This is a genomic window from Xylophilus sp. (genome assembly GCA_009914555.1).
Classification (GTDB): domain Bacteria; phylum Pseudomonadota; class Gammaproteobacteria; order Burkholderiales; family Burkholderiaceae_C; genus WNDY01.
Window position 1 is genome coordinate 1 of the sequence record WNDY01000014.1, and the last position, 54854, is coordinate 54854.

Genomic DNA, 54854 nt, shown 5'->3' on the forward strand with positions numbered 1-54854 from the left:
GCGCGAGCACCGCGCCCTGTTGGAGCAATACGCTTTGATCGCCAGCATGAGTGCCAGAGGCAACTGCTACGACAACGCAGCAATGGAGAGTTGGAACCACAGTCTGAAGGTCGAGGCCATCCATGGTGAACACCTCGCCACACGGGAGCAGGCCAAGGCTCATGTGTTTGACTACATTGAGGTTGACTACAATCGGATCCGGCTGCACTCGACCCTGGGCTACCTCAGCCCAGAGCAGTACGAGCTGGCCAATGTCGCTTAGATAGGTGTCCGTAAATCAGGGGCAAGATCAGTGCGCAGCTGCTCGTGGGCGGCGACACGGTAGGTGTCGAGCGTGATCAGGCCGACCGAGGCCGGGCCGTGCACGCGGGCGCACAGGGCGGCCAGCTTGGCGGCCGTGGTGGTCTTGCCGACGCCGGTGGCGCCGACCAGCGCGAAGATGCCGCCCTGCTCCCAGAGCGGGCGCTCAGGCGCGTCGGTGCGCAGGTTGCGCTCCAGCACTTCCATGAGCCAGCGCACCGCGTCGGCTGCCGACAGGTCCTCGGGCAGGCGTTCGAGCACGGCGCGGGCCAGGGCGGGCGAGTAGCCGGCGCGGATCAGCTTGAGCATGAGGTTGGACTGGATCGGGTCCTGGCGCGCCTGGCCGAGCCAGGTCAGCGTGCTGAAACGGTCCTCGATCAGGTCGCGCATCGATTGCAGCTCGCCCAGCAGGGCCTGCTCGCTGATGGCCGGGGCCGCGGCGACCGGCGCGGCAGCCGCGCGGCGGCGCGGCGGCGCGGGCTCGCCGATGAATTCGGCCGGCAGCGCATGGCGCATCGGCGCCGGCGCGGGGGCCGTGGTGGCGAAGGCGAGCGGCGACGGCTGCACCGGCGCCGGCCGGGCGGCGGGCAGGGGCTGCGGCGGGGCCTGCAGCAGCGGGTTGTGGCGCGGCGGCGCGGCCGCCGGGGCGCGGTCCTGGTGGGCCACGCGCTCGCTGAAGCTGGCCGAGCGCGGCGGCTGCCGGGCCGGCGGCGGCGCTTCGGCCCTGCCGCCGTGCATGGCCTCGTGGCGGCGGCGCAGCATGCGCTCGCGCACGTAGTCCTGGAACGAGAGCGTGCTCATCGCGAGCTGCTCGGTGTCTTCCTGCACCGGGCTGGCCGGCGCGCGCGGCGCGGCGGCGGCCTGGCGCTCCGGCGTCTGCTGCTGCTCCTGCTCCGGCGCGGCCTGGGCGCTGCCATGCTCCAGTGCGCCGAGCGCATCCTCGGCCGTGGCCACCACCTCGACGCCGCCGGCGATCGGCCGGTTCGACAGGATCAGGGTGCCTTCTCCGAAGGCCATGCGGGCCTTGGCCAGGGCTTCGCGGGACGTGGGGGCGTGGAAGCGCTTGATGTTCATGCTGCTGCACCTCGGAGGATCGGGCCGATGCGGATCGTGTGGGTTTCAGGGATCTCGCTGTGGGCGAGCACCTGGAGCCGGGGGGCGACGCGCCGCACCAGGCGGGCGATGGCGCCGCGGATGGCGTCGGGCACCAGCAGGCAGGCCGGCAGGCCCTGCTCTTCCTGCTGCAGGGCCACTTCGGCGGCGGTGCGCGAGAGGATGTCGGCCACGCCCGGGTCGAGCGCGGCGCCGTTGGGGTTGCCCAGGGCCTGCACCAGCAGGCGCTCCAGGCCGGGCTCGATGGCGATCACGCTCAGTTCGCGCACGGGGCCGTAGATCTGCTGCACGATGGCGGGCGACAGCGCCACGCGCACGCGGCGGGCCAGCTCGGCCGGGTCGGTCGTGGCGGCGGCATGCTCTGCCAGCGTCTCGACGATGGTGCGAATGTCGCGGATGTGCACCGACTCCTCCAGCAGCAGCTGCAGCACCTTCTGGAACGTCGCGATCGGCACCATCTTCGGGACCACTTCCTCGATCAGCTTGGGGGCCAGCCTGGTGATGTGTTCCACCAGCTGCTGGGTCTCGGTGCGGGAGAGCAGCCGCGCCGCCTGCACCTGCATCAAGTGTGAGAGATGGGTGGCCAGCACGGTTTCCGAATCAACGACGGTAAAGCCGGCCATTTGCGCCGCTTCCTTCTGCCGCGCGTCGATCCAGTGGGCCGGCAGGCCGAAGGCCGGATCGGTCGTGGCGGTGCCGATCAGCGGCGTGGTGATGCCGCCCGGGTTGATGGCGAGGAACTGGCCCGGGAACGCCTCGCCCTCGCCCACGACCACGCCGCGCAGCGTGATGCGGTAGCCGCTGGGCTTCAGTTCGAGGTTGTCGCGCACGTGCACCGCCGGCGGCAGGAAGCCCACTTCCTGCGCGAACTTGCGGCGCACGCCCTTGATGCGGGTGAGCAGGTCGCCCTGGCGGTGCTTGTCCACCAGCGTGATGAGGCGGTAGCCCAGCTCCAGGCCCAGCAGGTCGACCGGCTGCAGGTCGTCCCAGCTGGCCTCGCCGTCGCCGGCCGGCGCGGGCGGCGGCGCGGCGGCGGCGGCCTTCGCGGCGGCGGCGTTGCGCCGCGCCAGCACCCAGGCGGCGTAGCCGACCAGCGCGCCGATCAGCAGGAACACCGCGTGCGGCATCCCCGGGATCAGGCCCAGCAGGACCAGGATGCCGGCCGTGACGCCCAGCACCCTGGGCGAGGTGAACAGCTGGCCCACGATCTGGCCGCCCATGTCGGTGTCCTTGCCCACGCGCGAGACCACCATGGCCGCGGCCACCGAGATCAGCAGGCCCGGGATCTGCGCGACCAGCGCGTCGCCCACGGCCAGCAGGATGTAGCTGTCGGCCGCCTGGCCGGCCGAGAGGCCGTGCTGCAGCATGCCGATGACGAAGCCGCCGACGATGTTGATCAGCAGGATCAGGATGCCCGCGATCGCGTCGCCGCGCACGAACTTGCTCGCGCCGTCCATCGAGCCGAAGAAGTTGGCTTCCTCCTGCACCTCGGCGCGGCGGCGCTTGGCCTCCTTCTCGTCGATCAGGCCGGCGTTGAGGTCGGCGTCCACCGCCATCTGCTTGCCGGGCATGGCGTCGAGCGTGAAGCGCGCGCCCACCTCGGCGATGCGCTCGGCGCCCTTGGTCACCACCACGAAGTTGATCACCACGAGGATCGCGAACACGATCAGGCCGACGGCGAAGTTGCCGCCGATCAGGAAGTGGCCGAAGGCCTCGATCACCGCGCCGGCCGCGCTTGGGCCGGTGTGGCCTTCGAGCAGCACAACGCGGGTCGATGCCACGTTGAGCGACAGGCGCATCAGCGTGGTCAGCAGCAGCACCGCCGGGAAGGCCGCGAAGTCCAGCGGCTTGAGCATGTAGGCCGCCACCATCATCACCATCAGCGCCACGGCGATGTTGAGGGTGAAGAAGGTGTCCAGCATCCACGACGGCATCGGCAGCACCATCAGCGCGAGGATGGCGACCACCAGGATCGGCGCGGCGATGCCCTGGAGCTGGGCGGTGTTGGCGCCCAGCCAGCTGCGGGCGGAGGCGATGCGGGCGTTCATTCGGCTTCAGCGCCTTTGCTCTTCAGCTTGTTGCGGGCCACGCTCGGCAGCGTGATGTGCGGATCGAGTTCGGGCGGCACGGCCGGCTGCGGCTGCTCGCCCGGCATCGGGCCCTCGCCGCGCATCGCGGCCTTCAGGCGGTAGACGTAGGCCAGCACCTGCGCGACGGCGGTGTAGAGCGTCTTGGGAATCGGCTGGTCCAGCTCGGCATGGGTATAGAGCGCCCGCGCCAGCGGCGGCGATTCGAGCACCGGCACCTTGTGGCGGCCCGCGATCTCGCGGATCTTCAAGGCCAGCATGTCGGCGCCCTTGGAAATCACCTGCGGCGCGCCCATGGTCGTCTCGTCGTACTTGAGCGCGACCGCATAGTGGGTCGGGTTGACCACCACGAAGTCGGCCCTGGGCACGTTGGCCACGCTGGCGCGGTTGGCGATCTCGCGGGCGCGCTGGCGCTGGCGGCTCCTGATCTCGGGGCTGCCCTCGGATTCCTTGTGCTCCTGCTTGACCTCCCGGTGCGACATCTTCAGGCGCGACTTGAAGAAGAAGGCCTGGATCGGCACGTCCACCACGGCGGCCAGGAAGACCACGAGCAGCATCAGCCCCAGCCCCGACACCAGCCAGTCGGCCACCGCCTGGAGCGCCACCGACGAAGGCTGCAGCACCAGCATGGCCACGCGCTGGATGCTGCGGTCGACGAACAGCCAGGCCACGACCGAGAGCACGACCGTCATCAGCACCAGCTTGGCGATGTTGGCCAGCTGCTGCTTGGAGAACAGGTTGGCGATGCCCGCGAGCGGGTTGAGCTTGGAGAAGTCCGGCGTGACCGGCTTGAAACTCCAGATCCAGCCGCCCGAGAAGACCGCGGCAGCCACCGCCACGGCGCTGACCAGCAGCGCGAACAGGCCGCAGACCGCGAGGCCGGTGAAGGCCATGGCCTGCATGCGCTCCAGCATCGTGCCGGTCGCATGCACCGTCGCCGCGTCGAACGACAGCTGCCGCACCAGCGCGCGCTGCAGCGTGTCGATGCCGGTGGGCGCCAGCGCCAGCAGGGCGCAGGCCCCGGCGCCGAGCACCGCCAGGTGCGACAGGTCCTTGGAGCGCGCGCCCTGGCCGTCCTGGCGGGCCTTCTGGAGCTTGCGCGCGGTGGCCGGTAGGTTGCGGTCTTGGCTGGAATCCATGGGCGAAGCGGCGGCGGAGAATCGTGTGCGGCGATTGTCCGAAGCGCTCCGCTTTCCTAAAGCCCGATAAGCGCCGCCCGCCGGGCGCTTATCGCCGGCCTGCAGCGGCCGGCCTTTTGCATACCCTGTGGAGAATAGGGCTGGAGCGGGCGCCAGCCGGGCGCTGTCAGCCTATACTCCCGGTGTGCCTCAGAAGCCGAGGCTTGCGAGCAGGTCGTCGACCTGCGACTGGCTGGTCACCACGTCGGCCGTGTTCTCCGGATCGACCACCGGGCCGGCCAGCGCCGGCTGCTGCTGCTCCACCACCTGCTGCACGGCCGGCTGCGCGTGCGGCGGCGCGGTCTGGATCAGCAGCTGCACCAGCTGCTCCTCGATGGTGGCGGCCAGGTTCACCACCCGCGCGATCACCTGGCCGGTCAGGTCGTGGAAGTCCTGCGCCATCATGATCTCGGTGAGATGGGTGTCGGCCTCCTTGCTGACGCGCTCCACGTCGACGAGGAAGTTCAGGATCTCGCCGCGCGCCACCGCGGCCACCGGATCCTTGATGAGGGAGGCGAGCACCCGGCGCGACTCGGTGGCGATGTAGTCCTGCTGGGCCTTGGCCTGCTCGACGCGGCCGAGCACCTTCTCGGCGGCCTCGCCGGTCAGGCGGGCGATGTACGACAGGCGGCTCTTGGCATCGGGCAGCTCGCCCACCGTGCCGCGCAGCTTGTCGGCGTAGCCGAGTTCGTTGAGCGCGTCGTGCAGCTGGCGGGTGAGCGTGCCGATCTTGACGTGGACGGCCTCGGTCTCGGCGGGGGCCGGTGCGGCGGCGTCCGCGGGGGTCACGGTCGGGCTGGCGGTCATGGTGCTTCGGCTACGGCTGCAGCCCGAGCTTCTTGATGATGTTGGCGACCTTTTCTTCCAGCGTGGCCTTGGTGAACGGCTGGACGATGTAGCCCGCGGCGCCGCCCTGGGCCGCGGCCACGATGTCTTCCTTGCGGGCCTCGGCCGTCACCATCAGCACCGGCAGGTGCTTGAGCTTCTCGTCGCCCTTGACCTCGGCGAGCAGCTGGAAGCCGTTCATGTTGGGCATGTTGATGTCGGTCACCACGAAGTCGAAGCGGCCGTTGCGCAGCTTGTGCAGCGCGGCCACGCCGTCCTCGGCCTCGTCGGCGTCGGCGTAGCCGCTTTCCTTGAGCAGGTTGCGCACGATGCGGCGCATGGTCGAAAAGTCGTCGACGATCAGGAAGCGCAGGGCGGTCGTCACAAGTCACCCTTTCGTTGAGAGATGGCGGAAATGGTTGTCATGGTCGTCGTCGAGGAGTCGGTGCGGGCGCGGCCGGTCACTGCCGGGCGCCGGAAGCGCGATTGTCCCGTTTTTCGGGCGCGGCGGGTTCGGGGGACGCCCCGGCGGGCGCTTCGGCTGCCGGGGCAGCGGGCGCGGCGGGCGCCGGCTTGCCCGTGCGCAGCAGGCGCTCCTCGGCCTCGCGGGTCATCACGGTGATGGTGATGCGGCGGTTGACCGGCGCGCGCGGGTCCGACGGCTCCAGCGGGTCGCTGGCGGCCAGGCCCACCACCCGGGCCAGCTTGCTGTCGGGCATGCCGGCGGCCACCAGCTCGCGGCGCGAGGCGTTGGCCCGGTCGGCTGACAGCTCCCAGTTGCTGTAGCCGCGGTCGCCGTTGCCGTAGGGCGCGGCGTCGGTATGGCCCGCGAGGCTGATGCGGTTCTCGACCCCGCCGAGCGTGGAGCCGATCTCGCGCAGGATGTCGCGCATGTAGGGCTTCACCAGGGCGCTTCCGGTGTCGAACATCGGCCGGTTCTGGTCGTCCACGATCTGGATCTGCAGGCCGTCGGGCGTCACGTCGAGGCGGATCTGCGAGCGGTACTCGCGCATCTTGGGACTGTCGGTGATCAGCGCGTCGATCCTGGCCTGCAGCTGCCGGATGCGTGCCGCGTCCTGGCGCGCGGCCTCGGCGCGCGCCTGTTCGGGCGTGATGCGGCGGAAGTTGCTCTCCTCCGCGTCGGCGCGGCGCACCTGGCCGTGGACCTTCGAGAGGTCGTTGCCGCCGCCCGGGATGATGCTGGAGCTGTTGCCCGCGCCGCTGCCGCCGGACATCGCCACCTTCAGCGGCGAGAAGAAATATGCGGCGATGCCCTGCAGCTCGCCCTTGGCCGTGGAGCCGAGCAGCCACATGAGCAGGAAGAAGGCCATCATCGCCGTCACGAAGTCGGCATAGGCGATCTTCCAGGCGCCGCCATGCGCCGTGTGCTGCGCGCGGCGCACGCGCTTGACGATGATCGGCTGCAGCTTCTTGGAATCGGCCATGGCGGTGCTGTTGCTGTCGTGCGGCGCGCGCTTCTTCTGATTTGCCTGCTACTTCTTGCCGCGCACGTAGGCTTCGAGCTCCGTGAAGCTCGGTCGGTCGGTGGAGAACAGCACCTTGCGGCCGAACTCGATCGCGGTCGACGGGTTGTAGCCCTGCATGCTGGCCAGCAGCGTGGTCTTGATGCACAGCAGCTCCTTGGCCGCGTCTTCCGTTTTCTGCTCCACCAGGCCGCCGATCGGCTCGACCACGCCGTAGGCCAGCAGGATGCCCAGGAACGTGCCCACGAGCGCGGAGCCGATCATGCCGCCCAGCACCGCCGGCGGCTGGCCGACCGAGCCCATGGTGTTGACCACGCCGAGCACGGCGGCCACGATGCCGAAGGCCGGCAGCGCGCCGGCCAGGCGGGCCAGCGCCGCCACGGGGGCGTGGGCCTCCTGGTGGTGGGTCTCGATCTCGTTGTCCATCAGCGCCTCGATCTCGTGGGCGTTGAGGTTGCCCGAGACCATCATGCGCAGGTAGTCGGTGGTGAACTCCACCACGTGGTGGTCGTTGCCGACCAGCGGGTGGGCGGTGAAGATGGGCGATTCCTGCGGCGACTCCACGTCCTTCTCGATGGCCATCAGGCCCTCCTTGCGGGCCTTTTGCAGGATGTCGTAGAGCATGGCCAGCAGTTCGAGGTAGCGCGCCTTGGTGTACTTGTTGCCCTTGAGCGCGGCCGGCAGCGCCTTGGCGGTCGCCTTGAGCACCTTGGGCTGGTTGTTGACGACGAAGGCGCCGATGGCCGCGCCCAGGATGGTGGTCAGCTCGAACGGCAGCGCATGCAGCACCACGCTGATGTTGCCGCCGTGCGCGATGAAGACGCCGAAGATGCAGCCCAGCGTGAGGAGGTAGCCGACGATGACGAACATGCTGTGGCGGAGGGGATCGGGGGCGGCCGATGGGGGCGGTGGGTGGAACGGCGGGGCCGGCTGGCGGAGGTTGTTATCAATGGTATCGGATCGGAACGGCAGTTCTTGAGCCCGGCGCCCATGGAAAACGCCCTGCGGCCTGTGGGCCGGCAGGGCGCTGCCTTCGGGGGCGGGGCCGGAGGCCTACGACTTGAGCAGTGCGAGCACGCCCTGCGGAATCTGGTTGGCCTGGGCCACCATCGCCGTGCCGGCCTGCTGCAGGATCTGCGCGCGCGACAGGTTGGCCGTTTCCGAGGCGAAGTCGGCGTCCTGGATGCGCGAGCGGGCCGACGAGCTGTTCTCCGAGGTGATCTGCAGGTTCGACACCGTGGTCTCGAAGCGCGACTGCAGGGCGCCGTAGGCGGCGCGCTGGCTGTTGATGGCCGACAGGGCCGAGTCGACGGTGGCCAGGGTGCGGTTGGCCGCGTCCACCGTGCTCACGTCGAGGTTCTGCACCGTCTGCAGCTGGCTGGCCGAGGAGGTGGACTGGTTCAGGAAGCCGCCGGACGCACCGCCCGCGCTGTCGGTGGCGCTGAAGGACTTGGCGGAGTCGAGCGTGAGCTGGCCGGTGACGACCACCGCATCGGCCGCGACCGTGCCGGTGCCATTGGTCGCCGTGAGCGCGCTGGTGCCGGCGATGGCGGTGCCCGCGGCGTCGGTGAGGCTCAGGTCGTTGCCCGTGGCCGACTTGTTCAGCAGGTGGATGTCGTTGCCGGCGGCGTTGGTCAGGACGATCGCGTCGCCGGCGTCGTTGACGCGGGCGGTGACGCCCGTCTTCGCCGATACGTCGTTGAACGCCTTGACGGCTTCGCTGAGGCCGTCGCTGTTGACCTGGCTGCCGACGGTGAAGGACAGCGTCACCGGCTGGCCGGTGCCGTTGTCGGACGCCAGGTCCAGCTGGTAGGTCGTGCCGGCCTGCAGGCCGGCCAGGTCGACCTCGGTGTGGGCCGTCGCCGTCACGCCGGTCTTCTCGGTCGCCGCGTTGACGGAGGCGGCCACTTCCTTGGCCGAGGACCCGGCCGCATAGGCCACGTCGGCCGTGCCGTAGGCACCGTTGATCGTGAGGGTGCCGCCGGTGATGGCCGAGGTGCCGGCTGAGCCTCCCTGGGCCGTGATGGCGTTGGCCGTGCTGCCCAGCGTCAGGTCGCCCGCGCCGCCGACGGTCGTGGCCGCCGCGCCGCCGATGCGGTAGTTGCCGTAGGCGCTGGCGCTGAAGTTCGACGAGGTAGCCGTGATCGTCTGGTTGGCATTGGCGCCGACCTGGAAGGTGGCGCTCGTGAACGAGCCGTCGAGCAGCTTGCGGCCGTTGAACTCGGTGCTCTTGGCGATGCGGTCGAGTTCGGAGGTCAGCTGGTTGACTTCGGCGTTCAGCGCCTGGCGGTCGCTGGCCGAGTTGGTGGCGTTGGCGGTCTGCACGCCCAGTTCGCGGATGCGCTGGAGAATGTCGCCCGCGCTCTTGAGCGCGCCTTCGGCCACCTGGGCCAGCGAGATGCCGTCGTTGGCATTGCGGGCGGCTTGGTTCAGGCCGCGGAGCTGGGTGGTGAAGCGCTCGGAGATGGCCAGGCCGGCAGCGTCGTCCTTGGCGCTGTTGATGCGCAGGCCGGACGAGAGGCGCTGCATGGACGTGTTCAGCGAAGCCTGGCTCGTGGCGAGGTTGCGCTGGGCGGTCAACGAGCTGATGTTCGTATTGATGGTTGATGCCATGACGAAACTCCTGGATGCCCGGGCGGGGAACGAAGTGACAACTGCGGACTGCACAGCCGCTGGCCAGGATTCCCGGTGGAGCGCCAGGAACTTGGGACGATGGGCCGGATTCTGGAGACCGGCCGTCCATCCGAAGCGCCGATAAGCGGGGGCAATCCGGCGCAGCTTCGGTTTTCCGGAGGGCGCGGGCCCTCTGGACAACCGGAAACAAAGCCTAAAGTTTCCAGGCCCCCTCCCGAAAACCTCCTCAACGGGCTTTTCCCAGGCTCGCCGGCAGGGTCCGAAAGACCCGGCCATGTCGGCCAGGCGCGTTCTGGCATTCGGCCCGGCAGCACGCCGGATTTGGTCAGCCACATTGGAGAGTTTTCGAAGATGGCCTCTATCATCAACACCAACATCAGCTCGTTGACCGCCCAGCGCAACCTGAGCACGAGCCAAGCCTCCCTGAACACCTCGCTGCAGCGCCTGTCCTCGGGTCTGCGCATCAACAGCGCCAAGGACGACGCCGCGGGCCTGGCCATCTCCGAGCGCTTCACCTCGCAGATCCGCGGCCTCGACCAGGCCGCCCGCAATGCCAACGACGGCATCTCGCTGGCCCAGGTGGCCGAAGGCGCGCTCAAGAGTTCGGGCGATATCCTCCAGCGCATCCGCGAACTCGCCGTGCAGTCGTCCAACGCCACCAACTCGGCCAGCGACCGCCAGGCGCTGAACGCCGAAGTCAACCAGCTGACCTCCGAACTCGACCGCATCGCCAAGAGCACCGAGTTCAACGGCCGCAAGCTGCTCGACGGCTCGTTCACGAGCGCCACCTTCCAGGTCGGCGCCAATGCCAACCAGACGATCACGGCCACCTCGTCGAACTTCAGCACCAACTCCTACGGCAACTACCGCATCGGCGGCGCGGCGGCCACGACCGTCGGCGGCGCGGGCGACCTGACGCTGGGCAGCACGGCCAACGCCATCACGGCCCAAGGTGCGATCGGTGCATCCGCCATCGCCGCGGCCGGCACGCTGACGATCAACGGCGCCTATGGTTCCGAGGCCGTGGCCTACGCCGCCGGCGCCTCCGCCAAGGATGTCGCGGCCTCGGTGAACGCGGCAACCGAGAAGACCGGCGTGACGGCGACGGCGCGCACCGAAGTCGGCCTGTCGGGTCTGGAGGCCGGCAAGTCCTACACCCTGAAGCTGGCATCGGACAACGCCACCAGCCAGGCCGTGACCCTGTCCTTTACGGTCGGCAGCACGCTGAACTCCGACGGCCTGAGCGATGCGGTCAAGGCGTTCAACGACGTGTCGTCCAAGACCGGCGTGACGGCCCGCGTCAACGACGCCGGCGACGGCCTGGTCCTGACGAACGCCGCCGGCAACGACATCTCGGTCGTCAACGACTCGGCTGCTGCCAACACCATCAACATCACCGACGCGGCCGGCGGCGCGCTGGTAGGCGGTGCCGGTGCCGGCATCGCTGGCAAGGACGGCGCGGGTGCCTTCGGTACCGATGACCTGGTCATCACCGGCCAACTGACGCTGGACTCCTCCAAGTCCTTCAGCGTGGTCGACAGCGCCGGCGCGGCTGCCGGCGGCGGCTTCCTGAACCAGTCCACCTCCTCGGCCAGCCAGCTGCAGACGGTGCAGAACCTCGACGTGAGCACGGTGGACGCGGCCAACCGCACCCTGGCCACCGTCGACTCGGCCCTGTCGGCCATCAACAGCCAGCGCGCCAGCTACGGCGCCCTGCAGTCGCGCTTCGAGACCACGGTGTCGAACCTGCAGGTCACCTCGGAGAACAGCTCGTCGGCCCGCTCGCGCATCCAGGACGCCGACTTCGCCTCGGAAACGGCCAACCTGTCGCGTGCGCAGATCCTGCAGCAGGCCGGCACGGCGATGGTGGCCCAGGCCAACCAGCTGCCCCAGGGCGTACTGGCGCTGCTGCGCGGCTGATGCGCATGGCCGAAGGCGGCGGACCCGGTCCGCCGCCTTCGGCGCTGGTTTCGGGCGGCAGTTTCTGCCGCCTTTTTGCCTTTTTGCATGGCGGAGCGGGGTTCGGGGTAGTAACGGCCCGGAAATGCCCGCCTGTTGCGGGGATCGCGGTTCGGACCGGGCTTCGATAATCCAGGCCGGCACAAGAAGGAGCATCGCATGGCAGGCATGTCATCGGTCGGCATCGGCAGCGGACTGGACGTCCAGAGCATCGTCTCGCAGCTGGTGGCGCTGGAAAAGAAGCCGTTGGACACCCTGAAGCTCCAGGCCACCGCGACGCAGGCCAAGATCTCCGCCTTCGGCCAGCTGAAGTCGCTGACCTCGACGCTGCAGGATGCCGCGTCCAAGCTGGCCAGCCTGACGGGATGGAACGGCGTCAAGACCTCCTCGTCCGATGCCTCGATCACGGTGTCGGCCATCGGCGGCACCAAGCCGAACTCTCTGAGCGTCCAGATCCAGCAGCTGGCCAAGGCGCAGTCCCAGTCGTCGGGGCTCATCCCGTCCGATACGGCCGTGGGTGCGGGCACGCTCACCCTTCAGCTCGGCACCTGGAGCAGCGACCACGCCACCTTCACCGCCGGCACCACCGCCGCGGTGAGCATCTCCGTGAGCGCCAGCGACACGGTGGCCGACATCGCGAGCAAGATCAACGGCTCCGCCACCGCCGGCGTCACGGCCACGGTGCTCAGCGATGCATCGGGGCAGCGGCTGCTGCTGCGCTCCAAGGCGACCGGCGAGGCCGCGGGCTTCCAGCTGTCGGTCGCCGACAGCGACGGCGACTCGACCGATGCCAGCGGGCTGTCCCGCCTGGTGGCGGGCAGCGGCGCCGGGATCACCGAATATGGCCAGAATGCCAAGGCGACGGTCAACGGCGCCTCGGTCAGTTCGGCCTCCAACACCTTCGCCAATACGGTGTCCGGCGTGACCTTCACGGCCACGGCGGTGACCACGACCGCCGCGCAGATCGAGATCACGGCCGACACCGACGCGATGCAGGCCAACGTCGAAGCGTTCGTCAAGGCCTACAACGACGTCAACCAGCTGATCAACAGCAACACCAGCTACGACGCCGCGGCCAAGCTCGGCGGCTTGCTGCAGGGCGACTCGGCAGCCATCACGCTGCAAAACACCTTGCGCAGCGCATTGCAGGCGGTGACGGCCAACAGCAGCACGTTCTCGCGCCTCTCCGACATCGGCGTGTCGGTATTGCAGGGCGGCGACCTGGAACTCGATTCGTCCAAGCTGGCCAAGGCATTGGAAAACCCCGATGCCGCCTCGCAGCTGTTCCGCGGATCGGACACGGACCTGACCGACGGTTTCGCCGAGAAGTTCAAGGCGATGACGCAGAAACTGCTGGCGACCGATGGCTTCTTCTCGACCAAGGACGCGTCGCTGCAAAAAGCGGTCAAGAGCAACTCCGACGAGCAGGACAAGGTCAACGAGAAGGCCACCAACCTCGAAACCCGCCTCAATGCGCGCTATGCGGCGCTGGACTCGCAGATGGCCAGCCTGAACGCGCTCAACGCCTACGTCACCCAGCAGGTCACGACCTGGAACAAGTCGACCGGCTGACCCGACCCCTGCGGCCCTTCAGATCGGCAGCCCGATGCCGATAGACAGAACAGACACAAAACAGATTGCTTCGACGACGCCAAGGACCGCTGCCATGTACCGCCCGCCCAGTTCCCGCTCTGCCAACGCATACCAGCGCATCAACGTCGAGACCAGCATGCACACGATCGACCAGCACCGTCTGGTCGGTCTGCTGTTCGAGGGCGTGCTCGGCGCCATCGCAACGGCGCGCGGCGCGCTGGCCCGCGGGGACGTGCTGACCAAGTGCAATGCCGTCAACCGCGCCGTGCGCATTCTGGAAGAGGGCCTGGCCACCGGCCTCGACACCGTCGACGGCGGCGAACTGGCATCGAATCTGGAGGCGCTCTACGATTACTGCACGCGCCAGCTGATCCTGGCCAACGCACGCAACGACGACGTGGTGCTTCAGCAGGTGGCGCGCCTCGTCGAGACGGTCGCCCAGGGCTGGAGCCAGATCCGCACCGGCGAGGCGGTGGAGGCATGACCATGCCCGAGCGCCTGATCGACTACTACAAGGCCATCGAGGAGAGCAGCCACAAGATGCTCGAAGCCGCGCGCTCGCGCGACTGGGACGAGGTGGTGCGCCACGAGGGCGCCTGCGCCGTGCTGATCGAGCAGTTGCGCTACCGCTCCCGCGTGGAGGAACTGCCGCCGGAGCAGCGCCGCGAGAAGACCCGGATCATGCAGCGCATCCTGCGCAACGACGCCCAGATCCGCTGCCTGGCCGAGCCCTGGCTGTCGCAGTTCGAGCACCTGTTCGAAGGCCAGCCGCAGACAATGCACTGACCACCGGCCCGGCGCCGCAAAGGCCAAGGGCACCCTCGGGTGCCCTGGTTGTGTGCCGGGAGTATATGGCTAGAGTGGGCGAAACACGGGCGCAAGCGACGCTATCTGCCGGGAGTATTCAGACCTGCATGTTCATGATGTCCGAATAGGCCTGCACCATGCGGTTGCGCACGTGCACCACGGACTGGAAGCCGATCTGCGCCTTCTGGATCGCCACCATGGTCTGCTCCAGGCTCACGCTGGGGTTCTCCAGCTGCACTTCGCGCTGCAGCGCGGTGGACTGGTCCTGCGCCGCGCTGACCGATTGCAGCGCGCCGCGCAGGGCCGTGGAGAAGCCGGCGCTGCCGGTGCCGTCTTCGGCTGCCGGCCGGGGCGCCACTGCGCGGCGGGCGGCCGACGCGGCGTGGGTGGCGGTCAGCGGCGAGGACGGGATGCGCAGGTCCATGGCGGGCTCGTGTGTCGGAAGGGATGAACGGGTTGACGGTAGGGGATGCTAGGGCGGCGCGGCCCGGGCGGACGGCCGAAATGAAGAGCAAAGGCGCGCTTTATCGGGCGAACGGCGGCGGGGCGGGTTCCCATAATCGCCCTCCAAGGCCGGGGCCGTGCGCGCCCGGCCGAACCTGGAACCACCGCCCATGTCCGCCGCCGTCGCCGCCGAAGCTCCCGCCGTGATCCCGCCCGAAAGCGCCGCGGGCGCACGCGCCGCCGTGCCGTGGAGCCAGCGCCTGGCCCAGCTCGCCCCGGGCCAGAAGCGGTGGATCGGCGCCGGCGCGCTGCTGCTGGCCGCCGCCGTGCTGGCCGCCGTGCTGGCCAACCGCCAGCCCGACTACAAGGTGCTGTTCTCCAACCTGTCCGACAAGGACGGCGGCGCCATCGTCGCCCAGCTGTCGCAGATGAACGTGCCCTACCGCTACACCGAGGGCGGCGGCGCGATCCTGGTGCCGGCCGACCGGGTGCACGACGTGCGCCTGCGCCTGGCCACGCAGGGGCTGCCCAAGGGCTCGGTCACCGGCTTCGAGATCACCGAGGGCAACCGCTTCGGCGTGACCCAGTTCCAGGAGCGCCTCAACTTCCAGCGCGGGCTCGAAGGCGAGCTGACCCGCTCGATCCAGGCGCTGTCGTCGGTGCAGACCGCCCGCGTGCACCTGGCGCTGCCCAACCAGAACGGCTTCTTCCGCGAGCAGCAGAAGCCCTCGGCCTCGGTGCTGCTGTCGCTCTACCCGGGCCGCATCCTCGACCGCGCGCAGATCGCCGGCATCGTGCACCTGGTCGCGTCGAGCGTGCCCGAGATGGACCCGTCGGCCGTCTCCGTCCTCGACGACAGCGGCAAGCTGCTGTCCACCCAGGCTGGCGACGGCGGCGCGGCCGACGCCGAGCAGCTGGCCTACGTGCAGCGCATCGAGCAGCAGTACAGCCGCCGCATCCTCGACCTGCTGGAGCCGGTGGTCGGCCGCAACAACGTGCGCGCCCAGGTCACGGCCGACGTCGACTTCTCGCAGACCGACCTCACCTCCGAGCAGCACAAGCCCAACCAGACGCCCGACAGCGGCGCGGTGCGCAGCCAGCAGGTCTCCGAAAGCTCCGGCCAGCAGACGCCGGCCCAGCCCACGGGCGTGCCGGGCGCCACCAGCAACCAGCCGCCGGTGCCGGCCACCGCCCCGATCAACGGCGCCAACCCGGCCCCCACGGCGGCGGGCGGCCAAGGTGGCCAGACAACGAGCAAGCGCGAGTCGGTCATCAACTACGAGGTCGACAAGACCACCCGCGTGACCCGCGGCGCCAGCGGCGCGGTGCGCCGCCTGACGGCCGCCGTGGTCGTCAACTACCAGCCGGGCACGCCCGACCCCAAGACCGGCGCGGCGCGGCCCGAGGCCCTCAAGCCCGAGCAGATCGAACAGATGACCGCGCTGGTGCGCGAGACCATCGGCTTCAGCAAGGAGCGCGGCGACTCGGTCAATCTGATGAACGCCCCGTTCCAGGTCGAGGCCCCGCCGGCGCCCGAGCTGCCGCTGTGGCGCCAGCCCGAGACGCTGGAATTCGCCAGGACCTGGGCCTGGCCGATCGCCGCGGCGCTGGGCGTGGCGCTGGTGCTCATCGGCACGCTGCGCCCGGCGCTGCGCGCGGTCGCCCGCCGCCGCGACGCCGCCGAGGCCCTGGCGATCGCCCGGGCCCAGGGCGCGGGTCCGGACGGTGCGTCGCTGCTGCCCGGCGGACAGCTCAATGCGCTGGAGGGCGAATCGCTCGACCGCCCGGGGCTCGAAGGCCCGGCCGGCGCGCCGGCCCTGCCGATGTCGCCCGAGCAGGCGCGGCTGGAAGAGGCCCGCGCGCTGGCCCGCGCCAATCCGGTGGCCGTGGCCCACATCGTGCAAGGCTGGATCAATGGCGAGGGATCATGAACAACCGCAGTCCAGGGGCATTGGATGTGACCACCACTCCCATCGGAAGGATCCGCCATGGATGAACAGGGCCTGAGCGACGCCGCCATCCTGCTGATGTCCCTCGGCGAGGAGGAGGCCGCCGAAGTCTTCAAGCACCTCTCGCCCAAGGAGGTGCAGAAGCTCGGCGAGGCCATCGCCCGCACCCGCGCGGTGCCGCGCGACCGGGTCGACGAGGTCATCGGCCGTTTCACCGACGCGGCCACCCGCCAGAGCCTGCTGGTGTCGGACACCAGCAACTACGTGCGCGCGGTGCTCAAGCGCGCGCTCGGCGACGACAAGGCCTCGCTGCTGATCGACCGCATCCTGCAGGGCGGCGACGTCTCGGGCATCGAGAGCCTGAAGTGGATGGATCCGCTGTCGGTGGCCGAGCTGCTGCGCAACGAGCATCCGCAGATCATCGCCGCCATCCTGGTCCACCTCGACAACGACCAGGCCGCCGACGTGCTGGTGCAGTTGGGCAACCGCCAGCGCGCCGAGGTGCTGCTGCGCGTGGCCACGCTCGAAGGCATCCAGCCGACGGCGCTCAAGGACTTGAACGAGGTGCTGTTCAATGTGTTCGCGGGCGGCGACAAGGTGCGCAAGAGTTCGCTGGGCGGCGTGAAGACGGCCGCCGAGATGATCAACCGGCTCGGCTCCAACGCCGAAGGCGCGGTGCTGGAGACCATCCGCAGCCACGACCCGGACCTGGCACAGAAGATCATGGACAAGATGTTCATCTTCGACGACGTGCTCAAGCTCGACGACAAGGCCATCCAGCTCACGCTGCGCGAGGTCGCCAGCGAAACGCTGATCGTCGCGCTCAAGGGCGCCCAGCCCGAGCTGCGCGAGAAGTTCCTGGCCAACATGTCCACCCGCGCGGCCGAATCGCTGCGCGAGGATCTCGAATCGCGCGGCCCGATCCGGCTGTCGGAGGTCGAGGCCCAGCAGAAGGAGATTCTCAAGACCGTGCGGCGCCTGTCGGACGAAGGCCAGATCGTGATCGGAGGCGGCGGTGACGACAGTTTCGTCTAGCCGCTCGCGCCACAACGCCTACGCACGCTTCATCCCGCGCGAGGAAGTCGGCACCGTCGTGCCCTGGCGCTTCGGCCCGATGGACGGCACAGGCGGCCTGCTGCCGCTGCTGCCCGTCGAGGCGGCGGCCGCGCCCGCCGCGGCGGTGGTCGACGAGGCCGCGCTGGCCGCCCAGGCCGAACGGCTGGCCGCCGAGCATGCGGTCGACCGCGAGGCCGCCCATGCCGCCGGCGTGGAGGAAGGCCGCGCCGCCGCCGCGCTCGAATGGCAGCAGCGCCTGGACGACCACATCGCTGCAGAGGGCCGCGCCGCGGCCGAGCGCCTGGCGCGGGCCGCCGAGGCCGTCGCCGAACGGCTCCAGGCGCTGGAGCAGGGCATGGCGCAGGAAGTGCTGCAGCTGGCCTGCGAGATCGCGCGCCAGGTCGTGCGGCAGGAACTGTCGGTCAACCCCAACGCCCTGCAGCCGGTGGTGCGCGAGGCGCTCGGCCTGCTGGTGGCTGAGGGCAGCCCGGCCACGGTGCGGCTGAACCCGCAAGACTTCGAGGTGGTCGAGCAGCCGCTGCGCGACGAATTCACCGTCGGCGCGCCCGGTGGCGCGGCCATCCGCTGGCAGGCCGACGCCGCCGTCGCACCCGGCGGCTGCCTGGTCGAGGCCGCCGGCACGGTGGTCGACGGCAGCCTCGGCAGCCGCTGGCGCCGCGCGGTCGCCACGCTGGGGCTGGAATCGGACTGGGAAGACACCGGCGGAGCGCACGGCGATGGCGACCGCTGAATCCCCCGCAGCCTCCCCGCTGTGGCGCGACTTCTTCGGCGAGGCGCGGTCGCGCGTGGCCGCCGGCGTGCCGCTGGCCGCGCGCGGCACGCTCACGCGGCTGACCGGGCTGGTGCTCGAAGCCTCGGGCATCCACGTGCCGGTCGGCTCGCAGTGCCTGGTGCGCATGCCGGAAGCGGCCGGTGCGCCGCCGCCGCAGGCGCCGGTGCTGGCCGAGGTGGTCGGCTTCGCGGGCGACCGGGCCTACCTGATGCCGGCGGGCGACATCCACGGCCTCTCCAGCGGCGCGAGCGTGGAGCCGGCCGCCCCCTACATCCCCGTGCCGCGCCTGGGCGAGCCCGGCCGCCCGCCGAGCGGCGTGGGCGTGCTACGCCTGCCGCTCGGCGACGGCCTGCTCGGTCGCGTGGTCGATGCCCAGGGCATTCCCCTCGACCACGGCGGCCCGCTGCAGAACGTGAGCGCCGAGCCGCCCGACCGCAGCCCCATCAACGCCATGGACCGCGACCCGGTGCGCGAGCCGCTCGACACCGGCGTGCGCGCGGTCAACGCGCTGCTCACCGTCGGCCGTGGCCAGCGGCTGGGCCTGTTCGCGGGCTCGGGCGTGGGAAAAAGCGTGCTGCTCGGCATGATGGCCCGCTACACCCAGGCCGACGTGATCGTCGTGGGCCTGATCGGCGAGCGCGGCCGCGAGGTCAAGGAATTCATCGAGGACATCCTCGGCGAGGAAGGCCGGCGACGCGCCGTCGTCGTCGCCGCCCCGGCCGACGCGCCGCCGCTGCTGCGCATGCAGGGTGCGGCCTATGCGACGGCCGTGGCCGAATGGTTCCGCGACCAGGGCCGCCACGTGCTGCTGCTCATGGATTCGCTCACGCGCTATGCCATGGCGCAGCGCGAGATCGCGCTGGCCATCGGCGAGCCGCCGGCCACCAAGGGCTATCCGCCGAGCTGCTTCGCGCGGCTGCCGCAGCTCGTGGAGCGCAGCGGCAACGGCCTGAACGGCGTGGGCTCGATCACCGCGTTCTACACCGTGCTCTCCGAAGGCGACGACCAGCAGGACCCGATCGCCGAGGCGGCGCGCGCCATCCTCGACGGCCACATCGTGCTCTCGCGCACGCTCGCCGAGAGCGGCCACTACCCGGCCATCGACATCGAGCAGTCGGCCTCGCGCGTGATGCACAGCGTGGTGCCCCAGGCCCACTTCGACCTGGCGCGGCGCTTCCGCGCGGTCTGGTCGCGCTACCAGAAGAGCCGCGACCTGGTGCAGGTGGGCGCCTATGCGCACGGCTCCGACCCGGCGCTCGACGAGGCCATCCGGCTGCATCCCGAGATGTCGTACTTCCTCCAGCAGGACATGCACGAGGCCGCGTCGCTCGACGACAGCCTGGCCGGCATGGGCCATGCGCTCGGCGCCTGACGACGATGGCCCAGCCCTCCGCCCTCGCCGTCGCGATCGAGCTGGCCGAACGCCGGCGCGATGCCGCGCGCCAGCGCCTGGCGCAGGCCGTCGGCCACCAGCAGGCCGCCCAGGCACAGCTCGATCAGTTGCAGGGGTATGCTGGTGAGACACAAGCCAAATGGGGGATCCAGCCCCATACTGTCCGGTCACCGGAGGTCATGGGACACCACTACCAGTTCATGGCCCGGCTGCAGCATGCCGTCGGCCTCCAGGCCGAGGTGATGGCCCGGCATGCGGACCACGTCGACGGCGCCCGGCGCGCGCTGACCGAGGCCGAGCTGCGCGTGGCCAGCCTGCGCAAGCTGGCCGGGCAGCGCGCCCGCGAGGCCGAGCGCAGCCAGCAGCGCCGCGAGCAGAAGCAGCTCGACGAGATGGCCGCACTCCAGCACCGCCGCCGCCTGCAGGCCGGCGGCCCCTGGAGCTGAGTACCGAACCGAAGAACGAGGGGAGCATCGACATGGAAAAGACCCAGGCTGCATCCAGTCCGCCCGGCGCATACGCCGCTGTGCACGGCGCGCGCGCGAAGGCCGCAGCCGCTGCGCCGGACGCCGCCGCGGGCGGCCCGGCCACCGAGGGCGTGCAGGGCTTCTTCGCCCTGCTGAGCGCGCAGGATCCGGAGGCTGCCGACGGCGCCGCCGATGCCCTCGCGGCCCAGGACGAGCCCGCTGCGTCCGATCTGCAGGCCGGCATGCCCGATGCCGGTGCAGCTGCGGCTGCCGCAGCCGCCGCGGCTTCGGCCGCCGCCACGGTCGCCGCGGGTGCCGGCGATCGCGCGGCGCAGGGCGCGGACGCCGTTCTCGGCGCCGGTGCTGGACCGGCCCGGGACGGCTTGGCCGGGCCCGGCGCCCAAGGGCCGTCCGCCGAAGCCGGCGGCCAGCCCGGCAGCGTGGCCGGCTACGGCGGCATCCTGGCGCAGATCCAGCAGACCCTGGCCCAGCAGCAGGGGCAGCCGCCCGCTGGCGACCCATTCGCCACCGGAGCCGGACAGGCCGCGTTGCAGCGCGGGGCGCGCGCCGCAGCCGGCGCCGGCGGCGCGGCAGTTTCTGCCGCGGGTTCCGCATCGAACCATGCTTGCACCGCGACATCGGCCGCGACGGCCAGTCGCGCGGCGGACGCCGCGCGCGCCACCGATCCAGCCTCCACCGCCGTCCTCCAGGCTGCGCTCGCGCCGCTGGCCGCCGCGGCCGCCGCGCCCGACGGCCTGCGCGAAGCCGAACGCAGCGAGACCCATCGTGCCGGTCCTCCGGCCGACGGGCTGGCGGCCGCGTCGCCGGTGCAGTCCGCAGCCGGCGCATCGCTGGTCGTCGATGGCGCGGGCCATGCCTCGCCGGCCCCGGCCGGCATGCCGGGCGCCGCGCCGGCCCATGTCGACGTGTCGGGCGCCTCGGGCGGCGAGCTGGTCGCCGAGCAGGTCCGCTACTGGATCGGCCAGGACCGGCAGAACGCCGAGCTGGTGCTCGATCCGTTCGGCCACAAGGTCGAGGTCAGCATCGCAGTGACCGGCAACGAGGCCCATGTCGCCTTCCGCAGCGACCAGGCCCAGACCCGCGATTTGCTCGATGCCGGCTCCGGCCACCTGCGCGACCTGCTGAAGGCCGAGGGCCTGGTGCTCTCCGGCGTGACGGTGGACACGCCCGGCGCCGACACCGCGGCGGCGCAGGCCGGCGCCGGCGGCCGGCAGGGCGAGGGCAGCCGCCGCGAGGGCGCCCGCACCGGCCGCGTCGCCACCGTGGCGGCGGCGGGCGGGGGCGCCGGCACGGCCGCCGCCCGGCCCCGCCCCGGCACGGCCGACCGCACGCTCGACGTGTTCGCCTGAAGGCGGTTCAGCCGGTCCAGGCCGCTGGCGCGGCGGCCCCGGCCGCATGCCGGCGGCCCGGGATCGCGGCGATCAGCTCGCGGGTGTAGTCGCCCTGCGGACGCAGGAAGACGTCCTCCACCCGCCCGGACTCGACCTGCCGGCCGCCCTGCAGCACCGACACCGTGTCGGCGACCTGCCGCACCACGGCCAGGTCGTGCGAGATGAACAGGTAGGTCAGGCCCAGGTCGCGCTGCAGCTCCTCCAGCAGCGCCAGGATCTGCGCCTGCACCGTCACGTCCAGCGCCGACACCGCCTCGTCGAGCACCACGACCTGCGGCTGCAGCACCAGCGCCCGGGCGATGGCCACGCGCTGGCGCTGCCCGCCCGAGAGCGCATGCGGGCGGCGCGGCAGCACGGCGGCGGGCAGGCCCACGCGGTCGAGGATGCCGTGGACGCGCCGGGCGCGCTCCGCAGGGGCGATCGGCTCGTAGTTGCGCAGCGGCTCCTCGATGATGCCGAAGACGGTCTGGCGCGGGTCGAGCGAGCTGAACGGGTTCTGGTGCACCAGCTGCACCGTGCGGCGAAAGCGCCGCAGCGCCTCGCCGCGCAGCGTGGCCAGGTCGGTGTCCTCGACCAGGATCCGGCCGCCGGTCGGCCGGTGGAAGCCGGCCACGCCGCGCGCCGTCGTGGTCTTGCCCGAGCCCGATTCGCCGACCAGCGCATGCGTGGTGCCGCGCCGCACGCGGAAGGACACGCTGTCCACCGCGCGCAAGGCCGCGCCGCGCCGGGCGCCGGGAAAGTCGTGCACCAGGTCCTGCACCACGATCGCATCGCCCTCGCCCGACGGGCGGTGGGCGCGGAAGGCCGTGGGCGACAGCGACGGCGCATCGGCCAGCAGCTGCCGGGTGTAGGCGCTGCGCGGCCGGCCGAGCACGGCGTGCGCCGGCCCGTGCTCCTGGATGCGGCCGCCCTGCAGCACGACGATGCGGTCGGCCCGGTCGGCCGCCACGCCCAGGTCGTGGGTGACCAGCAGCACGGCCGTGCCGGTCTCGCGCCGCAGGTCGTCCACCAGGTCGAGGATGCGGCGCTGCACCGTCACGTCGAGCGCGCTGGTCGGCTCGTCGGCGATGAGGAGCTGCGGCCGCAGCGCGATCGCGATGGCGATCAGCACGCGCTGCTTCATGCCGCCCGAGAGCTCGTGCGGATACTGCCGCGCCCGCAGCTCCGGCTGCGGCAGTCCCACGCGGGCCAGCAGCTCCACGGCACGCTCCGCGGCGGTGCGGCGGTCGCCCGCGCGGTGGATGCGCAGGATCTCGGCCACCTGGTCGCCCACGGTGCGCACCGGGTTCAGCGAGCTGGCCGGGTCCTGCGGCACCAGGCTGACGGCCGCGCCGCGCAGGGCCGTCCAGCGCGATTCGGGCCAGCGCGTCGCGTCCACCCCATTGATGCGGACCGTGCCGCCTTCGACCACGCCGTTGTCGGCCAGCAGTCCGATGGCGGCCTGGGCCGTGGTTGTCTTGCCCGAGCCGGATTCGCCCACCAGCGCCACCACCTCGCCCGGCGCGACCGAGAACGACACGCCGTGCACCACCCGCTGCGGCGGCTGGTGCTTCTCGCGGTAGGCGACCGCGAGGTCGTCGATTTCGAGCACTGCCGCTGCAGCTGCCGCCGTCATGCGCGCCCCTGCGCGATGGCCGCGCCGATGCGGTTGGCCGACAGCACCACGGCCACCACCAGCAGCCCCGGCGCCGTGGTCAGCCACCAGGCGGTGGCGACGTAGTTGCGGCCCTCGGCGATCAGCAGGCCCCATTCGGGCGTGGGCGGCGGCGTGCCGTAGCCGAGGAAGCCCAGCGTCGCGATCTGCAGGATCGCCCAGCCGAACTGGAGCGCCGCCAGCGCCGTGACCGAGGTCAGCGAGTTGGGCAGCACATGGCGCCACAGCACGCTGCACCAGCGCCCGCCGCTGCCGAAGGCCGCTTCCACGTATTCGGAGCGGCGCACCCGCACGACCTCGGAGCGGACCACCCGGGCGAAGCTCGCCACCGAGGTCACGCCCACGGCGATGGCCGCGTTCAGCGGGCCGAAGCCCAGGATGATGATCACCGACAGCGCCAGCAGCAGGGAGGGCACGGCCAGCAGCACGTCGACCAGGCGCATGACCGCGTCCTCCACCCACCCGCCGGCGGCGCCGGCCACCAGGCCCAGCAAGGTGCCGACGGCCAGGCCGATGCCCACGGCCAGCAACGCGCCTGTCAGCGAGTGCACCGCGCCGTACACCAGCCGCGCATAGACGTCGCGGCCCAGCGCGTCGGTGCCCAGCCAGTGGGCCGCGCCCGGGGCCTGCAGCTGCTGGCCGGCCTGTCCCAGCGTGGCGCTGTGGCTGGTGAACCAGCCGGGCGCCACCGCCCAGGCCAGCACCGCAGCGATCACCAGCCAGGCCAGCAGCAGGCCCGGTGGCGTGCGCAGAATGCGCGCGGCATGCCGGCCGGCAGGCGGCGCGGCGGTCGGGGAAGGGTAGATGGAGGACATGTCAGTTATTCATGGTCACGGCGCTCACGCGCCACCCGCAGCGCATGAAACCGCCACGGCCAAAGGCCAGCAGACGCCGCGCAAGGGCCGCCCCGCAGCGCTGGCGTCGCCCCCCTACCCGGAGCGCGAAGCGCGTAGAGAGAAGGGGGGAGCGGCGCAGCCGCTCGGGGGGATGTTTCATTTGAACGCGCTGCGGTGGCGCAGGCGCGGATCGAGCAGCGGGTAGAGCAGGTCCACCGCCAGGTTGATCAGGACAAAGGCCGTGGCCGAGATGACGACGATGGCCTGGAGCACGGCCGTGTCCTGGCTGCTCACGGCCTGCTGCGTCAGGCTGCCCAGGCCGTTGAGGCCGAAGACCGCCTCGGTCACCACCGCGCCGCCCAGCAGTTCGCCGAACAGCACGCCGGCGATGGTGAGCGCCGGCAGCACGGCGTTGCGCGCCACGTGGTGCAGCAGCACCCAGCGCCACGACGCGCCCTTGGCCCGGGCCACGGCCACGAACGGCTGGGCGCGCACCGCGTCGATGTTGCGCAGCAGCACCTGGGCCAGCGGCGCGGAGATCGGCACCGCCAGCGTCAGCGTCGGCAGGACCAGGCCCTCCCACGGGCCGGGGTTGATGACCGGCACCCAGCCCAGCCGGAACGACACCACCTGGATCAGCATGATGCCCAGCCAGAACACCGGCACCGAGATGAACAGCGACGGCAGCGTCCGGAGCAGCGAGCGCAGCCAGCCCAGCCGGGTCAGCTGCGCGGCGAAGGACAGCGCCAGCGCCAGCAGCAGCGCCAGCGCGAAGCCGAGCGCGGCCAGCCGCAGCGTCGGCGGCAGGTTGACCGCCAGGCCGTGGCGCACCGGCACGCCCGACTGCACCGAATAGCCGAAGTCGCCGGTCAGGAAGTTGCCCAGCGTGTGCAGGTACTGCCGCCATGCGGGGCTGTCGGCGCCGTAGGCCGCGCGGATGTCCGCGATCTCCTGCGGCCCGAGGCCAAGGTCCGGGTTCAGGAACTTGATCAGGATCGCGTCGCCCGGCAGGAACTGCAGCAGCACGAAGGAGGCGGTGAACGCCGCCCACAGCACCAGCAGGGCCTGGCCGGCGCGGCTCAGCAGATGGCGTGCCATCGGCGCCGGGCCCGGCTATTTTTTCGCCAGCCAGGTGTCGTAGAAGCTGGGCCGGCCCACGGCCTCGAAGCCGACCTCCCTGACCTGCGGGGCGCCGGCGAAGGCCTGCGGCTCCTCGAAGATCGGGATCGCATAGGCCTGGTCGACGAGGTAGTTCTGCACCTCGCCGCTGAGCGCCAGCCGCTTGGCCGGATCGGTTTCCGAGGCGATCGCTTCGAGCAGGCCGTTGAGCCGGGGATCGGTGAAGTCCTTGACCTTCTGGCTCACGCCGCCCTTTTGCAGCAGCACGTTGCGGTTGGTCGGGTAGAACTGGCTCTTGATGACGTCCGGGTCGGCGCGGCCGACCATGCCGGCGTGCAGCGGCGTCTTTTCGGGGTCCAGCGCATCGACCGTGCGGCTGCCGGCGTCGCCGGCCAGGATGACGTTGAGCTTGACGCCGATCCTGGACCACTGCTGGGCGATGAGCTGCAGGGCCTCCTTGTTCTGCGGCTGCGGCAGCGATTCGAGCACCGACAGCTCCAGCACCCGGCCGTCCTTCTCGCGCAGGCCGGCGGCGTTCAGCCTCCAGCCGGCTTCGTCGAGCAGCTGCTTCGACCTCTCGGGGTCGTAGGCCAGCTTGGCCGACAGGTCGGTATAGCCCGCGGCGGTCGAGGCGATCACCGAGGTGGCGCGCGGGTAGTTGGACGAGAACAGCGTCTTGACGATCTCCTCGGTGCTGACCGCGTGCAGCAGGGCCTGGCGCACCCGCACGTCCGACACGAGGGCGTTGTCGGGGCGGAAGTAGACGCCGTTGTTCACGCCGCGCGTGGGCGGCGCGTAGATGATGAAGCCCTTCTCCTGCACCCGCTTCTCGTCATAGGCCTGCACTTGGCGGATGAGGCCGGCCTGGCCGGCCAGCAGCGCGCCGATGCGCACGCTGTCCTCGGGCGTGACGACGTACCTGATCTCGTCGAGCCGCGCGCGGCCCTGGTGCGCCAGCCTGGCCGGACCCCAGCGGTAGTCAGGCCGGGCCTTGAGCACCAGTTCCTTGCCGAGCGTCTCGCCGGCCACCACGAACGGGCCGGAGCCGATGATCCGGGTCGCGTCGCCCAGTTCGTCGAACGGCCGCGCGAGCGTGGCCAGCGACACCAGCCCGGAGCCGATCACCGACGTGCCCTGGAGGAACCCGGGCGAGGGCGCCTTGAAGTGGAACCTGACGGTCAGCGGGTCGATGACCTCGCTGCGCTCGTAGTTGTTGATGACTTCCGACACCGGCTGCTTGAGCGCCTTGTTGCCCAGGCCGTAGGTGTCGTAGTTCTTCGCGACCGCGTTGGCGTCGAGCGGCGTGCCGTCGGAGAAGGTCACGCCGCTGCGCAGCCTGAAGGAGTATTCGGTGGCGTTGCCGTTGACCGTCCACGACTCGGCGATCCAGGGCTGGATCTCCAGCGTCTTCGGGTCCTGGTAGGTCAGCTTGTCGGTGATCTGGTTGAGCACCCCGCCGTTCGGATAGAAGCCGCCGGCCGGCGGATACAGGTTGGTGTGGGCCTGCTGCTCCAGGTAGACCAGCGTGCCGCCCTGCACCGGCGTGTCGGCCTGGGCGCTGGCGGCCGGGGCGGCGGCGGACGGGGTCTTGGAGCAGCCGGCGAGCGCGGCGGCGAGCGCCAGGCCGATCAGGGCGCGCGGGAGGGTTCGGTTCGGCAGGTGCAGCACGGTCATCGTCGGCGCGGGAAGTCGCGGTAGGGCGAAAAGGGGCGCAGTCGATGCTATCGATGCGCCGCATTCCCGCTGGCGCGATTGCGTAGCATCGTTATTTGCGGCGGGCATTTGCCGCAGGCGCGCCGCCCGGCTGCGCCGCCGGTAAAAAGGGTCTTTGCCGCGCTATTCTGGCGATCGTCGACCGGCTGCGCGCCAATAATCGAGCCCAGTCCAGACCGGCCGTGCGCCCGTGGAGAGCCCGCGCTTTCCACGGCCGCCGGCCGGACGCCCGCCGCAAGGCACCACCATCGTGTCTGCCCCTTCCGCTGCCGACGCAGCCGCCAAGCCCAGGAACAAGAAGCCGCTGGTCATCGGCCTGGCCGTCGTGGTGCTTGCGGCCGCGGGCGGCGCGGCCTGGTTCGTCAAGAGCCGCCAGGCCCATGCCGACGACGAGGAGGGCGCCGAGCCCCAGGCCGCCGCGGTCGCGCATGCCGACCCGAAGGCGGTGCCGACCTTCCTCGCGATGGAGAACATGGTCGTGAACCTGGCCGACCCGGGCGGCGACCGCTTCGCGCAGATCGGCATCACGCTGGAGCTGGACAACGACAAGACGGCCGAGCGGGTCAAGGTCTACCTGCCGGCGATCCGCAGCGGCATCCTGATGGCGGTGTCGCAGCGCACCTCGCAGGAACTGCTGACGCGCGAGGGCAAGGACAAGCTCGCCGCCGACGTGCTGCGCGAGGTCTCCAAGCCGCTTGGCCTGCCGGAGCCCAAGGCCCGCAAGCCCCGGCCGCGCGAGGAAGGCGTGGAGGAGGACGAGGACGACGAGCCGCCGCGCCGCGCCCCCGCGCCGAGCCCGGTGCGCAGGGTGCTCTTCTCGAGCTTCATCATCCAGTAAGGCGAGGAATCTCCCATGAGCGAATCATTCCTGTCGCAGGAAGAGGTCGATGCCCTGCTGGAGGGCGTGACCGGCGAGAGCCAGCGCCTGGAGCAGGAGGCCGTCGATACCGGCGGCATCCGCGACTACGACCTCTCCAGCCAGGAGCGCATCGTGCGCGGCCGCATGCCGACGATGGAGATCGTCAACGAGCGCTTCGCGCGCAACCTGCGCATCGGCCTGTTCAACTTCATCCGCCGCAGCCCCGAGATCTCGGTCGGCACGGTGGCGGTGCAGCGCTACAGCGCCTTCCTGCGCGAACTCGCGGTGCCCACCAACTTCAACATCGTGGCCATCCGCCCGCTGCGCGGCAGCGGCCTGGTGGTGTGCGAGCCGTCGATCGTCTTCGGCATCATCGACACGCTGTTCGGCGGCATCGGCAAGTTCCAGACCCGCATCGAGGGCCGCGACTTCTCGGCCACCGAGCAGCGCGTGATCAACCGGCTGGTCGAGGTGATCGCCACCGAGTACAAGAAGGCCTGGCAGGGCATCTACCCGATCGAGCTGGACTACCAGCGCTCGGAGATGCAGCCGCAGTTCGCCAACATCGCCACGCCCAGCGAGATCGTGGTGTCCACCGCGTTCCACCTGGAGATCGGCGACATCGCCGGCGCCATCCACCTGTGCATGCCCTATGCCACGCTGGAGCCGATCCGCGACGTGCTGTACTCGTCGGTGCAGGGCTACTCCATCGAGGTGGACCGGCGCTGGGTGCGCGTGCTCACGCGCGAGATCCAGTCGGCCGAGGTCACGCTCGTGGCCGAACTGGCCCGCGCCGACGCCACGGTGGAGCAGCTGCTGGCGATGAAGCCCGGCGACTTCATCGAACTCGACCGCCAGCCGCGCATCCGCGCGTCGATCGGCGGCGTGCCCGTATTCGACTGCCAGTACGGCACCCACAACGCGAAGTACGCGATCCGCGTGGAGGAATGTCTGCGCGGCAGCGACTTGAACTGGATCGGAGAACGCGATGTCCACTGAAGGCGACAACAACGGCGGCGGCGGCGTCGAGGACGACCTCTCCGCCTGGGCCGAGGCGCTCGAGGAGCAGAAGCAGGCCGAGGCGCCCACCGACCAGGGCGGCCCGCTGGCCGGCGACGCCGCGCGGCCCTTCGGCGGCGGCACCGGCGACGGGCAGGACATCTCGATGGTGCTGGACATCCCGGTCCAGCTCTCGGTGGAACTGGGGCGCACCAAGGTGCCGATCAAGTACATCCTGCAGCTCGCGCAGGGCTCCATCGTCGAACTCGACGCGCTGGCCGGCGAGCCGATGGACGTGCTGGTCAACGGCTACCTGATCGCCCCGGGCGAGGTGGTGGTGGTCAACGACAAGTTCGGCATCCGGCTGACCGACGTGGTCACGCCCTCGGAACGCCTGAAGCGCCTCAGCCGCGGCTAGCATCCCGGGATGACCCAGACCCTCTTGATCGTCATCGCCTTCGTCGCCGCGCTCGCGGCGCTGCCGTGGTTCGTGCGGCGGCTCCAGCAGCAGCGGCTGCTCGGCGGCGCGGCCGGCGCGGGCGCGGCGCGCGTGGTCTCGGCGCTGGCCGTCGGGCCGCAGCAGCGGGTGGTGACGGTCGAGGTCGGGCCCGCGCATGCGCGGGCCTGGCTGGTGCTGGGCGTGACGCCGCAGACCGTGCAGTGCCTGCACACCGTGCCGCTTTCCCCCGGCGCGGCACCGGCCGCGCCGCCGCCGCAGGCGCCGTTCGCGGGCGAACTCGCGCGCGTACAGCAGGCGGAGCAGCCATGAGGGGTATGTGCGTGAAGCGCGCGCCATCCGTGCACTACATGGCATTAACGGGGGGAGTATTGCTTCTGGCCGCATTGCCCGCCGCGGCGCAGCAGGGCGGTGCGCTGCCGCTGGTGATCGGCTCGGGCGCGGGCGGCACCAGCTACTCGGTGCCGATCCAGACGCTGCTGTTCTTCACCGCGCTGTCCTTCCTGCCGGCGCTGCTGCTGATGATGACCGGCTTCACCCGCATCGTCATCGTGCTGTCGCTGCTGCGCCAGGCGCTGGGCACCCAGTCGGCGCCGCCGAACCAGGTGATCATCGGGCTGTCGCTGTTCCTCACGCTGTTCGTCATGGGACCGACGCTCGACCGCGTGTACCAGGATGCCTACGTGCCCTATGCCGCCAACGCCATCACCTTCGAGCAGGCGCTCGCGCGCGGCGAGGCGCCGATGCGCGGCTTCATGCTCAAGCAGACGCGGCAGTCGGACTTCGCCCTCTTCAAGCGGCTGGCCAAACTCGACGCGGCGGCGACGGCCGAGACCGCGCCGCTGCGCGTGCTGGTGCCGGCCTTCGTCACCAGCGAGCTGAAGTCGGCCTTCCAGATCGGCTTCATGATCTTCATCCCGTTCCTCGTGATCGACATCGTGGTGTCCTCCATCCTCATGTCGCTGGGCATGATGATGCTGTCGCCGGTGCTCGTGGCCCTGCCGTTCAAGCTCATGCTGTTCGTGCTGGCCGACGGCTGGAACCTGCTCCTCGGCTCGCTCGCGGCGAGCTTCGTGCCATGACCGCCCAGATGGTTCTCACGATGGCGCGCGACGCGCTGACGCTGCTGCTGGTGGTGTCCATGCCTATCCTCGGCGCGGTGATGGCCGTGGGCCTGCTGGTCAGCCTGTTCCAGGCGGTCACCCAGATCCACGAGGCGACGCTCGCCTTCGTGCCCAAGCTGATCGCCGCGGTGGTCGTCTTCGCGATGTTCGGCCCGTGGATGCTGACCACGCTGGTGGACTACATCCGCCGCACCATCGAGTCGATCCCCTCGGTCATCCTCTAGCGGCCGGCCGCGTGGTCACGTTCACCGAGGCGCAGATCATGGCCTGGCTGTCGCCGGTGCTGTGGCCCTTCCTGCGCGTGCTGGCGCTGTTCAGCGTGGCGCCGGTGTTCTCGATGCGGGCGATTCCGGTGCGCGCGCGCATCGGCCTGGCCCTCTTCGTGGCGCTGTGCGCCCAGGGCATCCTGGGGGGCCAGCCGGTGATCGACGTCAACGGCCGCGGCGCGCTCGGCGCCGTGGTGCAGCAGGTCGGCGTGGGACTGGCCATCGGTTTCGCGGTGCGGCTGGTGTTCGCCGCGGTCGAGCTGGCCGGCGAACTGGTGGGCCTGCAGATGGGCCTGAACTTCGCCTCGTTCTTCGACCCGTCGAGCAATGCCCAGGTGAGCGCGGTATCGCGCTTCTTCGGCAACGTGACGACGCTGCTCTTCATCGTCATCAACGGCCACCTGCTGGTGCTGATGGCGGTGGTGCGCAGCTTCGACAGCTTCCCGGTGGACGGCCACTTCCTCCAGCAGGTCAATGCGGTGCGGCTGTTCGACCTGGGCACGTCGCTGTTCTCCAGCGCGCTGTGGATCGCGCTGCCGATGATCGCGCTGCTGCTGTTCACCAACCTGGCGCTCGGCATCATCTCGCGCGTGGCGCCGCAGATGAACATCTATGCCGTGGGCTTTCCGGTCACGCTGACCGTCGGCCTGGTCGGCATCCTGGCCACGCTGCCGATGCTGGAGCACCCGGTGCTGGCGCTGATGCAGCAGGCGATCGACCTGTTCGCCAGCCAGCGCTGAGGTCAGCGGCCCGAGGCCTTGCGGGCCGCGAGCACGTCCGGATCGATGCGCATGTTGAGCGTGGGGCGCTTGACTTCGGCGGGCGGGCGGCCCAGGCGCTTCTTGAATTCCCAGGCGAACTCTTCTTCGCCCACCACCCGGTCTCCGATCATGTGCGCTGCCTTTGCGAAAAATTCGTCCGTGAGTTCCGGCGCGTCATCGGGGTCGATCCAGCCGGTGGGTTTTCTCGATTTCACGGGCATTGGCATGCCTCATGGAAAGTTCGGGGGGTGCAAGCCGGCGCCGTGTCACACCAGGTTGTTGCGGATCGCGTAGACCGTCAGCTCGGCGTTGTTGGCCAGCCTGAGCTTCTCCAGCACCCGGGCGCGGTAGACGCTCACCGTCTTGGGGCTCAGCATCAGCTCCTCGGCGATGTCGGCCAGCCGCCTGCCGGAGGCGATCTTCAGCAGCGTCTGCAGCTCGCGCTCCGACAGCGCATCGTGCGGCTGGGCTGGCGTGGGCTGGGCCACGCTGTCGGCCAGCAGCTGGGCGACCTCGGGCGTGAGATACTTGCGGCCCTGCACCAGCGTGCGCACCGCGCCGATCAGGTCGGCCGGGTCGGCCGCCTTGCTCGCGTAGCCCTGGGCGCCGGCGCGCAGGCAGCGCAGGGCGTACTGGTCCTCCGGGTACATCGAGACGATCAGCGCCTTGATCCCCGGGTGCGTCTCGCGCAGGCTGGTCAGCACCTCGATGCCGCCGCGGCCCGGCAGATTCAGGTCCAGCAGCAGCACGTCGCATTCCGCCCGGCGCAGCAGCTCGCGCAGCTCGGGGTAGCTGCCGGCCTCGCCGACGACCTCGATGTCCATGCCCTCGGCCAGCGTGTCGCGGATGCCGCGGCGCACCACGGCATGGTCGTCGCAGAGCATCACGCGGATCACGGCGGCGCCTCCGCGTCGGCCAGCGGAATGGACAGCACGATCGACGTGCCCTGGCCCGGCCGGCTGCTCACGTCGAGCCAGCCGTCGACCGTGCGGGCGCGCTCGTGCAGGCCGCGCAGGCCGAAGGCGCGCGGCTTGTCCGCGGCGCCCGCGGGCAGGCCGGGGCCGTCGTCGGCCACTTCGAGCGTGAGCAGGCCGCCGCTGCCGGCGATGTCGATCTGCACCCGGGTGGCTCCGGCCGCGTGCTTGGCGATGTTGGTGAGCGCTTCCTGCGCCGTGCGGTAGGCCACCAGGCGCAGGTCCGGCGGCACGTCGATGCGCTCGTCGGCGGCGCGCACAGTGGCCGGCACGCCGGTGCGGCGCTCGAAGGCGCCGGCCAGCCACTGCACCGCGGCCACCAGGCCGGAGTCGAGGACGGCCGGCCGCAGGTCGCGCATGATGCGCTGGCTGGCGCCGATGGCGTGCTGGAGCATGTCGCCGGCGCTGTCCACGTGCTCGCGCATGGCGTCGTCGGCCGCATGCCGGCCGATCCAGGCCAGGTCGATGCGCACCGCGGCCAGCGAGCCGCCGATGTCGTCGTGGATCTCGCGGGCGATGGCCGCGCGCTCCTGCTCGATCGAGGTCTGCAGGTGCTCGGCCAGCTCGGCCAGGCGGCGCTGCGACACGGCCAGCGCGCGGGTGGCCTCCTCGCGCGTGCGGCGGGCCTCGTGCACCTCGATGGAGCGGCGGATCACCCGCGCGAGCTGGCCGATGTCGTCCTTGAGCAGGTAGTCGGCGAAGCCCTGGCGCATGGCCTCGACGGCGGCGGCCTCGCCGATGGCGCCGGAGACGAGGATGAAGGGCGGGGCGCCGGACTCGGCGGCCAGCAGCGCCCAGGCGTCGAGCGCGGTGAAGCCGGGCAGCCGGTAGTCGGCCAGGATGGCGTCGAGCCCGCCGGCGGCCGCCCGGCCGGCGAAGTCCTCCAGCGTGTCGACCCGCTCGACCGTGAACGCCAGCCCGGCGCGGCGCAGGGCGATGCAGGCCAGCGCATGGTCGGCCTCGGAGTCCTCCAGGTGCAGCAGGCGCAGCGGTTCCTCGGTCACGGCAGAGCAGGCATAAGGCCCGCTATCATAGGCGCCGCCAGAGCGGGGTCGCAGGCGTGCCGAGCGGCGGCGTGGGTGTTTCCCCCGCCGATTCGCACGAAAGACTCAGTTAAATTCGATTCCGGCCGATAACCTTCGGATACAAGTGAGCGCCTGGAGTCCGGAATTTGCTGATGGTGGTGCCGCAGGCCGCACGGCCTGCCGAGGGGCGATGGAGAAACGATGCAGTCACTAGATTCGACGCCCGAGCCGCAAGGCGCGCGCCTTTCCGTCCTGGTCGCGGCCGAACTGCAGGATTCCCTGCTCGTCGTCATGCACGACCTGCACCGGCTCGAAAACCTGCTCAACCATGCGGCCGACAATCTGCTGGAGCGCTTCTCCGCCGCCACGCAGGGCCTGAGCGACGCGGTCGTGGGCCAGTCCAGCGCGCTGGCCGAGGTGCGCAGCAACCTGCGCGGCGCGGTGACCGAGCTGCAGTTCCAGGACATGGCCTCCCAGCTCATCCTCCATACCACCAAGGTGCTGCAGGGCTGCGCCTTCCGCATCGCCTCCGAGGCCATGGGCCAGGAGGAGGGCGAGGAGGCCGCGCCGTTCACCGACATGGTGCCCGAGCGGCCCAACCCCGTGACCCAGAGCGAGATGGACGCCGGTTCCGTCGACCTGTTCTGAGCCCCATGCAACGCCTGCCGTGCAGGCGCCCCACCGTTCACCCCATTGCAGCCTTCCCGGAGCCCCTTTCATGCAAACTATCCTCGCAGTCGACGACTCGCCCTCGATGCGGAAGATGGTGTCGTTCACCCTGACCAGTGCCGGCTACAACGTCGTGGAGGCCGTCGACGGCCAGGATGCCTACGAGAAGGCGCAGCAGCACGCGATCAACCTGGTGCTGGCCGACCAGAACATGCCGCGCCTCGACGGCATCGGCCTCACCCGCAGGCTGCGTGAGCACCCCGACTTCAAGACCACGCCTATCCTGATTCTGACCACCGAGTCCAGCGACCAGATGAAGCAGGCCGGCCGCGCCGCCGGCGCCACCGGCTGGCTGGTCAAGCCCTTCGATCCGAACCGCTTGATCGAAGTCATCAAGAAAGTGATCCGCTGAGCCGAAACTGAGGAGGCCGCCCCGCGGCGGCCGGACAACAACAATGCGATACAGAGGAGCCCGCAATGGGTGACATCCACCAGGAAGGTTCGGGCGCGGACTTCGACCTCAGCCAGTTCTACCAGATCTTCTTCGAGGAGGCCGGCGAGAACCTCGACCAGCTCGAACAGGCGCTGATCGACCTCGACCTCGGCAGTGCCAACGACGAGGAACTCAACAGCATCTTCCGCTGTGCCCACTCGGTCAAGGGCGGCGCGGCCACGTTCGGCTTTTCCGACGTGGCCGAGCTGACCCACCACATGGAGTCGCTGCTCGACCGCCTGCGCCGCCACGAGCTGCAGCCGATCCCGCAGATGGTCGATGTGCTGCTCGAATCGGCCGACGCCGGCCGCAGCCTGCTGGCCCGCCACCAGGCCGGCGGCGAAGGCGAAGCCGTGGTCACGACCGACCTGGTGCGCCGCATCGCCGAGCTGGCGGCCGGCCAGGTGCCGGCTGCCGCGCCGGTCGCGCCGCCTCCGCAGGCTCCCGCCCCTGCGCCCGCCGCTGCGGCACCGGCTGCCGCGCCCGGCGGCGCCCGCCAGCTGGAGATCCGCATCGGCCCGGTCGAGCAGTTGGAGCAGGCCGACGCGCTCAAGGAACTGTTCCGCGACATCCCGGGCCTCGGCACCATCGAGGATCTGCCGTCGGACCGGCCGGACACCCGCGTGTTCGCCGTCGAGACCACCTCGACCGACGACGACCTGCTCGACCTGTTCGCCTTCCACGTGTCGAAGGAGCAGGTGGCGATCGCCCCGCGCGGCGCGGCCGCGGCGGCCGCCGCCGAAGCGGCGCCTGCCGCGGACGCGGGCTTCGGCTTCTTCGGCGACGCGCCCGGCGCGCCGGCCGCAGCCGCGCCCGCCCCGGCCGAGGCGACGCGCCCGGCGCCGGTCCGTGCGCCGGCCGAGCCCAAGCCCGGCGGCGGCAGCCAGGCGCACCTCGAAGCCACCACCATCCGCGTGGCCGTCAGCAAGGTCGACCAGCTCATCAACCTCGTGGGCGAACTGGTCATCACCCAGGCCATGCTGGCGCAGACCAGCCAGGGTCTGGACGCCGCAGCCAACCAGCAGCTGCTGGCCGGCCTGGCCGACCTCGACCGCAACACCCGCGACCTGCAGGAATCGGTCATGTCGATCCGCATGATCCCGATGTCGGTCGTGTTCAGCCGCTTTCCGCGCATGCTGCGCGACCTGGCCGGCAAGCTCGGCAAGAAGGTCGAGCTCGTCACCCACGGCGAGGCGACCGAACTCGACAAGGGCCTGGTCGAGAAGATCACCGACCCGCTGACCCACCTGGTGCGCAACAGCTGCGACCACGGCATCGAGCTGCCGGCCGACCGCCTCGCCGCGGGCAAGCCCGAGCACGGCACGATCACGCTGTCGGCCGCGCACCAGGGCGGCTCCATCGTCATCGAGGTGCGCGACGACGGCCGCGGCATGTCGCGCGACAGGATCCTCGGCAAGGCGCGCGAGCGCGGCCTGGACGTGTCCGACCAGATGAGCGACGCCGACGTCTGGCAGCTCATCTTCGCGCCGGGCTTCTCCACCGCCGAGGTCGTGACCGACGTCTCCGGCCGCGGCGTCGGCATGGACGTGGTCAAGAAGAACATCACCGCGCTCGGCGGCACGGTGGAGATCGACTCGTCCGAAGGCTACGGCATGAAGGTGTCGGTGCGCCTGCCGCTCACGCTCGCGATCATGGACGGCATGTCGGTCGGCGTGGCCGACGAGGTCTACATCCTGCCGCTGTCCTCGGTCGTCGAGTCGTTCCAGGTCGGCGGCAGCGCGGTCAGCACCGTGGCCCAGGGCTCGCAGCTCGTGAAGGTGCGCGACGAATACATGCCGGTCGTGGAGCTGGAGCGCGTGTTCCAGGTGCCGCGGCCCGACGCCGGCGAGTCGGCCAACAACATCATGGTCGTGGTCGAGTCCGACGGCAGCCGCGTGGCGCTGCTGGTCGACGAACTGCTCGGCCAGCAGCAGGTCGTGGTGAAGAACCTCGAATCGAACTACAAGAAGGTGTCCAACGTCTCGGGCGCCACCATCCTCGGCGACGGCCGGGTGGCGCTGATCCTCGATACCAGCGCATTGGTCCGCCGCTCGCGGCATTGAACGAACGACACAAGAAATCCAGGAGTGCCGACATGGCCGTGCTCGAAAAAACCGCCGATGCCTCGACCGAGGCCGCGACCGCCGCGGCGCGCGAATACCTGACCTTCCGCCTCGACCAGGAGGAGTACGGCATCGACATCCTCAAGGTGCAGGAGATCCGCGGCTACGAGCCGCCCACGCGCATCGCCAACGCGCCGCCGTTCATCAAGGGCGTGGTCAACCTGCGCGGCACCATCGTGCCGATCGTGGACATGCGGCTGAAGTTCAACTGCGCGCAGGCCGAGTACAACAGCTTCACCGTCGTCATCATCCTCAACCTGCGCAACCGCGTGGTCGGCATCGTGGTGGATTCGGTCAGCGACGTGATGGAACTCGCGGCCGACCAGATCAAGGCCGCGCCCGAGGTCGAGAGCGTGATCGACAACGGCAGCATCGTCGGCCTGGGCACCATCGGCGAGCGCATGCTGATCCTGCTGGACATCGAGGCGCTGATGTCCGGCGTGGACATGGGGCTGGTCTGACCCGTCCCGGGGCCATGACGACGGTCGCCACCAGCCGGAGCGCGGCAGCCCTGCCTGCGGCCGGCCCCGCCGAGCCCGCTGGGGCGCGCGAGTTCGCCTGGACCCCGGCCGACTTCACCCGCGTGCAGGGCCTGATCTACCGGCGCGCCGGCATCCACCTGCACGACGGCAAGCATGCGATGGTCTACAGCCGGCTCTCGCGCCGCCTGCGCGAGACCGGCCATGCTGCAGAAGCAGGGCGCGCGGCGCGAGAGCCTGCAGGCCAAGATCTTCGGCGGCGGGCAGGTCATGCACAACTTCACGACGATGAACGTCGGCGAGCGCAACACCCGCTTCGTGCGCGACTACCTGCGCACCGAGCACATCCCGATCGTCTCGGAGGACGTGCTCGACATCTATCCGCGCAAGGTCTGCTACTTTCCCGCGAGCGGCAAGGCCATGGTCAAGCGCCTGGCCCACACCCATCCCGAAGCCCTGGTCGCGCAGGAGGTGCGCGGCAACGCGGCCGCCGTGGCGCAGAGCACGGCCGGCGGCTCGGTGGATTTGTTCTAGATGAAGAAGATTCGTGTCATCGTCGTCGACGATTCGGCGCTCGTGCGCAGCCTGCTGGCCGAGATCATCAACCGCCAGCGCGACATGGAATGCATCGGCACGGCCAACGACCCGCTCGTGGCCCGCGAGATGATCCGCGAGAAGAACCCCGACGTGATCACGCTCGACGTCGAGATGCCGCGCATGGACGGGCTCGACTTCCTCGGCCGGCTCATGCGGCTGCGGCCGATGCCGGTCGTCATGGTCTCCACGCTGACCGAGCGCGGCGCCGAGGTCACGCTGCGCGCGCTCGAACTGGGGGCCGTCGATTTCGTCGCCAAGCCGCGCGTCGGCGTGGCCAGCGGCCTGGCCGAGCTCGGCGGCGAGATCGTCGACAAGATCTGCGTCGCCGCGCAGGCGCACGTGAGCCGACACTCCTCCCAGTTACCACCTGCATCGGGTGCAGTACGCGGGCCAGCAGCCCATACTCCTGTAGCTCTCGGCCGTGTCTCGACCGAGAAGCTGATCGCCGTCGGCGCCTCCACCGGCGGCACCGAAGCCATCCGGGAGATCCTGGTGCAGCTGCCGGCCGACGCGCCGGGCGTGGTCATCACCCAGCACATGCCGCCGGGCTTCACCACGAGCTTTGCCGCGCGGCTCGACGGCCTGTGCCGCATCACCGTCAAGGAGGCGGTGCACGGCGAGCGCATCCTGCCGGGCCATGCCTACATCGCGCCGGGCGGGCGGCAGTTCCGCATCGACCGCAGCGGCGCCAACTACGTCGCCGTGGTGGAGGACACCGAGCCGGTCAACCGTCACAAGCCGTCGGTCGAGGTGCTGTTCCGCTCGATCGCCGCCGTCGTCGGCCGCAACGCCTACGGCGTGATGCTCACCGGCATGGGCGCCGACGGCGCGCGCGCGATGCGCGAGATGAAGGATGCCGGCAGCTACAACTACGTGCAGGACGAGGCCAGCTGCGTCGTCTTCGGCATGCCGCGCGAGGCGATCGCGCAGGGCGCGGCCGACGAGGTGCGGCCGCTCATTCAGATCGCGCCGGCGCTGCTCGCGCGGCTGCACGGCGGCGGCAGCGCGGACCGCGTGCACCACCGCATCTGACGGGTTCACAGCCGCACGCTGACCTCCACCGGCGGCCCGTCGTCCTCGGGCTGGCGGCAGCCGACGACGACCTGCCGTCCCACGCGCCGGAACTGCAGCCCGATGCGCCGCGCGCCGACCTGCAGGCCCTCCACGTCGAGCCGGTCGATGCCCTGCGGCAGCGCGGGCCGCACGATGTGCACCGTGCCGCGCACGCCGTCCACCCGCAGGCCCAGGCAGGACTGCAGCAGCATGAACGGCGCGCCCGCGGCCCAGGCCTGCGGCAGGCAGGCCACCGGGTAGGCGATCGGCGGCTCGCCGGGCTGGCGCGTGAAGCCGCAGAACAGCTCGGGCAGCCGCATGCCGAAGTGCACCGCGGCCTCGAACAGGTGGCCCAGCAGCTGCACCACGCCGTCGCGCTCGCCGTAGCGCGCCAGGCCCGCGCCGCAGAGCGCCACGTCGTGCGGCCAGACCGATCCGTTGTGGTAGCTCATCGGGTTGAAGCGCGCGGCCTCCGACGGCAGCGTGCGGATGCCCCAGCCCGACTGGAACGCGCGCCCGGCCAGCTGCCGCGCCACCGCGCGGGCGCGCTCGGGCGCGGGCAGGCCGCTGTAGAGCAGGTGGCCGGCGTTGGACGCGCGCACGCGGCAGGGCTGGCCCGCGCCATCGACTGCGAGCGCGTAGAACTGCAGCGCGTCGAGCCAGAACAGCCGCTCCACCGCCGTGCGCAGCCGCTCGGCGGCGGCGCCCCACACGGCCGCGGCGTCGGCCTCGCCGCGCCAGCGGGCGAGATCGGCCATCGCGCGCAGCGCGCGCCAGGCGTAGCCCTGCACCTCCACCAGCGCGATCGGCCCCTCGGGCGTGCGGCCGTCGGCATGGAAGATGGCATCGTGGCTGTCCTTCCAGCCCTGGTTGGCCAGGCCGCTGGCCTCGCCGCGCTGGTAGGCCAGCAGGCCCGCCGGGTGGCGCTCCATGCTGCGCACCAGCCAGGACGCGGCCGCTTCCAGCGCGGGCCAGAGCGCGTCGACCGTGGCGCGGTCGCCGGTGCGCCGCGCATAGGCGCCGGCCAGCAGCACGAACAGCGGCGTCGTGTCCACGCCGCCGTAGTACTGGCCGAACGGCAGCTCGTCCACGGCGGCCATCTCGCCCTTGCGCGTCTCGTGCATGATCTTGCCGGGCTCGGCGTCGCGGAAGCTCGACGTCTCCTGCGCCTGCCGCGCCGCGAGGAACGACAGCACGCCGCGCGCGAGGCCCGGGTCGAGCCAGAGCACCTGCAGCGCCGTCACGATCGCGTCGCGGCCGAACGGCGTGGAGAACCACGGGATGCCGGCATATGGGTACGGCCCGGTCGGCAGGTCGGTGGTCAGCAGCGCGAGATCGGCGCGCGAGCGGTCGAGCCAGCCCTGGAACAGCCGGCCCGAGGCCGCGAGCCGCGCCCCGCGCCGGCGCTTGGCGCGCATGCCGCGCCGCGCCCGCGCGGCGGCGGCGCGGAAGCGTTCGGCGCCCATGGCGGCGGCTCCGGCCGCGTCGGGGCCGACTTCCACGTAGAGCAGCCAGTGGCCGCGCGCCGGCAGCTCCACCTCGAACCGGGCCTCGTGCGCATCGAGCCGCTGCGGCGCCTGCGACAGCGCGATGCAGCTGCGGCGCTCCACGCCGTCGAGGCCGCGGTAGGCCAGCTCCACGGTGCGTTCGTGCACGCGCGGCGCGGCGGCGGTGCCGCGGCGGCTGCGCCGCTGGCCGCGCACCTCGAACATGTCGCGGAAGTCGGCATCGAAGCGCAGCGCCAGCGGCACGCGCGCCGGCCGGTCGCCGTAGTTGGCGAGCCGGATGCGCTCGAACAGCCGCGCCTCCCAGAGGAAGCGCTTGCGCTCGATGTGGATCACGCCGTGCGGCGTCGCATCGCTGCCGAGCACCGGCAGCGGCTGGTTCGTGAGGTCGGCGGTGAAGACCACGTTGTCGTGGCTCACCGCGCTCGACAGCAGCGACGGCCGCGCGCCGTCCACGCGCAGGCCGAAGGCGCTGAGCACGCGCGTGTCCTCGCGGAACAGGCCGTCGGCCGCGCCGGTCACGTCGCCGTGCGCGTCCATCACGAGGTAGGTGTCGCCGTCCTTGAGCACGAAGCTGCTCTGCACCGCGCGCTCGGGCGCGGCGCCGGCCGGCAGCTCGGGCGGGGTCGTTGCGTCGGTCGTCGCCATGGCGCTGCCGGGCTCAGGCGGCGCGGCGCGCCGTGTGCGTGCGGCCGTCGCCGTCCTGCCCGATCAGCCGGCGGTACTGCGCCACGTAGGCCGAGGCCATGGCCTGCGCGCTGAAGCGGCGGTCGAACGCCGCGCGCACCGCGCGCCGGTCGAGCCGCGCCACGGCATGGACGGCCGCGGCCGCCTCGTCCTCGCTTTCGACGATGAGGCCGCTCACGCCGTGCTCGATGACCTCGGGCACCGAGCCGCAGCGCCAGCCGATGACCGGCGTGCCGCAGGCCATGGCTTCGATCATCACGAGGCCGAACGGCTCGGGCCAGTCGATCGGGAACAGCAGCGCCCGCGCCTGCCCGAGGAAGGCGGCCTTGTCGGCGTCGCCGATCTCGCCGACGAACTCCACGAGCGGATCGGCCAGCAGCGGGCGGATGGTGCGCTCGAAGTAGTCGGCGTCGGCCGCATCGACCTTGGCCGCGATGCGCAGCGGCAGGCCGGCGCGCCGGGCGATGGCGATCGCGCGGTCGGGCCGCTTCTCGGGCGAGATGCGGCCGAGGAAGGCGAGGTAGCCGCCCGACGGGTTCGGCTCGAAGCGGTAGGGCGCGTCGTCGAGCCCGTGCGGCACGGTGGCCTGCCAGTTGGCAAAAGGCAGTGGCGCGCGCTGGCTCTGCGAGATCGACACCAGCGGGAAGCGGTGCCAGCGCCGGTAGGCCAGCGGCAGGTCGGCGAGGTCGAGGCGGCCGTGCAGGGTGGTCAGCGTGCGCTGGGCGATGTCCTCGAAGAACGGGAAGTGCAGCAGGTCGGTGTGGAAGTGCAGCACGTCGAATTCGCCGGCGCGCTCGCGCACCGCGTCGAGCAGCGCGAGGTGGGCGGCGAGGTCGGACTTCAGCGGCGCCGGGTCGAGCCGCAGCGCCTGCGCGCGCACCGGCACGAGCGCGGCGCGCGTGTCGGCGTCGGCTGAGGCGAACAGCGTGACCGCGTGGCCCTGGTCCACGAGGGCGTTCGTGAGGTGGGCGACCACGCGCTCGGTGCCGCCGTAGAGCCGCGGCGGCACGGCTTCGTAGAGCGGCGCGATCTGGGCGATCTTCAAAGGGGCGATATTGGTGACCAAGGGTTCCTCCGCAGGAGCGGAAACAAGGACGGGTAGGGTATAGGCCTGTAGCGCACTATTTCAGTGCGCTACAGGCGTCTGCCAGGGGGTGTATCCGAGCGTCAGCCGGCCTGCACCCCGATGCGCCGCGGCTGGGCATGCGCGGCCTTCGGGATGTGCAGCTTCAGCACGCCCTGCGACAGCTCGGCCGTGACCTTCTCGGTGTCGAGTTCCTTGCTCAGCGTGAACACGCGGCGGAAGCGCGCGAGGCCGACCTCGGCATGGTGCGAGCTGAGCCCGGCCGGCACCTCCAGGCCGGATTCGGCCTCGATCGTCAGCGTGTCGGACTTGACCTGGAGGTCGAGCTTGTCGCGGCTCACGCCCGGCAGGTCGGCATAGAGCGTGATGCCGCCTGCATCCTCGATCACGTCGACCGGCGGCGTGAGCGCGGCGTCGTCATAGCGCGCGGCGCGCGGGGAATCGGTGGCGGTGGCGGCTCCTTCGCCCCGCGCAGTGGCGGGCACGGAAGCCTGGACGTCTTGGGCCATGGCAGGTCTCCTTGTGCGAAAACGGTGAAGGGGAAAAAAGTGGCGGTTCACTGGACGCTGATGCGGCGCGGCTTGGCCGACGCCCGGCGGCCGACGGTGATGCGCAGGATGCCGTCGCGCAGCTTCGCGTCGACGGCCTGCGGGTCGGCATCCTCGGGCAGCGAGACGGCGCGGCGGAACTTGCCTTCGAAGCGCTCGTGGATGTGGACCGCGGCGTCGGCCGAGGCACCCTCGGGCAGCGCGCTCCTGCGCTCGCCTGCGATGGTCAGCAGGCCGCGCTCCAGGTTCACCTCGATCGACTCGGGCGCCACGCCGGGCGCGAAGGCGAAGATCTCGATGGCGTCGGGCGTGCGGCCCACGTTGAGCGCCGGAAAGCCGGCGCGGGCGAGGCCGCGGATGGTGGGCGACAGTTCGAAGGCCTGCTGCATCTCGCGCTGCAGGCGATCCACCTCGGCGAACACGTCGTGCGGGAAGAAAGATCGGTACATGGCGAAAACCTCCATTCGGTTGAACGGAGCGCCGGAGGCGTCTTCGTGGCTGTCCCCAGCGCATCCGGAAAGCGAAATAGGGAGGCTCTGCACGATTTCAAGGGCCCCCGCGAAGTGACCACCAGCGGCCGTGGGGCATTCGTTCCCGCGGGCGCCGCGCCCCGCTACCATGGGCCGATGCAGCACCGATGCCTGGCCGCCCCTGCGACGACGGCGCCGTCCCCCCGGACGGCGCGGGCGGCGGCCGCGCACGCCCGCCGGGCGGCCCTTGCGGCCGCACCTGTTCCGGCCCGGCGATCCTCCCCTGCCTCCACGCACTGAACTGCGCCTCCCGATCCGCCGGGCCCCTTCCGCCCCCGGGGCGCGCCGGCCGGCCGGGCGCCGTCCGCCTTTTTCTTGCTTTTTCAGGAGATCACGCCATGCAGACCCCTTCCAGCGCGCCGGCCGCCGAGCGCATCGTCACCAAACTCGACCATGCCCGCATCCTGCGCCTCGCGCGCGAGCGCGACGCCGAAGACCTTGCGGAGGCGGTGGACGCGGCCGACCTCGTCGCGCCGCAGGCCGTGCCGGCCGACGTGGTGACGATGAACACGCAGCTGCGCGCCGCCGCCGACGACGGCAGCGAACGTCGGATCACGTTGTGCTATCCGCAGGACGCCGACGCGGCGGCCGGGCGGCTGTCGGTGCTGTCGCCGGCCGGCACCGCGCTGCTCGGCCGGCGCGTCGGCACGCTGGCCCGCTGGACCGCGCCCGAAGGCCGCGACGCGGCGCTGCGCATCACCGCGATCGCGTTCCAGCCCGAGGCCAGCGGCGACTACCTCGCCTGAACCGGCCGCCTACTTCGCGCGGCCGGCGATGGCCTTCTCGGCCGCGTTCACCAGGTCGCTGCCCACGGTGGACTTCCACTTGTCGTAGACCGGGCGCGTGGCCTTCACGAAGGCCTCGCGCTCGGCGGGCGACAGCTCGGTCACCGTCACGCCGTTGCCGGCCAGCTCCTTGAGCAGCGGCTTGTCGGCCTCCACCAGGCCCTTGCGCGCGATGCCGATCTCTTCCTTGCCGGCATCGATCGCGGCCTGGCGGACGATCTCGCGGTCGGCCGGCGTCCAGCTGTTCCAGACGTCCTTGTTGACCACGAAGATCAGCGGATCGGCCACGTAGCCCCAGAGCGTCAGGTGCTTCTGGCCGACGGTGTGCAGCCTGGCGGCCTGGTAGACCGCCAGCGGGTTCTCCTGGCCGTCGACCGCGCCGCTGGCCAGCGCCGGCTGGGCGTCGGCCCAGCTCATCTGCGTCGGGTTGGCGCCGAGCGCGGTGAAGGTTTCGAGGAACAGCGGCGAGCCGACCACGCAGATCTTCAGGCCCTTCAGATCGGCCGGCGACTTGATCGCGTGCTTGGAGTTGCTGATCTCGCGGTAGCCGTTCTCGCCCCAGGCCAGCGGCACCACGCCGGCCCGGTCGATGGCCTGGAAGATGATCCTGCCGGGCTCGCCCTGCGTGAGCGCGTCGATGGCGGCGAAGTCGGGCGTGAGGAAGGGCAGCGAAAACAGGTTCAGCTGCTTGATCTGCGGCGACCAGTTGATGGTCGAGCCCACGGCCAGGTCGATCACGCCCTGGCGCAGCGCGGTGAATTCGCGCGTCTGGTCGCCCTGCACCAGCGAGGTGCCCGGGTAGAGCTTGATGTTGATGCGGCCCTGGGTGCGCTCGCGCACGAGGTTGGCCCAGATCTCGCCGCCCTTGCCCCACGGGAAGGCGGTGCCCAGCACCAGCGACAGCTTGTACTCGGCCTTGTAGTGCTGCTGCTGCGCCTGGGCTGCGGGCGCGAGTGCGGCCAGCGTGGTCGCGGCGGCGGCCAGCGCGAGGAGGGAGCGGCGGAAGTTCATGGGACGTCTCCTGGGTGTGAAAAACGGGAATTCAGTAGCCGAGGCGTGCGGGCAGCCACAGCGCGAGCTGCGGCCAGGCGATCACCGCGACCATCACGAGGAACATCGCCAACAGCATCCAGCCGACCCAGCGCACGGTCTCCTCCATGCGCACGCCGGCGATGCGGCACGACACCATCAGGTTGACCGCCAGCGGCGGCGTGAACTGGCCCAGCGCCACCTTGAGCGTGAGGATCACGCCGAACCACACCGGATCCCAGTGGTAGTGCTGCACGATCGGCCACAGGAGCGGCACGAAGATCAGGAAGATCGACACCCCGTCGAGGAACATGCCGACGGTGATCAGCATCAGGATCAAGAGCGCCAGCACGCCGTATTCGCCGAGGCCGGAGTTCACGATGGCATGCGTGATCGGGTCGATCACGCCGAGCGTCGAAAGCGAGTAGGCGAAGATGCCCGCGAGCGAGACCACCAGCAGGATCACGGCCGACAGCTCGCCCGACTCGCGCAGGATCGGAAACAGGTCGCGCAGCCCGATGGTCCGGTGGACCGCCATGCCGACGAAGAGCCCGTAGAACACCGCGACCACCGCCGCCTCGGTCGGGGTGAACCAGCCGGCGCGCATGCCGCCCAGGATCAGCACCGGCGCGGCCAGCCCCCAGACCGCCTCGCGCAGGCTCTTCCAGAACGCAGGACGGGGGAGGTATGCCTCTGCAGCGCCCATGCCATGCCGGCGAGCCAGCCATACCGCCGGGACTATTAGCGCAAGCCCGGCCAGCACGCCCGGGATCATGCCGGCCGCGAACAGCGCCGGCACCGAGGCGCCCGGCACCAGCACCGAATAGACGATGAACGCGACCGACGGCGGGATCAGGATGTCGGTGGCCGCCGCGGCGCCCACGACGCTGGCCGAGAAGCTCGCCGGGTAGCCCGCACGCGACATCGCCGCGATCATCACGCCGCCCACGGCCGCCGCGTTGGCCGGGCCCGAGCCCGAGATGCCGCCGAGGAACATCGCCACCGCGATCGCCACCAGCGGCAGCATGCCCGGGCCGCGCCCGACGATGGCGACCGCGAAGTTCACCAGCCGCAGCGCCACGCCCGAGCGGTCGAAGATCGAGCCGACCAGCACGAACATCGGTATCGCCAGCAGCGGGTACTTGCCCAGGCCCGCATAGAAGTTCTGCGGCACGGCCAGCAGACCGAACCACTGGGTGTCGAGGTTGGCCAGCGCGATCGCGGCCGCGCCGGCCAGGCCCAGGGCCGCGCCGATCGGCACGCCCAGCAGCATCATGAGCACGAACGCGGTGAAGAGCAGCGCGGCGATCATGGCGCCGCGCCGGTCCGGCCGCGCCGCACGAACAGCCCCAGCGCGCGCAGCGCGATCGCCAGCGACACGATCGGCAGCCAGACCGAATACCACCACTGCGGCACGCCGATGCCCGGCGAGGTCTCCTCGAAGCGGAAGTCGTCCCACACCACGCGCACGCTGAGCACGGCCACCAGAGCGAACAGCAGCGCGACCGTCAGCGCGCCGAAGCGGGCCAGCGCACGGCGGCGCCGCGGGCTGCCGCGCTCGGCGAAGTATTCGATGCGGATGTGGCGGTCGCGCGCCACCGCGGCCGAGCCGGCCACCAGCGCCAGCACGATCATGAGGAAGACCGAGATCTCCTCGGTCCAGGCGAACGAGGTGTTGGTGAAATAGCGCACCAGCACGTTGGCGAAGGTGATCAACGCCAGCGCCGCCATGATGAGCACGGTCAGCCAGTCTTCGATCTTCAGGGGGACGCGGGTGTTCTCGTCGTCGGTCTGCGCGGTCGCGGAGGCGTCCGGCGCGGCGCCGGGCTCGGCGGGCAAAGGCATGGGCAAGCGGCTGGAGTGTTGTCTTCGTTGTGGCGGAGGACGGGCGCGCTGGCCCGCCCGCGGGCCCTGCGATGCTAGGCCAGCCGCCCGCGGGCGGCCTATACGGATTAACCGCAGTGTGCTGGACCTGTGCTGATCCCGTGCTGGAAACGGCTTCGTCGGTTTCGTCACTACCTTATCCAAACGTCTTATTTGCGCGACGGCGGGCACAAAAATACGATCGCTCCCCGTTTGCCGGCCTGCGTTTGATTTCCGTTGAGTGCGCCCGGTGTGCCGTTTGACCGGGCCCGTGCGGCCCTGTGTCCGGAGCCTGCGGGCTCCGGCATCGAACTCCATTCATGAGCTACGCCCAACCACCGAACCCTGCCCGCAAGGCTGCGGGCCTCGCCGCCATCGTCGGGCTGCACATCGGGGCCGCCTACCTGTTGACGACCGGCCTCGCGCGCGACGCGATCAAGACCGTGCTCAACCCGGTCGAGACCACGATCATCGACGAGGTCAAGCCGCCCCCGCCGCCGCCCCCGCCGCCTCCGCCGCCCAAGCAGATCGTGCGCCAGCGCGCGCCCACGCCGCCGCCGCCGGTCTACGCGCCGCCGCCGGAGGTGAAGGTGGCCGCGCCGCCGGTCGAAAGCGTCGTCGCCACGCCGGTGCCCCCGCCGCCCGCACCGCCGCCGGAGCCGCCCGCGCCGCCGGCTCCGCCCGCACCGCCGCCGGCGCCGGCCATCGCGCAGGCCGGCATCGTCTGCCCCAACTCGGCCCAGGTGCGCGCCAACACCAGCTATCCCGCCGCCGCCCAGCGCCGCAACATCACCGGCGACGTGCTGGTGGAGTTCCTCGTGTCGGCCGGCGGCGCGATCGAGAACGTGCGCGTGGTCAACCAGGCCAACAGCATCCTTGCGAACGCGGCCATCGAGGTCACGCGCAAGTTCCGCTGCGAAAGCCAGGGACGGCCGGTGCGCGTGCAGGTCTCCTACAGCTTCCAGATGAACTAGCGCGGCGCCGCCGCGCCGCTTTTCGCCCCTTTCCGTTGCTTCCTTCCTCGTTCCTGCCTTTTTCGACCTCTCAATCCACGGAGTCACCTCACATGTCCGCTACCTTCCGCCTGCGCGCCGGCGCGCGTCCGGCCGCCATCGCCCTGGCCCTGCTGTTCGCCGGCGCCGCGGCGCTCGCCCAGGAGGCCCAGCCCGCGGTCGCCGCGGCAGCCGCCGCCACGACCACCCACACCACCGGCAACCCCTACGGCATCCAGGCCCTGTGGGACGGCAGCGACGTCGTGGCCAAGGGCACGCTGCTGATCCTGGCGGTCATGTCGCTGGGCAGCTGGTACATCATCCTCGGCAAGCTGCTGGAGCAGGCGCGCATCAAGCGCTTCGCCCGCGAGAGCACCCAGCTCTGGAAGGCCGAGCGGGTCGACGCGCAGCACATCGCCCGGCTCAAGGACAAGAGCCCGTTCCGCTACATCGCCGAGACCGGCCTGGGCTCGGTCGGCAAGCACTCCGCCGTCGGCCGTCACATCACCTTCAACGACTGGCTCGCGCTGTCGATCCAGCAGCCGATCGACGTGGTGCAGAACCGCCTGCAGGGCGGCCTCGCGTTCCTCGCGACCGTGGGCTCGACCGCGCCGTTCGTCGGCCTGTTCGGCACCGTCTGGGGCATCTACCATGCGCTGACCGCCATCGGCCTGTCGGGCCAGGCGTCGATCGACAAGGTCGCCGGCCCGGTCGGCGAGGCGCTGATCATGACGGCCATCGGCCTCGCCGTGGCCGTGCCGGCGGTGCTCGGCTACAACTGGCTGGTCCGCCGCAACAAGGTGGCGCTCGACGACATCCGCAACTTCGGCTCCAGCCTGCATTCGGCGCTGCTGGCCACGCCGGTGCCCGCGCACTGAACCAGGAGGCATCCCGCCATGGGCATGCAGGTAGGCGCCGAGGGCGCAGACGACGACGTGGTCTCGGCCATCAACACCACGCCGCTGGTCGACGTGATGCTGGTGCTGCTGATCATCTTCCTGATCACGATCCCGGTGGCCACGCAGGCGATCACCGTGGCGCTGCCCAGCGAGACCGCGGTGCCGCGCGAGAGCAAGCCCGACACGGTCAGCCTCGGCGTGGACCGCGACGGCAACCTCTACTGGAACACGACCAAGGTGGCCGACGAGGACGCGCTCGTGGAGCGGCTCAAGACCGTCTCGGTCAAGGTGCCGCAGCCCGAGATCCAGATCCGCGGCGACCAGGACACGCCTTACCACTACGTCGCCCGCCTGGTCAAGGCGAGCCAGCGTGCGGGCATCCAGAAGGTCGGCTTCATCACCGAGCCGCCGCCGCGTTCCTGAGCGGCGGGACTACCAGAGACTCGCGCCATGCCCCTGCCTTCCGCCGCCGCCCCATCCGACCCCCAGGTCCTGGTGGACATCAACACCACGCCGCTGATCGACGTGATGCTGGTGCTGCTGATCATGCTGATCATCACCATCCCGATCCAGCTGCACAGCGTGAACCTCAATCTGCCGACGCCCTCGCCGAACCCGCCCCAGAAGCCGCCCGAGGTGGTACAGCTGCAGGTGCAGGCCAACGGCAGCTATATCTGGAACGGCGAGCCGGTCGCCAATGCCGGCGAACTGCAAAGCCGCCTGCACGCGATCGCCGTCCGCGCCGAGGTGCCCGAGCTGCACATCAAGCCCGAGCGCGACGCCCACTACAAGTACGTCGCCACCGCGCTCGCGGGCGCGCAGCGCGAGGGGCTCAAGAAGCTGGGCATCGTCAACAGCGCTGAGTGATTCTCCCACCCCCCGAGGTGCTGCGCGCCTGCCCCTCAAGGGAGGCGACGCCAGCGCGGCGGGATGGCCCCTGCGCGGCGTCCGCCGGCCCAGGCCGTGCGGAGGCGGGCATCGTGGGCGGTGCAAAATAGCGGGCCTTCCATTGCCGCGCTCCTCCATGGACTATCCCGGAAACCTCTTCGTCGTCGCTGCACCGAGTGGTGCCGGCAAGTCCAGCCTTGTGAAGGCGCTGCTGGAGGTCGACTCGCACGTGCGGCTGTCGGTGTCGCACACCACCCGGCCGTCGCGCGGGCAGGAAAAGCACGGGCGCGAATATTTTTTCGCGTCCGAATCCGAGTTCGACGCGATGGTCGAGGCCCGCGCCTTCGTCGAATGGGCCCATGTGCACGGCCGCCGCTACGGCACCTCGCGCCGCGCCATCGAGGAGCGCATCGCCCAGGGCGCCGACGTGATTCTGGAAATCGACTACCAGGGCGCCCTGCAGATCCGCGAGTATTTCTCCAACGCCGTGCTGATCTTCATCCTGCCGCCGAGCTGGGAAGAACTGCGCTCGCGTCTGGAGCGCCGCGGCGAGGATGCGGCCGACGTGATCGAGCTGCGCCTGCGCAATGCCGAGGTCGAGCTGGCCCAGGCCAGCAAATTCGACTTCGTTATAATCAACGAGTTGTTCGATCGCGCGCTTTTCGACCTGAAAGCCATCGTCCACGCACAGCGGCTCAGGTATGCGGCCCAGCGCCGGGCCCGCGCCGACACCTTCCGCTCCCTGCACATCGCCTGATCCTCTTCATCGGACTCTTTTTCGGAGAAATCCCCTCATGGCCCGCATTACCGTCGAAGACTGCCTGGTGAACATCCCCAACCGCTTCCAGCTGGTCCTGGCCGCCACCTACCGCGCACGCATGCTGAGCCAGGGCCATGCGCCCCGCATCGAAAGCAAGAACAAGCCCGGCGTGACCGCGCTGCGCGAAATCGCCGAAGGCAAGGTCGGTCTGGAGATGCTCAAGAAGGTTCCGGGCTGATCGGCCGGCTTTCACTGCCAAAGGCACCGCATCGCGGTGCCTTTTTCGTTGGCGGTTGCCTGCTGCTGGTGCATAGACGGTAAAGTAAGGCATGAACGTGGTGCTGAAACAACCTGCGCCGCCGCAGGCGGCGGCGCCCGGCCAGGGCGTGCCCGCGACGGGCGGCACGGCCGGGGCCGCGGCTGCGGCCAGCGCGGCGGCGGCTGCCGCCAATGCCGCAGCCGCCAGCTTCGCGGCGCTGACGGCCCGCCTGGACTACCTGGGCGCCGCCGGCGTCGAGCAGGTGCGCCAGGCCTACCGCTTCGCCGACGAGGCCCACCTCGGCCAGCTGCGCAACAGCGGCGAGCCCTACATCACCCATCCCATCGCCGTGGCCGCGCAGTGCGCGGAATGGAAGCTCGATACCCAGGCGCTGATGGCCGCGCTGCTGCACGATGCGATGGAGGACTGCGGCGTCACCAAGCCCGACCTGATCGACCGCTTCGGCGCGCCGGTGGCCGAGCTGGTCGACGGCCTGACCAAGCTCGACAAGCTCCAGTTCAACACCCGCGAGGAAAGCCAGGCCGAGTCGTTCCGCAAGATGCTGCTGGCCATGGCGCGCGATGTGCGCGTCATCCTCATCAAGCTGGCCGACCGCATCCACAACATGCGCACCATGGGCGACATGCCGCGCAGCAAGTGGGGCCGCATCTCGCGCGAGACACTCGACATCTACGCGCCGATCGCCCACCGCCTGGGCCTGAACGAAGCCTACCGCGAGCTGCAGGACCTGTCGTTCCACCACCTGCATCCCTGGCGCTACGCCACGCTGTCGAAGGCCGTGGCCAAGGCGCGCAACCGCCGCCGCGACCTGGTGCAGAAGGTGCAGGCCGACGTCGACGCGGCGCTGACGGCCGCCGGCCTCAAGGCCCGGCTCGCGGGCCGCGAGAAGACCCTGTTCGCCATCTACCAGAAGATGGAGGACAAGCACCTGAGCTTCGCCCAGGTGACCGATATCTACGGCTTCCGCGTGATCGTGCCGACGGTGACCGAGTGCTACACCGCGCTCGGCATCCTGCACCAGATGTACAAGCCGGTGCCCGGCAAGTTCAAGGACCACATCGCGATCGCCAAGCTCAACGGCTACCAGTCGCTGCACACGACGCTGGTCGGCCCCTCGGGCGTGAACATCGAGTTCCAGATGCGCACCGAGGAGATGAACGTGGTGGCCGAATCCGGCGTGGCCGCCCACTGGCTCTACAAGGCCAAGGATGCGGGCAGCTCGGCCTCGGAGCGGCTGGGCACGCAGTGGCTGCAGTCGCTGCTCGACATCCAGAACGAGACGCGCGACGCCGCCGAGTTCTGGGACCACGTCAAGGTCGACCTGTTCCCCGATGCGGTCTACGTCTTCACGCCGCGCAGCCAGATCATGGCGCTGCCGCGCGGCGCCACGGTGGTCGACTTCGCCTACGCGATCCACAGCAACGTGGGCGACCGCACCGTGTCGGCCCGCATCAACGGCGAGCCGGTGCCGCTGCGCCACGAGCTGACCAACGGCGACGTGGTCGAGGTGGTGGCCGACCCGACCGCCGAGCCCAATCCGGCCTGGCTCAGCTTCGTGCGCACCGGCCGGGCGCGCTCGAAGATCCGCCACTTCCTCAAGACGATGGCGCAGAACGAGTCGGAGAACCTCGGTGAGCGGCTGCTGGTGCAGGCGCTGCGCGCCGAGGGCATCGAGCAGCTGCCGGGCGAGGACGACGCCGACTTCCAGCCGCTGTGGGAGCGGCTGCTGCGCTTCACCGGCAACCGCAATCGCGCCGAGCTGCTGACCGACATCGGCCTGGGCAAGCGCATCGCGAGCATCGTGACCAAGCGCCTGGTGCTGCTGCTGACCGAGCTGGGCCACCGGCCCGACGCGCTGCTGCTCTCGCGCGAGCGCTTCACCTCGCACGAGCACCTGACGCAGGGCGCCGTGGTGCTCGACGGCAGCGAGAATGCGTCGATCCAGTACGCCTCGTGCTGCCGCCCGATTCCCGGCGACGCCATCGTCGGCTACATGGGCCGCGGCGAGGGCCTGGCCGTGCACACGGCCGACTGCGCGGTGGCGCGGCGGCTGCAGCACAAGGACGGCGAGCGCTTCATCGCGGTCGAATGGGCCGACGAGCCGGTGCGCATGTTCGAGACCGGCGTGGTCATCACCGTGACCAACCGCAAGGGCGTGCTCGCGCGCGTGACGGCCGAGCTGGCCCGGGCCGAGGCCGACATCACCAACGTCGACATGGGCGAGCAGGGTTCCGAGGGCACGACCGACCTGCGCTTCGTGCTCGCGGTGCGCGACCAGCAGCACCTCGAAGCCGCGCTGCGCAACCTGCGGCGCACGCCGCAGGTGGTGCGGGCGGCCAGGATCCGCCCGGCCGAGTGATCCGGGCTCGCTCAGGCCGCCGGGTAGCGCACCGCCAGGATCTCCAGCTCGCGCACGCCGGCCGGCGTCGGCAGTTTCACCACGTCGCCCTCGCGCGCCTTGAGCAGCGCGCGCGCCACCGGCGAGATCCAGCTGACCTGGCCCTGGTGGTTGTCCGCCTCGTCGATGCCGAGGATGGTGATGGTGCGCTCTTCGCCCAGGTCGTCCACGTAGGTGACGGTCGCGCCGAAGAAGATCTGGTCGCTGCCGGCGTGGACCGACGGGTCGGTCACCTCGGCGATCTCCAGCCGCTTGGTGAGGAAGCGGATGCGCCGGTCGATCTCGCGCAGCCGCTTCTTGCCGTAGAGGTAGTCGCCGTTCTCCGAGCGGTCGCCGTTCTTCGCGGCCCAGTGCACCGCCTCGACGACCTTGGGGCGCTCCTCGTCGATCAGCGCCAGCAGTTCGCCACGCAGCCGGGCGTGGCCCTGCGGCGTCATGTAGTTCCTGCCGCCGGGCGGCAGGGGCGGCAGGCCGATGTCGCCATCGTCGTCATCGCCGGCCGCGTCGTTCTCGCGTGTGAAAGCCTTGCTCATCGCCGCATTGTGCGGCGAAACGACGGCGGGGGTATAGATTTCTAGCGTGCTCAGGATATGCGCAAGGCAGGGGTAAGGCAGGGAGTATCCAAAGTGCCGGTCAGGTGCCGGGCGATCGCCGCCTTCAGCGGCGGCAGCCGGTCCGCGCCGCGCAGCACGGCCTGGCGCAGCAGGCGCGGCAGCGGCCGGGCATCGGTGAACAGGCCCACCACGGCGTTGGTGCCCTGGTAGATCAGCCGGCTCGCGCGCTGGTGCTCGCGGTCGTAGGCGGCCAGCAGCGTGCCGGCGCCGATGTCCTGGCCGCGCCGGCGGGCCTGGGCGAGCAGGGCGGCCAGCGTTTGCACCCCGGCCAGCCCCAGGTTGAAGCCGTGGGCCGTGACCGGATGCATGCCGACCGCCGCGTCGCCCACCAGCGCCGCCCGGCAGGCCGCGAAGCGGTGCGCCCAGGTGGCGACGAGCGGGTAGGCGTGCCGCTCGCCCGCGAGCGCGAACGGGCCCAGCTGGTGCTGGAATTCCCGTGCGATGAAGGCTGCATAGCCGGCCGGTGGCAGGCCGAGCAGATCGGCGGCCTCGGGCGTGTCGACCGTCAGCACGGCGGAGCTGGCATGGCTGCCGTCCGGGGAGGGCGGCAGCGGCAGCATGGCCAGCGTGCGGGCGTGGCCGAAGCATTCGTGCGCGATCGCTCCGTGCGGCAGCCGATGGTGCACCCGGGCGACGATCATCGTGCGGCCGAAGTCGCCCATCTCGGCGCCGATGCCGAGCTGCCGGCGCACGGCCGAAAAGCGCCTGTCGGCCGCGGCCAGCAGCCTCGCGCGCAGGCTAGGCAGCGCGCCGCGGTCGGCATCGAGCCGGGCGAGCGCATCGGTCGTTTGCGCCTGCACCGCGGGCGCTGCGTCGATCAGCCGCACGTTCGGCCTGGCCAGCGCGGCGGCCAGGCCGGCGCGCCGCAGCGCATGGTTGGGCACGATCCAGCCCAGCGCATCGCGGCCGGTGCGCGCGGCGTCCAGGCGCAGGCCCCTGTCGAGGTCGGCGCCGTCGTGCACCCGGGCCTCGCGCAGCAGGCCGATCTCGTGCGGATCAAGCCGGCCCCACCAGCCCAGGCGCCGCAGCAGCGCGACGCTCGGGGGGTCAGGGCGATCTCGCGGCCATCGGGTGCGGGGGCGGCCAGCGCCGCGCGGGGCTGGCGCTCCACCAGCGTGACATCCAGGCCGGCGTCGGCCGCGGCGGCCGCCAGGGCCAGGAGGCCGGCTGGTCCGGCGCCCACGATGGCGATGTCGGTGTCGGTGTCGGTGTCGAACGGGGAAGCAGGCATGGTGGCAGAAACGGCAATCGGCGAAGGCGCCATTGTGGCCAGCCGCCGGAGACCATCCTTTGCTGC

55 protein-coding genes and 4 pseudogenes are annotated in these 54854 nt (G+C 70.9%); 33 read left to right on the forward strand and 26 right to left on the reverse strand.

Annotated elements, in window-relative coordinates; translation table 11 throughout:
* A partial coding sequence (locus GAK38_RS08930) for an IS3 family transposase (RefSeq protein WP_291774508.1) occupies positions 1-262 on the forward strand: 262 nt, incomplete at its 5' end.
* Positions 263-291: 29 nt separating this feature from the next.
* On the opposite strand, the pseudogene flhF reads toward GAK38_RS08930, so the two are convergent.
* The 8 genes and pseudogenes from flhF to GAK38_RS08970 all read right to left on the reverse strand — a co-directional run.
* Positions 292-1374, reverse strand: a pseudogene (gene flhF, locus GAK38_RS08935) (flagellar biosynthesis protein FlhF); the annotation flags it as partial.
* On the reverse strand, positions 1371-3461 hold the full coding sequence (flhA, locus tag GAK38_RS08940; protein WP_325343358.1) for a flagellar biosynthesis protein FlhA: 2091 nt from the start codon (positions 3459-3461) through the stop codon (positions 1371-1373). The pseudogene flhF and the gene flhA, both read right to left, overlap by 4 nt.
* Positions 3458-4639, reverse strand: a complete 1182-nt coding sequence (locus tag GAK38_RS08945; RefSeq protein WP_325343360.1) for an EscU/YscU/HrcU family type III secretion system export apparatus switch protein — start codon at positions 4637-4639, stop codon at positions 3458-3460. The genes flhA and GAK38_RS08945 overlap by 4 nt, the downstream gene beginning before the upstream one ends.
* Positions 4640-4828: 189 nt before the next feature.
* On the reverse strand, positions 4829-5485 hold the full coding sequence (locus GAK38_RS08950) for a protein phosphatase CheZ (protein ID WP_325343362.1): 657 nt from the start codon (positions 5483-5485) through the stop codon (positions 4829-4831).
* A gap of 10 nt (positions 5486-5495) precedes the next feature.
* Positions 5496-5888: a chemotaxis response regulator CheY gene (gene cheY / locus GAK38_RS08955; RefSeq protein ID WP_325343364.1), complete on the reverse strand. Its 393-nt coding sequence runs from the start codon at positions 5886-5888 to the stop codon at positions 5496-5498.
* Between the two features lie 76 nt (positions 5889-5964).
* On the reverse strand, positions 5965-6948 hold the full coding sequence (gene motB / locus GAK38_RS08960) for a flagellar motor protein MotB (protein ID WP_325343366.1): 984 nt from the start codon (positions 6946-6948) through the stop codon (positions 5965-5967).
* 48 nt (positions 6949-6996) lie between these two features.
* Entirely contained in the window at positions 6997-7857 is an 861-nt protein-coding gene (gene motA, locus GAK38_RS08965) for a flagellar motor stator protein MotA (RefSeq protein ID WP_325343367.1), read from the reverse strand.
* Positions 7858-8040: 183 nt separating this feature from the next.
* A complete protein-coding gene (locus GAK38_RS08970; protein WP_325343369.1) occupies positions 8041-9600 on the reverse strand; it encodes a flagellin N-terminal helical domain-containing protein in 1560 nt (519 codons plus the stop codon).
* Between the two features lie 372 nt (positions 9601-9972).
* On the opposite strand from GAK38_RS08970, the gene GAK38_RS08975 reads away from it, so the two are divergent.
* From GAK38_RS08975 to GAK38_RS08990, 4 genes are all read left to right on the forward strand, one after another.
* Entirely contained in the window at positions 9973-11541 is a 1569-nt protein-coding gene (locus GAK38_RS08975) for a flagellin N-terminal helical domain-containing protein (RefSeq protein ID WP_325343371.1), read from the forward strand.
* Between the two features lie 198 nt (positions 11542-11739).
* Positions 11740-13152: a flagellar filament capping protein FliD gene (gene fliD / locus GAK38_RS08980; RefSeq protein WP_325343372.1), complete on the forward strand. Its 1413-nt coding sequence runs from the start codon at positions 11740-11742 to the stop codon at positions 13150-13152.
* A gap of 94 nt (positions 13153-13246) precedes the next feature.
* The gene (gene fliS / locus GAK38_RS08985) at positions 13247-13657 is read left to right on the forward strand and encodes a flagellar export chaperone FliS (protein ID WP_325343374.1); all 411 of its coding nucleotides are present in this window, start codon (positions 13247-13249) and stop codon (positions 13655-13657) included.
* A gap of 2 nt (positions 13658-13659) precedes the next feature.
* A complete protein-coding gene (locus GAK38_RS08990) occupies positions 13660-13959 on the forward strand; it encodes a flagellar protein FliT (RefSeq protein WP_325343376.1) in 300 nt (99 codons plus the stop codon).
* Positions 13960-14077: 118 nt separating this feature from the next.
* On the opposite strand, the gene fliE is transcribed toward GAK38_RS08990, so the two are convergent.
* Positions 14078-14404 (reverse strand): flagellar hook-basal body complex protein FliE, encoded by a 327-nt coding sequence (gene fliE / locus GAK38_RS08995; RefSeq protein ID WP_325343377.1) that lies wholly within the window; start codon positions 14402-14404, stop codon positions 14078-14080.
* A gap of 190 nt (positions 14405-14594) precedes the next feature.
* On the opposite strand from fliE, the gene fliF reads away from it, so the two are divergent.
* Genes fliF through GAK38_RS09025 form a run of 6 tightly spaced genes read left to right on the forward strand, consistent with a single transcriptional unit; the run spans position 14595 to position 21452 of the window.
* The gene (gene fliF, locus GAK38_RS09000) at positions 14595-16355 is read left to right on the forward strand and encodes a flagellar basal-body MS-ring/collar protein FliF (protein WP_325343379.1); all 1761 of its coding nucleotides are present in this window, start codon (positions 14595-14597) and stop codon (positions 16353-16355) included.
* Between the two features lie 57 nt (positions 16356-16412).
* Positions 16413-17408: a flagellar motor switch protein FliG gene (gene fliG, locus GAK38_RS09005; RefSeq protein WP_325343381.1), complete on the forward strand. Its 996-nt coding sequence runs from the start codon at positions 16413-16415 to the stop codon at positions 17406-17408.
* Positions 17389-18180 (forward strand): FliH/SctL family protein, encoded by a 792-nt coding sequence (locus tag GAK38_RS09010; RefSeq protein ID WP_325343383.1) that lies wholly within the window; start codon positions 17389-17391, stop codon positions 18178-18180. The genes fliG and GAK38_RS09010 overlap by 20 nt, the downstream gene beginning before the upstream one ends.
* Positions 18167-19594, forward strand: coding sequence for a flagellar protein export ATPase FliI (gene fliI, locus GAK38_RS09015; RefSeq protein WP_325343385.1), 1428 nt, complete (start codon positions 18167-18169; stop codon positions 19592-19594). Before GAK38_RS09010 ends, fliI begins: the two co-directional genes overlap by 14 nt.
* A gap of 5 nt (positions 19595-19599) precedes the next feature.
* Complete coding sequence (gene fliJ / locus GAK38_RS09020; protein ID WP_325343387.1) at positions 19600-20061, forward strand: flagellar export protein FliJ; 462 nt, start codon at positions 19600-19602, stop codon at positions 20059-20061.
* A gap of 32 nt (positions 20062-20093) precedes the next feature.
* Complete coding sequence (locus GAK38_RS09025; protein WP_325343389.1) at positions 20094-21452, forward strand: flagellar hook-length control protein FliK; 1359 nt, start codon at positions 20094-20096, stop codon at positions 21450-21452.
* A gap of 7 nt (positions 21453-21459) precedes the next feature.
* On the opposite strand, the gene GAK38_RS09030 is transcribed toward GAK38_RS09025, so the two are convergent.
* The 4 genes from GAK38_RS09030 to GAK38_RS09045 form a co-directional block, all read right to left on the reverse strand.
* Positions 21460-23109, reverse strand: coding sequence for a dipeptide ABC transporter ATP-binding protein (locus GAK38_RS09030; protein WP_325343391.1), 1650 nt, complete (start codon positions 23107-23109; stop codon positions 21460-21462).
* Positions 23106-23963 carry an ABC transporter permease gene (locus GAK38_RS09035; RefSeq protein ID WP_325343393.1) on the reverse strand — a complete coding sequence of 286 codons (858 nt, stop codon included), beginning with the start codon at positions 23961-23963 and terminating at the stop codon, positions 23106-23108. Before GAK38_RS09035 ends, GAK38_RS09030 begins: the two co-directional genes overlap by 4 nt.
* Before the next feature lie 177 nt (positions 23964-24140).
* Positions 24141-25082 carry an ABC transporter permease gene (locus GAK38_RS09040; protein WP_325343395.1) on the reverse strand — a complete coding sequence of 314 codons (942 nt, stop codon included), beginning with the start codon at positions 25080-25082 and terminating at the stop codon, positions 24141-24143.
* A 15-nt stretch (positions 25083-25097) separates the two neighbouring features.
* Positions 25098-26777 carry a TIGR04028 family ABC transporter substrate-binding protein gene (locus GAK38_RS09045; protein ID WP_325343397.1) on the reverse strand — a complete coding sequence of 560 codons (1680 nt, stop codon included), beginning with the start codon at positions 26775-26777 and terminating at the stop codon, positions 25098-25100.
* Between the two features lie 289 nt (positions 26778-27066).
* Here GAK38_RS09045 and GAK38_RS09050 point away from each other — a divergent pair, with 289 nt between their 5' ends.
* From GAK38_RS09050 to fliR, 7 genes are read left to right on the forward strand one after another with little or no spacing between them, the layout of a single operon-like run.
* Entirely contained in the window at positions 27067-27654 is a 588-nt protein-coding gene (locus tag GAK38_RS09050; RefSeq protein WP_325343399.1) for a flagellar basal body-associated FliL family protein, read from the forward strand.
* A gap of 15 nt (positions 27655-27669) precedes the next feature.
* Positions 27670-28674, forward strand: coding sequence for a flagellar motor switch protein FliM (gene fliM, locus GAK38_RS09055; protein WP_325343401.1), 1005 nt, complete (start codon positions 27670-27672; stop codon positions 28672-28674).
* Positions 28664-29092 (forward strand): flagellar motor switch protein FliN, encoded by a 429-nt coding sequence (fliN, locus tag GAK38_RS09060; protein WP_325343403.1) that lies wholly within the window; start codon positions 28664-28666, stop codon positions 29090-29092. The genes fliM and fliN overlap by 11 nt, the downstream gene beginning before the upstream one ends.
* Before the next feature lie 9 nt (positions 29093-29101).
* Positions 29102-29443 (forward strand): FliO/MopB family protein, encoded by a 342-nt coding sequence (locus tag GAK38_RS09065; RefSeq protein ID WP_325343405.1) that lies wholly within the window; start codon positions 29102-29104, stop codon positions 29441-29443.
* Between the two features lie 38 nt (positions 29444-29481).
* Positions 29482-30213: a flagellar type III secretion system pore protein FliP gene (fliP, locus tag GAK38_RS09070; RefSeq protein WP_325343407.1), complete on the forward strand. Its 732-nt coding sequence runs from the start codon at positions 29482-29484 to the stop codon at positions 30211-30213.
* Complete coding sequence (gene fliQ, locus GAK38_RS09075) at positions 30210-30479, forward strand: flagellar biosynthesis protein FliQ (RefSeq protein WP_325343409.1); 270 nt, start codon at positions 30210-30212, stop codon at positions 30477-30479. The genes fliP and fliQ overlap by 4 nt, the downstream gene beginning before the upstream one ends.
* Positions 30480-30490: 11 nt before the next feature.
* On the forward strand, positions 30491-31261 hold the full coding sequence (fliR, locus tag GAK38_RS09080; protein ID WP_325343411.1) for a flagellar biosynthetic protein FliR: 771 nt from the start codon (positions 30491-30493) through the stop codon (positions 31259-31261).
* A gap of 2 nt (positions 31262-31263) precedes the next feature.
* On the opposite strand, the gene GAK38_RS09085 is transcribed toward fliR, so the two are convergent.
* The 3 genes from GAK38_RS09085 to GAK38_RS09095 are packed head-to-tail and all read right to left on the reverse strand — an operon-like array spanning position 31264 to position 33260.
* Positions 31264-31509, reverse strand: coding sequence for a BrnA antitoxin family protein (locus tag GAK38_RS09085; protein ID WP_325343412.1), 246 nt, complete (start codon positions 31507-31509; stop codon positions 31264-31266).
* Positions 31510-31548: 39 nt separating this feature from the next.
* Positions 31549-32178, reverse strand: a complete 630-nt coding sequence (locus tag GAK38_RS09090; protein WP_325343413.1) for a response regulator — start codon at positions 32176-32178, stop codon at positions 31549-31551.
* Positions 32175-33260: a hybrid sensor histidine kinase/response regulator gene (locus tag GAK38_RS09095; RefSeq protein ID WP_325343414.1), complete on the reverse strand. Its 1086-nt coding sequence runs from the start codon at positions 33258-33260 to the stop codon at positions 32175-32177. Before GAK38_RS09095 ends, GAK38_RS09090 begins: the two co-directional genes overlap by 4 nt.
* A gap of 222 nt (positions 33261-33482) precedes the next feature.
* Between GAK38_RS09095 and GAK38_RS09100 the strand changes: the two genes are divergently transcribed.
* The 7 genes and pseudogenes from GAK38_RS09100 to GAK38_RS09130 all read left to right on the forward strand — a co-directional run bounded on the left by GAK38_RS09100 (position 33483) and on the right by GAK38_RS09130 (position 38674).
* Positions 33483-33929 (forward strand): hypothetical protein, encoded by a 447-nt coding sequence (locus GAK38_RS09100; protein WP_325343415.1) that lies wholly within the window; start codon positions 33483-33485, stop codon positions 33927-33929.
* 70 nt (positions 33930-33999) lie between these two features.
* A complete protein-coding gene (locus GAK38_RS09105; RefSeq protein ID WP_325343417.1) occupies positions 34000-34362 on the forward strand; it encodes a response regulator in 363 nt (120 codons plus the stop codon).
* A gap of 65 nt (positions 34363-34427) precedes the next feature.
* Positions 34428-36506 (forward strand): chemotaxis protein CheA, encoded by a 2079-nt coding sequence (locus GAK38_RS09110; protein WP_325343418.1) that lies wholly within the window; start codon positions 34428-34430, stop codon positions 36504-36506.
* Positions 36507-36538: 32 nt separating this feature from the next.
* Positions 36539-37027, forward strand: coding sequence for a chemotaxis protein CheW (locus GAK38_RS09115; RefSeq protein ID WP_325343419.1), 489 nt, complete (start codon positions 36539-36541; stop codon positions 37025-37027).
* A gap of 14 nt (positions 37028-37041) precedes the next feature.
* Positions 37042-37251 (forward strand): annotated as a pseudogene (locus GAK38_RS09120) (chemotaxis protein CheR); the annotation flags it as partial.
* Between the two features lie 7 nt (positions 37252-37258).
* Positions 37259-37579, forward strand: a pseudogene (locus GAK38_RS09125) (chemoreceptor glutamine deamidase CheD); the annotation flags it as partial.
* Positions 37580-38674 carry a protein-glutamate methylesterase/protein-glutamine glutaminase gene (locus tag GAK38_RS09130; protein WP_325343420.1) on the forward strand — a complete coding sequence of 365 codons (1095 nt, stop codon included), beginning with the start codon at positions 37580-37582 and terminating at the stop codon, positions 38672-38674. It abuts the pseudogene before it with no gap.
* 5 nt (positions 38675-38679) lie between these two features.
* Here the strand turns inward: GAK38_RS09130 and GAK38_RS09135 are convergent, their stop codons facing one another.
* The 4 genes from GAK38_RS09135 to GAK38_RS09150 form a co-directional block, all read right to left on the reverse strand.
* Positions 38680-40848, reverse strand: a complete 2169-nt coding sequence (locus GAK38_RS09135; RefSeq protein ID WP_325343421.1) for an amylo-alpha-1,6-glucosidase — start codon at positions 40846-40848, stop codon at positions 38680-38682.
* 13 nt (positions 40849-40861) lie between these two features.
* Complete coding sequence (locus GAK38_RS09140) at positions 40862-41932, reverse strand: glycosyltransferase family 4 protein (protein WP_325343454.1); 1071 nt, start codon at positions 41930-41932, stop codon at positions 40862-40864.
* A gap of 122 nt (positions 41933-42054) precedes the next feature.
* Positions 42055-42480, reverse strand: coding sequence for an Hsp20/alpha crystallin family protein (locus tag GAK38_RS09145; protein ID WP_325343422.1), 426 nt, complete (start codon positions 42478-42480; stop codon positions 42055-42057).
* Between the two features lie 47 nt (positions 42481-42527).
* Complete coding sequence (locus tag GAK38_RS09150) at positions 42528-42968, reverse strand: Hsp20/alpha crystallin family protein (protein WP_325343423.1); 441 nt, start codon at positions 42966-42968, stop codon at positions 42528-42530.
* Between the two features lie 419 nt (positions 42969-43387).
* On the opposite strand from GAK38_RS09150, the gene rnk reads away from it, so the two are divergent.
* Entirely contained in the window at positions 43388-43795 is a 408-nt protein-coding gene (rnk, locus tag GAK38_RS09155) for a nucleoside diphosphate kinase regulator (RefSeq protein ID WP_325343424.1), read from the forward strand.
* A gap of 9 nt (positions 43796-43804) precedes the next feature.
* Here the strand turns inward: rnk and GAK38_RS09160 are convergent, their stop codons facing one another.
* From GAK38_RS09160 to GAK38_RS09170, 3 genes are read right to left on the reverse strand one after another with little or no spacing between them, the layout of a single operon-like run.
* On the reverse strand, positions 43805-44845 hold the full coding sequence (locus GAK38_RS09160) for a DctP family TRAP transporter solute-binding subunit (RefSeq protein ID WP_325343426.1): 1041 nt from the start codon (positions 44843-44845) through the stop codon (positions 43805-43807).
* A 31-nt stretch (positions 44846-44876) separates the two neighbouring features.
* Positions 44877-46175, reverse strand: coding sequence for a TRAP transporter large permease (locus tag GAK38_RS09165; protein WP_325343427.1), 1299 nt, complete (start codon positions 46173-46175; stop codon positions 44877-44879).
* Positions 46172-46708 (reverse strand): TRAP transporter small permease, encoded by a 537-nt coding sequence (locus tag GAK38_RS09170; protein ID WP_325343428.1) that lies wholly within the window; start codon positions 46706-46708, stop codon positions 46172-46174. Before GAK38_RS09170 ends, GAK38_RS09165 begins: the two co-directional genes overlap by 4 nt.
* 338 nt (positions 46709-47046) lie before the next feature.
* On the opposite strand from GAK38_RS09170, the gene GAK38_RS09175 reads away from it, so the two are divergent.
* The 7 genes from GAK38_RS09175 to GAK38_RS09205 all read left to right on the forward strand — a co-directional run bounded on the left by GAK38_RS09175 (position 47047) and on the right by GAK38_RS09205 (position 52904).
* Entirely contained in the window at positions 47047-47700 is a 654-nt protein-coding gene (locus tag GAK38_RS09175) for a TonB family protein (protein ID WP_325343429.1), read from the forward strand.
* A gap of 92 nt (positions 47701-47792) precedes the next feature.
* The gene (locus GAK38_RS09180) at positions 47793-48596 is read left to right on the forward strand and encodes a MotA/TolQ/ExbB proton channel family protein (protein WP_325343430.1); all 804 of its coding nucleotides are present in this window, start codon (positions 47793-47795) and stop codon (positions 48594-48596) included.
* Between the two features lie 18 nt (positions 48597-48614).
* The gene (locus GAK38_RS09185; protein ID WP_325343431.1) at positions 48615-49040 is read left to right on the forward strand and encodes an ExbD/TolR family protein; all 426 of its coding nucleotides are present in this window, start codon (positions 48615-48617) and stop codon (positions 49038-49040) included.
* Positions 49041-49067: 27 nt separating this feature from the next.
* A complete protein-coding gene (locus GAK38_RS09190) occupies positions 49068-49484 on the forward strand; it encodes an ExbD/TolR family protein (RefSeq protein ID WP_325343432.1) in 417 nt (138 codons plus the stop codon).
* A gap of 157 nt (positions 49485-49641) precedes the next feature.
* Entirely contained in the window at positions 49642-50262 is a 621-nt protein-coding gene (gmk, locus tag GAK38_RS09195) for a guanylate kinase (RefSeq protein ID WP_325343433.1), read from the forward strand.
* A gap of 37 nt (positions 50263-50299) precedes the next feature.
* Positions 50300-50503, forward strand: coding sequence for a DNA-directed RNA polymerase subunit omega (gene rpoZ, locus GAK38_RS09200; protein WP_325343434.1), 204 nt, complete (start codon positions 50300-50302; stop codon positions 50501-50503).
* A gap of 91 nt (positions 50504-50594) precedes the next feature.
* The gene (locus GAK38_RS09205) at positions 50595-52904 is read left to right on the forward strand and encodes a RelA/SpoT family protein (RefSeq protein WP_325343435.1); all 2310 of its coding nucleotides are present in this window, start codon (positions 50595-50597) and stop codon (positions 52902-52904) included.
* Between the two features lie 11 nt (positions 52905-52915).
* On the opposite strand, the gene greB is transcribed toward GAK38_RS09205, so the two are convergent.
* From greB to GAK38_RS09220, 3 genes and pseudogenes are all read right to left on the reverse strand, one after another.
* Positions 52916-53476 carry a transcription elongation factor GreB gene (gene greB, locus GAK38_RS09210; protein WP_325343436.1) on the reverse strand — a complete coding sequence of 187 codons (561 nt, stop codon included), beginning with the start codon at positions 53474-53476 and terminating at the stop codon, positions 52916-52918.
* A gap of 50 nt (positions 53477-53526) precedes the next feature.
* The gene (locus GAK38_RS09215) at positions 53527-54588 is read right to left on the reverse strand and encodes an FAD-dependent monooxygenase (protein WP_325343456.1); all 1062 of its coding nucleotides are present in this window, start codon (positions 54586-54588) and stop codon (positions 53527-53529) included.
* 83 nt (positions 54589-54671) lie between these two features.
* Positions 54672-54821: pseudogene (locus GAK38_RS09220) on the reverse strand (hypothetical protein); the annotation flags it as partial.
* Positions 54822-54854: the final 33 nt, after the last annotated feature.

Bases quoted from the DNA above. Each gene is read 5' to 3' on its own strand.
- GAK38_RS09110 (WP_325343418.1), top strand. From the start codon at position 34,428: ATGGGTGACATCCACCAGGAAGGTTCGGGCGCGGACTTCGACCTCAGC.
- GAK38_RS09205 (WP_325343435.1), top strand. From the start codon at position 50,595: ATGAACGTGGTGCTGAAACAACCTGCGCCGCCGCAGGCGGCGGCGCCC.
- GAK38_RS09175 (WP_325343429.1), top strand. From the start codon at position 47,047: ATGAGCTACGCCCAACCACCGAACCCTGCCCGCAAGGCTGCGGGCCTC.
- fliF (WP_325343379.1), top strand. From the start codon at position 14,595: ATGTCCGCCGCCGTCGCCGCCGAAGCTCCCGCCGTGATCCCGCCCGAA.
- gmk (WP_325343433.1), top strand. From the start codon at position 49,642: ATGGACTATCCCGGAAACCTCTTCGTCGTCGCTGCACCGAGTGGTGCC.
- GAK38_RS09100 (WP_325343415.1), top strand. From the start codon at position 33,483: ATGCAGTCACTAGATTCGACGCCCGAGCCGCAAGGCGCGCGCCTTTCC.
- fliS (WP_325343374.1), top strand. From the start codon at position 13,247: ATGTACCGCCCGCCCAGTTCCCGCTCTGCCAACGCATACCAGCGCATC.
- GAK38_RS09170 (WP_325343428.1), bottom strand. From the start codon at position 46,708: ATGCCTTTGCCCGCCGAGCCCGGCGCCGCGCCGGACGCCTCCGCGACC.
- fliD (WP_325343372.1), top strand. From the start codon at position 11,740: ATGGCAGGCATGTCATCGGTCGGCATCGGCAGCGGACTGGACGTCCAG.
- fliP (WP_325343407.1), top strand. From the start codon at position 29,482: ATGGCATTAACGGGGGGAGTATTGCTTCTGGCCGCATTGCCCGCCGCG.
- GAK38_RS09025 (WP_325343389.1), top strand. From the start codon at position 20,094: ATGGAAAAGACCCAGGCTGCATCCAGTCCGCCCGGCGCATACGCCGCT.
- GAK38_RS09190 (WP_325343432.1), top strand. From the start codon at position 49,068: ATGCCCCTGCCTTCCGCCGCCGCCCCATCCGACCCCCAGGTCCTGGTG.
- GAK38_RS09135 (WP_325343421.1), bottom strand. From the start codon at position 40,848: ATGGCGACGACCGACGCAACGACCCCGCCCGAGCTGCCGGCCGGCGCC.
- rpoZ (WP_325343434.1), top strand. From the start codon at position 50,300: ATGGCCCGCATTACCGTCGAAGACTGCCTGGTGAACATCCCCAACCGC.
- GAK38_RS09030 (WP_325343391.1), bottom strand. From the start codon at position 23,109: ATGACGGCGGCAGCTGCAGCGGCAGTGCTCGAAATCGACGACCTCGCG.
- fliE (WP_325343377.1), bottom strand. From the start codon at position 14,404: ATGGACCTGCGCATCCCGTCCTCGCCGCTGACCGCCACCCACGCCGCG.
- flhA (WP_325343358.1), bottom strand. From the start codon at position 3,461: ATGAACGCCCGCATCGCCTCCGCCCGCAGCTGGCTGGGCGCCAACACC.
- GAK38_RS09115 (WP_325343419.1), top strand. From the start codon at position 36,539: ATGGCCGTGCTCGAAAAAACCGCCGATGCCTCGACCGAGGCCGCGACC.
- motA (WP_325343367.1), bottom strand. From the start codon at position 7,857: ATGTTCGTCATCGTCGGCTACCTCCTCACGCTGGGCTGCATCTTCGGC.
- fliN (WP_325343403.1), top strand. From the start codon at position 28,664: ATGTCCACTGAAGGCGACAACAACGGCGGCGGCGGCGTCGAGGACGAC.
- GAK38_RS09045 (WP_325343397.1), bottom strand. From the start codon at position 26,777: ATGACCGTGCTGCACCTGCCGAACCGAACCCTCCCGCGCGCCCTGATC.
- GAK38_RS08945 (WP_325343360.1), bottom strand. From the start codon at position 4,639: ATGGATTCCAGCCAAGACCGCAACCTACCGGCCACCGCGCGCAAGCTC.
- fliG (WP_325343381.1), top strand. From the start codon at position 16,413: ATGGATGAACAGGGCCTGAGCGACGCCGCCATCCTGCTGATGTCCCTC.
- GAK38_RS09085 (WP_325343412.1), bottom strand. From the start codon at position 31,509: ATGCCAATGCCCGTGAAATCGAGAAAACCCACCGGCTGGATCGACCCC.
- GAK38_RS09035 (WP_325343393.1), bottom strand. From the start codon at position 23,963: ATGTCCTCCATCTACCCTTCCCCGACCGCCGCGCCGCCTGCCGGCCGG.
- GAK38_RS08950 (WP_325343362.1), bottom strand. From the start codon at position 5,485: ATGACCGCCAGCCCGACCGTGACCCCCGCGGACGCCGCCGCACCGGCC.
- GAK38_RS09130 (WP_325343420.1), top strand. From the start codon at position 37,580: ATGAAGAAGATTCGTGTCATCGTCGTCGACGATTCGGCGCTCGTGCGC.
- GAK38_RS09145 (WP_325343422.1), bottom strand. From the start codon at position 42,480: ATGGCCCAAGACGTCCAGGCTTCCGTGCCCGCCACTGCGCGGGGCGAA.
- motB (WP_325343366.1), bottom strand. From the start codon at position 6,948: ATGGCCGATTCCAAGAAGCTGCAGCCGATCATCGTCAAGCGCGTGCGC.
- GAK38_RS09105 (WP_325343417.1), top strand. From the start codon at position 34,000: ATGCAAACTATCCTCGCAGTCGACGACTCGCCCTCGATGCGGAAGATG.
- fliM (WP_325343401.1), top strand. From the start codon at position 27,670: ATGAGCGAATCATTCCTGTCGCAGGAAGAGGTCGATGCCCTGCTGGAG.
- rnk (WP_325343424.1), top strand. From the start codon at position 43,388: ATGCAGACCCCTTCCAGCGCGCCGGCCGCCGAGCGCATCGTCACCAAA.
- GAK38_RS09160 (WP_325343426.1), bottom strand. From the start codon at position 44,845: ATGAACTTCCGCCGCTCCCTCCTCGCGCTGGCCGCCGCCGCGACCACG.
- fliQ (WP_325343409.1), top strand. From the start codon at position 30,210: ATGACCGCCCAGATGGTTCTCACGATGGCGCGCGACGCGCTGACGCTG.
- GAK38_RS08975 (WP_325343371.1), top strand. From the start codon at position 9,973: ATGGCCTCTATCATCAACACCAACATCAGCTCGTTGACCGCCCAGCGC.
- GAK38_RS09165 (WP_325343427.1), bottom strand. From the start codon at position 46,175: ATGATCGCCGCGCTGCTCTTCACCGCGTTCGTGCTCATGATGCTGCTG.
- greB (WP_325343436.1), bottom strand. From the start codon at position 53,476: ATGAGCAAGGCTTTCACACGCGAGAACGACGCGGCCGGCGATGACGAC.
- GAK38_RS09180 (WP_325343430.1), top strand. From the start codon at position 47,793: ATGTCCGCTACCTTCCGCCTGCGCGCCGGCGCGCGTCCGGCCGCCATC.
- GAK38_RS09185 (WP_325343431.1), top strand. From the start codon at position 48,615: ATGGGCATGCAGGTAGGCGCCGAGGGCGCAGACGACGACGTGGTCTCG.
- GAK38_RS08970 (WP_325343369.1), bottom strand. From the start codon at position 9,600: ATGGCATCAACCATCAATACGAACATCAGCTCGTTGACCGCCCAGCGC.
- GAK38_RS08990 (WP_325343376.1), top strand. From the start codon at position 13,660: ATGCCCGAGCGCCTGATCGACTACTACAAGGCCATCGAGGAGAGCAGC.
- GAK38_RS09040 (WP_325343395.1), bottom strand. From the start codon at position 25,082: ATGGCACGCCATCTGCTGAGCCGCGCCGGCCAGGCCCTGCTGGTGCTG.
- fliI (WP_325343385.1), top strand. From the start codon at position 18,167: ATGGCGACCGCTGAATCCCCCGCAGCCTCCCCGCTGTGGCGCGACTTC.
- fliJ (WP_325343387.1), top strand. From the start codon at position 19,600: ATGGCCCAGCCCTCCGCCCTCGCCGTCGCGATCGAGCTGGCCGAACGC.
- GAK38_RS09065 (WP_325343405.1), top strand. From the start codon at position 29,102: ATGACCCAGACCCTCTTGATCGTCATCGCCTTCGTCGCCGCGCTCGCG.
- GAK38_RS09150 (WP_325343423.1), bottom strand. From the start codon at position 42,968: ATGTACCGATCTTTCTTCCCGCACGACGTGTTCGCCGAGGTGGATCGC.